Source organism: Amycolatopsis sp. NPDC039088 (assembly GCF_055598845.1).
Map to the genome: position 1 here is coordinate 429155 of NZ_JBVKAE010000002.1, position 56046 is coordinate 485200.

Annotated in this window: 53 protein-coding genes and 1 pseudogene (1 of these 54 running past the window's edge); 27 read left to right on the top strand and 27 right to left on the bottom strand. The window is 68.0% G+C overall.

Annotated elements, in window-relative coordinates:
- Positions 1–345 precede the first annotated feature (345 nt).
- Positions 346–1587 (bottom strand): primosomal protein, encoded by a 1242-nt coding sequence (locus ACZ7KI_RS04420; RefSeq protein WP_470271772.1) that lies wholly within the window; start codon positions 1585–1587, stop codon positions 346–348.
- Positions 1588–1741: 154 nt separating this feature from the next.
- Here ACZ7KI_RS04420 and ACZ7KI_RS04425 point away from each other — a divergent pair, with 154 nt between their 5' ends.
- Complete coding sequence (locus ACZ7KI_RS04425; protein WP_470271773.1) at positions 1742–4246, top strand: DEAD/DEAH box helicase; 2505 nt, start codon at positions 1742–1744, stop codon at positions 4244–4246.
- A 42-nt stretch (positions 4247–4288) separates the two neighbouring features.
- Here the strand turns inward: ACZ7KI_RS04425 and ACZ7KI_RS04430 are convergent, their stop codons facing one another.
- Entirely contained in the window at positions 4289–4951 is a 663-nt protein-coding gene (locus tag ACZ7KI_RS04430; RefSeq protein WP_470271774.1) for a hypothetical protein, read from the bottom strand.
- Positions 4952–5005: 54 nt separating this feature from the next.
- Complete coding sequence (locus ACZ7KI_RS04435; protein ID WP_470271775.1) at positions 5006–5596, bottom strand: NADPH-dependent F420 reductase; 591 nt, start codon at positions 5594–5596, stop codon at positions 5006–5008.
- A 74-nt stretch (positions 5597–5670) separates the two neighbouring features.
- Here ACZ7KI_RS04435 and ACZ7KI_RS04440 point away from each other — a divergent pair, with 74 nt between their 5' ends.
- Complete coding sequence (locus ACZ7KI_RS04440; protein WP_470271776.1) at positions 5671–6033, top strand: winged helix-turn-helix transcriptional regulator; 363 nt, start codon at positions 5671–5673, stop codon at positions 6031–6033.
- 63 nt (positions 6034–6096) lie between these two features.
- Here the strand turns inward: ACZ7KI_RS04440 and ACZ7KI_RS04445 are convergent, their stop codons facing one another.
- The gene (locus tag ACZ7KI_RS04445; protein WP_470271777.1) at positions 6097–7077 is read right to left on the bottom strand and encodes a sugar-binding transcriptional regulator; all 981 of its coding nucleotides are present in this window, start codon (positions 7075–7077) and stop codon (positions 6097–6099) included.
- Between the two features lie 129 nt (positions 7078–7206).
- On the opposite strand from ACZ7KI_RS04445, the gene ACZ7KI_RS04450 reads away from it, so the two are divergent.
- Genes ACZ7KI_RS04450 through ACZ7KI_RS04465 form a run of 4 tightly spaced genes read left to right on the top strand, consistent with a single transcriptional unit; the run spans position 7207 to position 11291 of the window.
- Positions 7207–8211, top strand: coding sequence for a zinc-dependent alcohol dehydrogenase family protein (locus tag ACZ7KI_RS04450; RefSeq protein ID WP_470271778.1), 1005 nt, complete (start codon positions 7207–7209; stop codon positions 8209–8211).
- Entirely contained in the window at positions 8204–9544 is a 1341-nt protein-coding gene (locus tag ACZ7KI_RS04455; RefSeq protein WP_470271779.1) for an ABC transporter substrate-binding protein, read from the top strand. Before ACZ7KI_RS04450 ends, ACZ7KI_RS04455 begins: the two co-directional genes overlap by 8 nt.
- Positions 9544–10479 (top strand): carbohydrate ABC transporter permease, encoded by a 936-nt coding sequence (locus tag ACZ7KI_RS04460; protein WP_470271780.1) that lies wholly within the window; start codon positions 9544–9546, stop codon positions 10477–10479. The genes ACZ7KI_RS04455 and ACZ7KI_RS04460 overlap by 1 nt, the downstream gene beginning before the upstream one ends.
- Positions 10476–11291: a carbohydrate ABC transporter permease gene (locus ACZ7KI_RS04465; RefSeq protein ID WP_470271781.1), complete on the top strand. Its 816-nt coding sequence runs from the start codon at positions 10476–10478 to the stop codon at positions 11289–11291. Before ACZ7KI_RS04460 ends, ACZ7KI_RS04465 begins: the two co-directional genes overlap by 4 nt.
- Positions 11292–11619: 328 nt before the next feature.
- On the opposite strand, the gene ACZ7KI_RS04470 is transcribed toward ACZ7KI_RS04465, so the two are convergent.
- Together ACZ7KI_RS04470 and ACZ7KI_RS04475 are read right to left on the bottom strand one after the other, a co-directional pair.
- A complete protein-coding gene (locus ACZ7KI_RS04470) occupies positions 11620–11814 on the bottom strand; it encodes a ferredoxin (protein ID WP_470271782.1) in 195 nt (64 codons plus the stop codon).
- 8 nt (positions 11815–11822) lie between these two features.
- Positions 11823–13040, bottom strand: a complete 1218-nt coding sequence (locus ACZ7KI_RS04475; RefSeq protein ID WP_470271783.1) for a cytochrome P450 — start codon at positions 13038–13040, stop codon at positions 11823–11825.
- A 215-nt stretch (positions 13041–13255) separates the two neighbouring features.
- Between ACZ7KI_RS04475 and ACZ7KI_RS04480 the strand changes: the two genes are divergently transcribed.
- Positions 13256–13900 carry a TetR/AcrR family transcriptional regulator gene (locus ACZ7KI_RS04480; protein ID WP_470271784.1) on the top strand — a complete coding sequence of 215 codons (645 nt, stop codon included), beginning with the start codon at positions 13256–13258 and terminating at the stop codon, positions 13898–13900.
- A 91-nt stretch (positions 13901–13991) separates the two neighbouring features.
- Here ACZ7KI_RS04480 and ACZ7KI_RS04485 read toward each other — a convergent pair whose 3' ends face one another.
- The 5 genes from ACZ7KI_RS04485 to ACZ7KI_RS04505 are packed head-to-tail and all read right to left on the bottom strand — an operon-like array spanning position 13992 to position 19077.
- Entirely contained in the window at positions 13992–14858 is an 867-nt protein-coding gene (locus tag ACZ7KI_RS04485; protein ID WP_470271785.1) for an aldehyde dehydrogenase family protein, read from the bottom strand.
- Positions 14851–16284, bottom strand: coding sequence for an aldehyde dehydrogenase family protein (locus ACZ7KI_RS04490; protein WP_470271786.1), 1434 nt, complete (start codon positions 16282–16284; stop codon positions 14851–14853). The genes ACZ7KI_RS04485 and ACZ7KI_RS04490 overlap by 8 nt, the downstream gene beginning before the upstream one ends.
- A 2-nt stretch (positions 16285–16286) precedes the next feature.
- A complete protein-coding gene (gene deoC, locus ACZ7KI_RS04495; protein WP_470271787.1) occupies positions 16287–17261 on the bottom strand; it encodes a deoxyribose-phosphate aldolase in 975 nt (324 codons plus the stop codon).
- Positions 17262–17280: 19 nt separating this feature from the next.
- Complete coding sequence (locus ACZ7KI_RS04500) at positions 17281–18441, bottom strand: serine hydrolase domain-containing protein (RefSeq protein WP_470271788.1); 1161 nt, start codon at positions 18439–18441, stop codon at positions 17281–17283.
- A 24-nt stretch (positions 18442–18465) separates the two neighbouring features.
- Complete coding sequence (locus ACZ7KI_RS04505; RefSeq protein WP_470271851.1) at positions 18466–19077, bottom strand: DUF1707 SHOCT-like domain-containing protein; 612 nt, start codon at positions 19075–19077, stop codon at positions 18466–18468.
- Between the two features lie 105 nt (positions 19078–19182).
- On the opposite strand from ACZ7KI_RS04505, the gene ACZ7KI_RS04510 reads away from it, so the two are divergent.
- Entirely contained in the window at positions 19183–19626 is a 444-nt protein-coding gene (locus ACZ7KI_RS04510; RefSeq protein ID WP_470271789.1) for a protein-tyrosine phosphatase family protein, read from the top strand.
- A gap of 18 nt (positions 19627–19644) precedes the next feature.
- Positions 19645–20268, top strand: a complete 624-nt coding sequence (upp, locus tag ACZ7KI_RS04515; protein ID WP_400562334.1) for a uracil phosphoribosyltransferase — start codon at positions 19645–19647, stop codon at positions 20266–20268.
- Positions 20269–20865: 597 nt separating this feature from the next.
- Here upp and ACZ7KI_RS04520 read toward each other — a convergent pair.
- Positions 20866–21459, bottom strand: coding sequence for a TetR/AcrR family transcriptional regulator (locus ACZ7KI_RS04520; RefSeq protein WP_470271790.1), 594 nt, complete (start codon positions 21457–21459; stop codon positions 20866–20868).
- An 85-nt stretch (positions 21460–21544) separates the two neighbouring features.
- Here ACZ7KI_RS04520 and ACZ7KI_RS04525 point away from each other — a divergent pair, with 85 nt between their 5' ends.
- From ACZ7KI_RS04525 to ACZ7KI_RS04535, 3 genes are read left to right on the top strand one after another with little or no spacing between them, the layout of a single operon-like run.
- Positions 21545–21946, top strand: coding sequence for a MerR family transcriptional regulator (locus tag ACZ7KI_RS04525; RefSeq protein WP_465507101.1), 402 nt, complete (start codon positions 21545–21547; stop codon positions 21944–21946).
- A complete protein-coding gene (locus tag ACZ7KI_RS04530; protein WP_470271791.1) occupies positions 21943–22926 on the top strand; it encodes an aldo/keto reductase in 984 nt (327 codons plus the stop codon). The genes ACZ7KI_RS04525 and ACZ7KI_RS04530 overlap by 4 nt, the downstream gene beginning before the upstream one ends.
- A 25-nt stretch (positions 22927–22951) precedes the next feature.
- On the top strand, positions 22952–23953 hold the full coding sequence (locus ACZ7KI_RS04535; protein WP_470271792.1) for an aldo/keto reductase: 1002 nt from the start codon (positions 22952–22954) through the stop codon (positions 23951–23953).
- Positions 23954–24004: 51 nt separating this feature from the next.
- On the opposite strand, the gene hisS is transcribed toward ACZ7KI_RS04535, so the two are convergent.
- From hisS to ACZ7KI_RS04575, 8 genes are all read right to left on the bottom strand, one after another.
- Entirely contained in the window at positions 24005–25291 is a 1287-nt protein-coding gene (gene hisS / locus ACZ7KI_RS04540) for a histidine--tRNA ligase (protein ID WP_470271793.1), read from the bottom strand.
- Positions 25292–25327: 36 nt separating this feature from the next.
- Positions 25328–25717 carry a hypothetical protein gene (locus ACZ7KI_RS04545; protein ID WP_470271794.1) on the bottom strand — a complete coding sequence of 130 codons (390 nt, stop codon included), beginning with the start codon at positions 25715–25717 and terminating at the stop codon, positions 25328–25330.
- 88 nt (positions 25718–25805) lie between these two features.
- Positions 25806–26990: an amidohydrolase family protein gene (locus tag ACZ7KI_RS04550; protein ID WP_470271795.1), complete on the bottom strand. Its 1185-nt coding sequence runs from the start codon at positions 26988–26990 to the stop codon at positions 25806–25808.
- Positions 26987–28120 (bottom strand): MAB_1171c family putative transporter, encoded by a 1134-nt coding sequence (locus ACZ7KI_RS04555; RefSeq protein WP_470271796.1) that lies wholly within the window; start codon positions 28118–28120, stop codon positions 26987–26989. Before ACZ7KI_RS04555 ends, ACZ7KI_RS04550 begins: the two co-directional genes overlap by 4 nt.
- Positions 28117–28638 carry a hypothetical protein gene (locus ACZ7KI_RS04560; protein ID WP_470271797.1) on the bottom strand — a complete coding sequence of 174 codons (522 nt, stop codon included), beginning with the start codon at positions 28636–28638 and terminating at the stop codon, positions 28117–28119. The genes ACZ7KI_RS04555 and ACZ7KI_RS04560 overlap by 4 nt, the downstream gene beginning before the upstream one ends.
- Positions 28635–29030, bottom strand: coding sequence for a helix-turn-helix domain-containing protein (locus ACZ7KI_RS04565; RefSeq protein ID WP_470271798.1), 396 nt, complete (start codon positions 29028–29030; stop codon positions 28635–28637). Before ACZ7KI_RS04565 ends, ACZ7KI_RS04560 begins: the two co-directional genes overlap by 4 nt.
- Positions 29031–29435: 405 nt before the next feature.
- Complete coding sequence (locus tag ACZ7KI_RS04570) at positions 29436–29888, bottom strand: flavodoxin family protein (protein ID WP_470271799.1); 453 nt, start codon at positions 29886–29888, stop codon at positions 29436–29438.
- Between the two features lie 10 nt (positions 29889–29898).
- Positions 29899–31536: a phospho-sugar mutase gene (locus ACZ7KI_RS04575; RefSeq protein ID WP_470271800.1), complete on the bottom strand. Its 1638-nt coding sequence runs from the start codon at positions 31534–31536 to the stop codon at positions 29899–29901.
- 29 nt (positions 31537–31565) lie between these two features.
- Between ACZ7KI_RS04575 and ACZ7KI_RS04580 the strand changes: the two genes are divergently transcribed.
- Positions 31566–32720 (top strand): glycosyltransferase, encoded by a 1155-nt coding sequence (locus ACZ7KI_RS04580; RefSeq protein ID WP_470271801.1) that lies wholly within the window; start codon positions 31566–31568, stop codon positions 32718–32720.
- Between the two features lie 94 nt (positions 32721–32814).
- On the opposite strand, the gene ACZ7KI_RS04585 is transcribed toward ACZ7KI_RS04580, so the two are convergent.
- Genes ACZ7KI_RS04585 through ACZ7KI_RS04595 form a run of 3 tightly spaced genes read right to left on the bottom strand, consistent with a single transcriptional unit; the run spans position 32815 to position 34996 of the window.
- Positions 32815–33600: a purine-nucleoside phosphorylase gene (locus tag ACZ7KI_RS04585; protein ID WP_470271802.1), complete on the bottom strand. Its 786-nt coding sequence runs from the start codon at positions 33598–33600 to the stop codon at positions 32815–32817.
- Positions 33597–34025, bottom strand: a complete 429-nt coding sequence (locus ACZ7KI_RS04590; RefSeq protein WP_470271803.1) for an ABA4-like family protein — start codon at positions 34023–34025, stop codon at positions 33597–33599. Before ACZ7KI_RS04590 ends, ACZ7KI_RS04585 begins: the two co-directional genes overlap by 4 nt.
- On the bottom strand, positions 34022–34996 hold the full coding sequence (locus ACZ7KI_RS04595) for a hypothetical protein (RefSeq protein ID WP_470271804.1): 975 nt from the start codon (positions 34994–34996) through the stop codon (positions 34022–34024). The genes ACZ7KI_RS04590 and ACZ7KI_RS04595 overlap by 4 nt, the downstream gene beginning before the upstream one ends.
- A 120-nt stretch (positions 34997–35116) precedes the next feature.
- Here ACZ7KI_RS04595 and ACZ7KI_RS04600 point away from each other — a divergent pair, with 120 nt between their 5' ends.
- Positions 35117–35764, top strand: coding sequence for a MerR family transcriptional regulator (locus ACZ7KI_RS04600; protein WP_470271852.1), 648 nt, complete (start codon positions 35117–35119; stop codon positions 35762–35764).
- A gap of 508 nt (positions 35765–36272) precedes the next feature.
- Here ACZ7KI_RS04600 and ACZ7KI_RS04605 read toward each other — a convergent pair.
- Positions 36273–38063: a serine/threonine-protein kinase gene (locus ACZ7KI_RS04605; RefSeq protein WP_470271805.1), complete on the bottom strand. Its 1791-nt coding sequence runs from the start codon at positions 38061–38063 to the stop codon at positions 36273–36275.
- Positions 38064–38195: 132 nt separating this feature from the next.
- Here ACZ7KI_RS04605 and ACZ7KI_RS04610 point away from each other — a divergent pair, with 132 nt between their 5' ends.
- From ACZ7KI_RS04610 to ACZ7KI_RS04635, 6 genes and pseudogenes are all read left to right on the top strand, one after another.
- Positions 38196–40067 carry a methylmalonyl-CoA mutase family protein gene (locus ACZ7KI_RS04610; RefSeq protein ID WP_470271806.1) on the top strand — a complete coding sequence of 624 codons (1872 nt, stop codon included), beginning with the start codon at positions 38196–38198 and terminating at the stop codon, positions 40065–40067.
- Positions 40067–42235 carry a methylmalonyl-CoA mutase gene (gene scpA / locus ACZ7KI_RS04615; RefSeq protein WP_470271807.1) on the top strand — a complete coding sequence of 723 codons (2169 nt, stop codon included), beginning with the start codon at positions 40067–40069 and terminating at the stop codon, positions 42233–42235. Before ACZ7KI_RS04610 ends, scpA begins: the two co-directional genes overlap by 1 nt.
- 3 nt (positions 42236–42238) lie before the next feature.
- Complete coding sequence (meaB, locus tag ACZ7KI_RS04620) at positions 42239–43237, top strand: methylmalonyl Co-A mutase-associated GTPase MeaB (protein ID WP_470271808.1); 999 nt, start codon at positions 42239–42241, stop codon at positions 43235–43237.
- Between the two features lie 57 nt (positions 43238–43294).
- Positions 43295–43603 carry a hypothetical protein gene (locus tag ACZ7KI_RS04625; RefSeq protein WP_470271809.1) on the top strand — a complete coding sequence of 103 codons (309 nt, stop codon included), beginning with the start codon at positions 43295–43297 and terminating at the stop codon, positions 43601–43603.
- Positions 43604–43842: 239 nt separating this feature from the next.
- On the top strand, positions 43843–45153 hold the full coding sequence (locus tag ACZ7KI_RS04630) for an amidohydrolase (RefSeq protein ID WP_470271810.1): 1311 nt from the start codon (positions 43843–43845) through the stop codon (positions 45151–45153).
- A gap of 178 nt (positions 45154–45331) precedes the next feature.
- Positions 45332–46224: pseudogene (locus tag ACZ7KI_RS04635) on the top strand (endonuclease domain-containing protein).
- Positions 46225–46286: 62 nt separating this feature from the next.
- Here ACZ7KI_RS04635 and ACZ7KI_RS04640 read toward each other — a convergent pair.
- Positions 46287–46739, bottom strand: coding sequence for a gamma-glutamylcyclotransferase (locus ACZ7KI_RS04640; protein ID WP_208616241.1), 453 nt, complete (start codon positions 46737–46739; stop codon positions 46287–46289).
- A gap of 127 nt (positions 46740–46866) precedes the next feature.
- Here ACZ7KI_RS04640 and ACZ7KI_RS04645 point away from each other — a divergent pair, with 127 nt between their 5' ends.
- The 5 genes from ACZ7KI_RS04645 to ACZ7KI_RS04665 all read left to right on the top strand — a co-directional run bounded on the left by ACZ7KI_RS04645 (position 46867) and on the right by ACZ7KI_RS04665 (position 51035).
- Positions 46867–48270 carry an NAD(P)H-quinone dehydrogenase gene (locus ACZ7KI_RS04645; protein WP_465507078.1) on the top strand — a complete coding sequence of 468 codons (1404 nt, stop codon included), beginning with the start codon at positions 46867–46869 and terminating at the stop codon, positions 48268–48270.
- A gap of 103 nt (positions 48271–48373) precedes the next feature.
- A complete protein-coding gene (locus tag ACZ7KI_RS04650; protein ID WP_470271853.1) occupies positions 48374–48823 on the top strand; it encodes a hypothetical protein in 450 nt (149 codons plus the stop codon).
- Between the two features lie 131 nt (positions 48824–48954).
- Positions 48955–49629 carry a class F sortase gene (locus tag ACZ7KI_RS04655; RefSeq protein ID WP_470271811.1) on the top strand — a complete coding sequence of 225 codons (675 nt, stop codon included), beginning with the start codon at positions 48955–48957 and terminating at the stop codon, positions 49627–49629.
- Positions 49630–49634: 5 nt separating this feature from the next.
- Entirely contained in the window at positions 49635–50192 is a 558-nt protein-coding gene (locus ACZ7KI_RS04660) for a hypothetical protein (RefSeq protein ID WP_470271812.1), read from the top strand.
- 219 nt (positions 50193–50411) lie between these two features.
- Positions 50412–51035: a hypothetical protein gene (locus ACZ7KI_RS04665; protein WP_470271813.1), complete on the top strand. Its 624-nt coding sequence runs from the start codon at positions 50412–50414 to the stop codon at positions 51033–51035.
- 62 nt (positions 51036–51097) lie between these two features.
- Here the strand turns inward: ACZ7KI_RS04665 and glpK are convergent, their stop codons facing one another.
- Positions 51098–52612 carry a glycerol kinase GlpK gene (gene glpK, locus ACZ7KI_RS04670; RefSeq protein ID WP_465466619.1) on the bottom strand — a complete coding sequence of 505 codons (1515 nt, stop codon included), beginning with the start codon at positions 52610–52612 and terminating at the stop codon, positions 51098–51100.
- A 187-nt stretch (positions 52613–52799) separates the two neighbouring features.
- Positions 52800–53555, bottom strand: a complete 756-nt coding sequence (locus tag ACZ7KI_RS04675; protein ID WP_470271814.1) for an MIP/aquaporin family protein — start codon at positions 53553–53555, stop codon at positions 52800–52802.
- Between the two features lie 234 nt (positions 53556–53789).
- On the opposite strand from ACZ7KI_RS04675, the gene ACZ7KI_RS04680 reads away from it, so the two are divergent.
- Together ACZ7KI_RS04680 and ACZ7KI_RS04685 are read left to right on the top strand one after the other, a co-directional pair.
- Positions 53790–55529: a glycerol-3-phosphate dehydrogenase/oxidase gene (locus ACZ7KI_RS04680; protein ID WP_470271815.1), complete on the top strand. Its 1740-nt coding sequence runs from the start codon at positions 53790–53792 to the stop codon at positions 55527–55529.
- A gap of 99 nt (positions 55530–55628) precedes the next feature.
- Positions 55629–56046: the 5' portion of a benzaldehyde dehydrogenase gene (locus ACZ7KI_RS04685; protein ID WP_470271816.1), read on the top strand. The gene runs 1046 nt beyond the window's last position; the window shows 418 of its 1464 coding nt (coding positions 1–418); it begins with the start codon at positions 55629–55631; the stop codon falls past the right edge of the window.

Sequence of the window (56046 nt, forward strand, 5' to 3'; positions counted from 1 at the left end):
GCGGGGGGGGGGGGGGGGCTTTTTTTTTTGGTGTGTTGTCGTTTGGGGAGGCGGGAAACAAAAACGCGGGGGGGGGGGGGGGGTGGGGGGGGGGGGGGGGTGTTTTTTTTTTTCTCCCCCCCCCCCCCCCCCCCCCACGACCAGGAGGATTCGGGTCCGGTGGCGTGGGGCGATGGCTCTGACCGGGAGCGTGTGTCACGGGTCCTGAGTGACCTGACCTGGCAAGTAGTCGACTGCTTGCGAGGTGTCTGCACCGCGAACCAAGAGGACAAAGGCTGCAATGAAAGGTCCTTTCCTTGCAAAATTTGCAAGGAAAGGACCTTTCATAGCGTCCCGTAGGAGGGGTCAGGCGACCGTCAGGCGGTTCTCGAAGGTCTCCACGAGCTTGCGCCACTCGGACTGCTCCGCGTCGAACGGGGCACTCGGCTCGAGGCGCGTGGGGTCCGGCCGCAGCACGAACGACACCAGCCAGCCGAGGCTTTCGTTGGCGGCCAGCGCGGTTTCGACGCTGTCGTCCTCGGCCCATTCGGCGGCGTCGGTGATCAGCTCGACGGCCAGCTCCAGCTGGGTCGGGTCGATCGACTCCGGGCCCTCGGCGATGTCGTCGGCGATACCGGTCAGCACGTAGGTGTTCTCGGTGTCGACATCGATCTCGAGCTCGCCCGCGGTGGCCTTCGTGGCCACCTCGTCCCAAGTGGACACTTGGGCGAGGTCGTTGCTCGCCAGGTCCTTGCCGTCCGCGATCGCGCGGATGAGCGCCTTCTCGGAGGTGAAGACGTCGATCTCGCCTTCGCTGCCGAAGAAGATCGGCTTGTCGTCGAGGTAGCAGCGCAGCGTGTAGTACTCGGCGCCGGAGGTGATGATCTTGATCGGGTCGATGCCGACCTCGCCCCAGAAGCCGACGGGCTCGTCGTCTTCCTCGTCCTCGTCGACGTCTTCGAGATCCTCGTCGTCATCGGCGGCGGCTTCGGCTTCGGCGGACTCCGCGAGGAAGGTCGCGAGCTCCTCCGCCGTCTGCTCCAGCACCTTCTCGTCGACGTCGGGAGCGGTCACCAGACCGTCGATCGCGTCGAGCACGGTGTCCCACTTCTCGGAGACCGCCTCCGACAGGTCCGCCCACAGCCGCTCGCCGTCGCGGCCGGTGAAGGGCAGCGTGCCCTGGTCCAGCAGCGAGAAGCTCTCGTGCGCGTCGAGAACCTCGTGGACGTCCTCGAGTTCGCACACGTCCGCGAGCGAACGCACGATGCCGATGATCTCGGCCAGCTCGCCGATCGTCCACTGGTCCGGCTTCTCGGCCACCAGCTCCGGGACGCCGACCAAGTCGAAGGTGTGGTCGTCGTCCGGGATCAGCTCGGGCACGTTCAGCGCCGGCACGACCTCCCACGCGGGGTGGTCGAGCAGATCGTGCTGCTCCGACGTCCGCACGAACGCGGCGAGATGCGCGGCGTCGGGGAAGGCGTACAGGTCTTCCTCGTCGCCGAGGAAGGCTTCCCACTCCTCGCCGTCTTCCCGCCAGCGCGGCGCCCAGAGAGTGACGACGTCACCCTGAGGCAGGCCGAGTTCGATCGGGATGATGTCCTGTGCCATTCCTAAGCCCTCTCGGATTACCGCCTGTGTGCGCGCGACCGGGTGATGCTTGCCCGATTGGATGCGCGGTACCGCGAAGCCTACGGGTTTCCGGCGGAGGGCGCGATCACCCCTGGGCAAGAAGCGACCAACGGATGGCACGATAGGTCCTCTGATGACACTTACAGACCTCCTGCCCGCGGATCCCGACCCCGACTCGCTGTTCGAAGCCTTCTCCACCTGGACGGCCGAGCGCGGGCTCGAGCTGTACCCGGCGCAGGAGGAGGCCATCATCGAAGTGGTCTCCGGCGCGAACCTGATCCTGTCGACACCGACGGGCTCGGGAAAGAGCCTGGTCGCCGTCGGAGCCCACTTCACCGCGCTCGCGCACGGCCGCCGCAGCTACTACACGGCACCGATCAAGGCGCTGGTCTCGGAGAAGTTCTTCCAGCTCATCGAGATCTTCGGCGCGGAGAACGTCGGCATGATGACCGGCGATTCGAGCGTCAACGCCGAAGCGCCGATCATCTGCTGCACGGCGGAAATCCTGGCGAACATGGCGTTGCGGTTCGGTGCCGACGCGCCGGTCGGCCAGGTTGTCGCCGACGAGTTCCACTTCTACTCGGAGCCGGATCGCGGCTGGGCCTGGCAGGTGCCGCTGCTGGAACTGCCGAACGCTCAGTTCGTGCTGATGTCGGCGACGCTCGGCGACGTCTCGTTCTTCGAAAAAGATCTCACCCGCCGGACCGGCCGTCCGACCGCGGTGGTCACCTCGGCGCAGCGGCCGGTGCCGCTCACCTTCCGCTACGCGCTGACGCCGTTGCACGAGACGATGTCCGAGCTGCTCCACGGTGGCCAGTCGCCGGTCTACGTCGTGCACTTCTCGCAGGCCGCGGCGATCGAGCGCGCGCAGACGCTGATGAGCATCAACGTCACCTCCAAGGCGGAGAAGGAGGCCATCGCCGAGATGCTCGGCGACTTCCGCTTCGCCGCCGGGTTCGGGAAGACCCTCTCGCGGCTGGTCCGCCACGGCATCGGCGTGCACCACGCCGGCATGCTGCCGAAGTACCGGCGCCTGGTCGAACAGCTCGCGCAAGCCGGGCTGCTGAAGGTGATCTGCGGGACCGACACCCTGGGCGTCGGGATCAACGTACCGATCCGCACGGTGGTCTTCTCCGCGCTGACGAAGTACGACGGTGTGCGGCAACGGCATCTCAAGGCGCGCGAGTTCCACCAGATCGCCGGTCGCGCGGGCCGCGCGGGCTACGACACCGACGGCTACGTCGTCGTGCAGGCGCCGGACCACGTCGTCGAAAACGCCAAGGCGCTGGAGAAGGCGGGCGACGATCCCAAGAAGAAAAAGAAGATCGTCCGCAAGAAGGCGCCGGAGGGCTTCGTCAACTGGACGGAGAGCACCTTCGACCGGCTGATCGCGGCCGACCCCGAACCGCTCACATCGAGTTTCCAGGTCAGCCACTCGATGCTGCTGAACGTCGTTTCCCGGCCGGGCAACGCGTTCGACTCGATGCGGCATCTGCTGGAGGACAACCATTCCGACCGCGCGACCCAGCGGAAGCTCATCCTGCGCGCGATCGCGATCTACCGCGCGCTGCTCGCGGCGGGTGTCGTGGAGCGGCTCGACGAACCCGACGAGCAGGGCCGGATCGTGCGGCTCACCGTCGACCTGCAGTTCGATTTCGCGCTGAACCAGCCGCTTTCGCCGTTCGCGCTGGCCGCGATCGAGCTGCTCGACGTCGACTCGCCATCCTATCCGCTCGACGTCGTATCCATTGTGGAATCCACAGTGGACAACCCGAGGCCGGTCCTTTCGCAGCAGCAGTTCAAGGCGCGCGGCGAGGCCGTGCAGGCGATGAAGGCCGAGGGCATCGAATACGACGAGCGGATGGAACTGCTCGAAAACGTCACCTATCCGAAGCCGCTGGAGGAACTGCTCGAGGCGGCGTATTCCCGCTATCGGCAAGGGCATCCGTGGGTCGACGACTACGAGCTCAAGCCGAAGTCCGTCGTGCGCGACATGTACGAGCGCGCGATGAACTTCGTGGAGTACATCGGTTTCTATCAGCTCGCCCGCTCGGAAGGGTTGGTGCTGCGGTATCTCACCGACACCTACGACTCGCTCCGGCACACGGTCCCCGACGAGGCCAAGACCGAGGGGTTGCAGGACCTCATTGAATGGCTGGGAGAACTGGTCCGCCAGGTCGACTCCAGCCTCCTCGACGAATGGGAAGCCTTGCGGCATCCCGAGGAGGGCGGCCCGGTCTCGACCCGGCCGCCGTCGGAGCCGCCCGCGGTCACGCGGAACGAGCGCGCCTTCCGGGTACTCGTGCGGAACGAGTTGTTCCGCCGGGTCGAGCTCGCTTCGCGGCGTTCCTATCACACGCTCGGCGAGCTCGACGCCGCGTCGGGCTGGGACGCGGACGCGTGGGAAGACGCCATCGAGGACTACTTCGACGAGCACGAAACCCTCGGCATCGGCCCGGACGCACGTGGGCCTCAGTTGCTGATCATCGAGAAGGAGGCGGAGAGCTGGCGGGTGCGGCAGATCTTCGACGATCCTGCGGGTGACCACGACTGGGGTATCAGCGCCGAGGTCGACCTGGCGGCGTCGGACGAGGCGGGGTTCGCGGTCATCCGGATCACCGCTGTCGACCGGCTCTGACGGCGGTCGCGTCCGCTCGCTCAAGCGCCACGAAAGAGCCTTTCATGGCGTCGGTGCCGGGACCTCGGCCGCGACCGGGCGAAGCTGACGCCGTCGCCGGACCAGCTGAACGATCAACACGATCAGCGAGAGTGCCGGCAACGGGAAGCCGAGGATCAGGCCGATCGTGATGTCCGCGAGCGGCGCCGCGACGGCGGCGACGAACACCCACGTCGGCGCCGTCGGCAGCTTCGCGCCGGACCGGACCTTGCCCCACGGCTTCGCGATCGAGAGCCACGCCTGGAACGCGATCGCGCTCGCCATCAACGCGGTGCCGACGACCTGTGCCAGTGGCACCGGTTCGGGGTCCCCGGCCCGCGCCGCCGCCACGGAGTCCTGCAAAGCGCCGGAAAGCAGGAAGATCCCGGCGTAGAGCTGGACGAGCGTGATCACGAACTTCGCCAGCACCCACCAATGCCGCGTGAAACCCCAGGCCGTCGCCGCGGCGAGCATGAAGCCGGTGAAGGCCGACGCGTTGGCGAGCGGGGCCAGCAGGAGGGTGTCGATCTCGTGCGCCATCGACGTCGCGGCGACGCGGATCTCGCCGTCTTCGGTCGCCCGGCTGATCGCCAACAGGGTGAACAGCGCCAAGGCCTGTCCCATCCAGCCCACCGACGTGATGACGTGCAGCCACACGGTCATTTGCCGCCATCGTTGCTTTTTCACGCCGCACAGGCTCGCCTGCGCACCCCGCCCGGCACATCGGGGACGACCCTGAAATCACACCGGAAGGGGCGGGAAACAGGCCTGGGCGTCGTGGCCGTCGAACCACAGCCCGACCATGAACGCCATCGTCGCCTCCATGAGCTTCGCCCGGTCGAGTCCACCGGCGTTCAGTGGCGTGCACCCGATGTCGCGAACCAGCTCGCTCACCTCGTCGACCTTGTCGCCGCAGAGCGGCACCGCCAGCGGACGGCCGTCGAACACCGGCGGAGTCATCCGCCAGACGTCCACATGGCACAGGTTGAACGCCTTGACGACATGCGCTCCCGGCGCAGCGGCGGCGATCCGCGCGGCCTGGTCGGGGATCGTGAGCGTGGCGCCGGGGCCGACCGCGTTGGTGCAGTCGATCAGCACCTTCCCGGTGAGCTCCGCCGCGGCGGCGAGGACTTCCGTCACCGACGCGGCGGGGACGGCGAGCAGGATCACGTCACTGGCGCGGGCGGTCTCCGCCCAGGTCCCCACCCGCGGGGAGATCTCGGCGGCCTTGGCCCGGTCGCGGGCGGCGACCATCACCTCGTGCCCGGCCCTGTCCCACTGGCCACCGAGCGCCTCCGCCATCCCGCCCGCGCCGAAGATACCGATACGCATGCTGCTCCTTAAGATCGAGTGGACAGCACGACGGTAGAAAGCCGCGCGGGTACCGAATGGTTACCGGAGGTCCGATGAACGACGTCTTCCTCGCCGATTGCCGTGCCCGGCTGGCGTTCGACCTGATGGCGAACACGTGGAACCCGGTCGTGCTCTGGGCCTTGCGCGACGGCGCGCTGCGGCCTGCCGAGTTGCGCCGACGGCTGGGCGGGATCAGCACGAAGGTGCTCACGGAGACGGTCCGGCGGCTGGAGTTCAACGGTCTGGTCAGCAGGCGCGACTGTGGCCGGACGGCGAAGGTCGAGTACTCGCTGACGGATCTCGGGACCAGCCTCCTGGGGCCGATCGAGGCCTTCGGGGAGTGGGCGTTCCGGCATGGCGAAGACGTGATGGCGGCGCAAGACAAAGCAACCGGTTTCGCGATCTCGCGTGACTGAACGGCGATCTCGCGTGATCAGAAGCGGATCTCGCGTGATTGGGCGGCGATCACGTGAATGCGGCTAGGCGAGCGGGCGGGCTGCGGCGAGTTCAAGGAGCGGAAGCGCCGCGGCGGCATCGGTGATGAGCGTCGAGACCATGCCGGAGCGGAGCACGGCGTCTATCGCTTCGGCCTTCGGTTCCGTGTAGCCCAGCGCGATCACCTCGGGAACGGCCAGCAGCTCTTCGGCGCTGATGGCCAGGACGTGGTGGGCCAGTCCGGTGGACATCGGCGTGCCGTCGGCGTCGAACAGCCGCGCGGACACTTCGGCTTTCGCGCCGCGTTTCGCGATGGCGACGCGTTCGGCTTCGTCGAGCGCGTCGTAAACCGTCGACTCCTCGGGTTTCCACGCGCCGATGCTGACGACCGCCTTGGTCAGGTTCTTGAACTGCCCGAAGGTCTCCGCGATCCCTGGCTGCCTTCGCAACGTCTCGGTGGTGCGGCGATCGGGGAGGACGAGCGGGCCGAAGATCGGGTACGCCTGCCCGCCGGAGACGGAGGCGACCCGGCTGACCGTCTCCACCGACCGGTCCCGCATGTCCATCCCCGCCTGCACTCCGCACAGTTGCACGACCGGACAGCGCGGCAGCGACTGGATGGCGTCGGTCATCGCGTTCACGGAACGTGCCCAGGACAGGCCGAGGACGTCGCCGGGAGTGATGATTTCGGTCAGGAGCCGGGCCGCCAGCGTGCCGATCTTCCGCCGGGCGACTTCGCGGGATTCCGGTTCCGGCGCTCGTTCGAGCACGAGCACCCGGTCCAGCCGGTACGCGATGCGGATCTCCTCGGACAACCCGAGATCCACCGGCGCGGGCAGGTGGAATTCGACCCTGACGATGCCGCTTTCCCTGGCTGTGTCGAGCATCCGCGCGACCTTGAACCGGCTGATGCCGAACTCGTCGGCGATCTCGAGCTTCGACGCGCCCTGTTCGTAGAACCGCCGGGCCACCGCGGCCAGGCGCAAGGACTCCGCCAGGCCGAGAGTCTGCTTGTGAGCGCTCATCTGAGCACTATAACGCGAAATCCAGGCGAAAGGTTGACGTAACACCAGGGAAAAGTTCACCATGCCTGGACATGCAGTCCGAAGCATAAGCCTGCCCCGCTCGTTTGAGCGGAGAGAAGAGGAGCTGGCATGCGTGCCGCGATCGTGGACAAGCCCGGGGAGATCAGGGTCGGCGAGGTGCCCGATCCGAAACCGGGGGATCGCCAGGTCGTCGTCAAAGTGGGTGCGTGCGGGATCTGCGGCACCGACCTCCACATCGCCGACGGGCACTTCCCGCCGACGCCGTATCCGATCGTCCCCGGCCACGAGTTCGCCGGCGAGATCGTCGAACTCGGCGCCGACGTTCCGGGTGGCTGGCAGGTCGGTGATCGCGTCGCCGTCGATCCGTCGCTGTTCTGCGGCTACTGCAAGCCTTGCCGGTCCGGCCGCGGCAACCTCTGCGAGAACTGGAACGCGACCGGAGACACCGTGAACGGCGCTTTCGCCGAGTACGTCGCCGTTCCCTCCGCCAACTGCTACCGCATGCCGGACACGATGACCTGGGAACAGGGCGCGCTGGTCGAACCGGTTTCCTGCGCCGTCCACGGGGTGCGCCGGATCGGTGTCGAGGCGGGGGAGCGGTTCCTCGTCGTCGGCGCGGGCACGATGGGGCTGATCATGCAGCAGCTGCTGCAGCGGGCAGGCGCCCACGTCACGGTGGTCGACCGCAACACCTCACGGCTCGGCCGCGCCATGGACCTCGGTGCGGCCGCGGTCGCGGGTGACGTGAAGGATCTCGACGACGAGAAGTTCGACGCCGCGGCGGACTGCACCGGCGCCGCGCCTGCCATCGAGGCCGCTTTCGACTCGCTTCAGCGCGGAGGTCGTCTGCTGGTCTTCGGGGTCGCGCCCGCCGAAGCACGCGTCGCGCTTTCTCCGTTCAGGATCTACAACGACGAGATCACCGTCGTCGGCTCGATGGCCGTCATGAACAGCTACGGCGCCGCGCTCGACCTCGTCGCCGACGGCGCCATCGACACCGGCGCGCTCCTCACCGACACCCTGCCGCTGGAGCGGTATCCCGACGCGCTCGCCCTCATGCGCAGCGGTGCCGGGCTGAAGGTCCAGGTGCTACCGGGAGGCGAAAGTGCGTAAAACAGCCGCTCTGCTCGCGGTTCTCCTGCTGACCCTCACCGGTTGCGCCGGTGCGGGCGCGCTCGGGAACGGCGACCGGACGCTCGTCGTCGCGATCGTCGCGAATCCGCAGATGAAGGACGCCATCGAACTCTCCGGCGAGTTCGAGAAGGCGAATCCCGGCGTCACCCTCAAATTCGTGTCGCTGCCGGAAAACCAGGCCCGCGCGAAGATCACCGCGTCGACGGCCACCGAAGGCGGCGAGTTCGACGTCGTCATGATCAGCAACTACGAGGCGCCGCAGTGGGCGGCGAACGGCTGGCTCGAAGACCTCGGACCGCATATCGCGGCGAATCCCTCGTACGATTCGGCCGACTTCATCCCGAGCATCAAGGAATCCTTGTCGCACAACGGTTCCCTCTACGCGGTGCCGTTCTACGGCGAATCGTCGTTCCTGGCCTACCGGAAGGATCTGTTCGAGCGGGCCGGGCTCACGATGCCCGCCAAACCGACGTGGTCGCAGATCGCGGAGTTCGCGGCGAAACTCGACGACAAGGCCAAGGGGATCGCGGGAATCTGCCTGCGCGGCAAGCCGGGCTGGGGCGAGAGCCTCGCGCCGTTCACTACGGTCGCCAACACCTTCGGCGCGCAATGGTTCGACAAGGACTGGAACGCGAAGCTGGACAGTCCCGAGTTCAAGGCCGCCGCGGAGTTCTACGTGAACCTGGTGCGGCAGCACGGTGAGGTCGGCGCGTCCAGCGCGGGCTTCTCCGAATGCGGCACGCGGTACACCCAGGGCCAGGCCGCGATGTGGTACGACGCCACGGTCATGGCCGGGACCAACGAGGACCCGTCGGCCAGCAAGATCGTCGGGAAGTCCGGATACGCCCCGGCGCCGGTGGAGAAGACGCAGGCGAGCGGCTGGCTCTACACCTGGGCGCTGGCGATCCCGAAGGTCGCCAAGGACAAGGACGCCGCCTGGAAGTTCATGTCCTGGATGACCGACAAGGCCTACGTGCAGCGCGTCGCCAAGGAGTACGGCGACTGGAACCGGGTGCCGCCGGGCGTGCGGAAGTCGACCTACGACATCCCCGAGTACCGCGAGGCCGCCAAGGCCTACGCGCAGCCGACGCTGGACGGGATCGCGGACGCCGACCAGCGCAAGGCGATGGTGCATCCGGTGCCCTACCCCGGAATCCAGTTCGTCGGCATCCCCGAGTTCCAAGATCTCGGCACGCGCGTGAGCCAGCAGCTTTCGGCAGCGATCGCGGGCCAGATCACCGTGGACGAAGCCTTGAAGCAATCACAGGAGTACGCGCAGACCGTCGGTAAGTCGTATCAGGAGGTGCAGTGATGGCCACGCTCTCCGCTCCTGCCCGCACCGAGCCCGCCCACGCCAAGGCGGCGGCTGGAAAGCGCGGCACCGACACCCCGTTCAAACGACGGCTGCCACTGCTGCCCGCGTTGCTGTTCGTCGTCGCCGTGACACAGCTTCCGTTCCTGCTGACGGTGTTCTACTCGTTCCAGTCATGGAACCTGGTGCGGCCCGGCTCGCGGCATTTCGTCGGACTGCGGAACTACATCGACGTCTTCGCCGACTCGACGTTCCTGGCGGCGTTGCTGAACACCGTCGTGCTCACGGTCGTCTGCGTCTTCGTCTCGCTGCTGCTCGGCCTGGGGCTGGCGATCCTGCTGGACCGCAAGTTCCTCGGCCGCGGGGTGGTCCGGACGCTGCTGATCACGCCGTTCCTCATCCTGCCCGCGGCGGGCGCGCTGCTGTGGAAGACGACGATGTTCGACCCGACCTACGGGCTGCTGCATTTCGTGTTCGGCACGGACGTCGACTGGCTTTCGGAGTTCCCGCTCGCGGCGGTGATGGCACAGGTGGTCTGGCAGTGGACGCCGTTCATGATGCTGCTGATCCTGGCCGGGCTGCAGAGCCAGCCCAAGGACGTGCTGGAGGCCGCGGCCGTCGACGGGGCGGGCCGCTGGCGGACGTTCACCTCGATCACGTTGCCGCATCTGAGCCGGTTCCTCCAGCTGGCGACACTGCTGGGGGCGATCTACATCGTGAACAGCTTCGACGCGATCTTCCTGATGACACAGGGTGGTCCGGGTACGGCGAGCACGAACCTGCCCTTCTACATCTATCAGCGCGCGTTCCAAGGTTTCGACATCGGGCAGTCGTCCGCGATGGGCGTCATCGTCGTGATCCTGACGATGATCGTCGCGACCTTCGCGCTGCGGCTGATGTTCCGCACGTTCTCGGTCCAGGGAGGCGCGAAATGAAGAGCCGCTTCGGCCCGGGCGCGCTGACGGTCGCGACCTGGGTGATCGCGATCCTGTTCGTGTTCCCACTGCTGTGGATGATCCTCACGGCCTTCAAACAGGAGGCCGACGCCTACACCGATCCGCCGCGCCTGTTCTTCACCCCGACGCTCGACCAGTTCGCCGGCGTGCTCGAACGCGGCTTCCTGCCGTACCTCTCGAACTCCGCGTTCGTCACCATCGTGTCGACGGTGTTCGTGCTGCTGCTGGGCATCCCGGCGGCGTACGCGCTGTCGCTGGCGCCGGTGAAGGGGACGAGCAACGCGCTCGGCTTCTTCCTGTCGACGAAGATGCTGCCGATCGTGGCGGCGATCATCCCGCTGTACGTGATCTCGCAGAACACTCGGCTGCTCGACAACGTCTGGGCGCTGATCATCCTGTACACCTCGATGAACCTGCCGCTGGCCATCTGGATGATGCGGTCGTTCTTCCTCGAAGTGCCGCACGAGATGATCGAAGCCGCCCGGATCGACGGCGCGACCCTGCCGGTGCTGCTGCGGAAGATCATCATGCCGGTCGTCGCGCCGGGAGTGGCCGCGACCGCGCTGATCTGCGTGATCTTCTCGTGGACCGAGTTCTTCTATTCGGTCAACCTCACCGCCGCGAGGGCGGGGACCGTGCCGGTGTTCCTGGTCGGGTTCATCACCAGCGAAGGGCTGTACTGGGCGCAGCTGTCCGCCGCGGCCCTGCTCGCGTCGCTGCCGGTGATGATCGTCGGCTGGATCGCGCAGAACCACCTGGTGCGGGGCCTGTCCATGGGTGCGGTCAAGTAAGGGCTCGTGAGTGATTTGGGTCGTTATTGAGGGGTAAGGCAAAGGTGGCGTGGTGGGTGGTAAGTCCGTGAAGGCCTCCTTGAGGGACTCTGGGTCCCTCAAGGAGGCCTTCACGGACTTCAAGACGGGACGTTGATGTCACAGCCGTCCCACTGTCACCAGGGATCACGCCTGACGGTAGTGAAGGGCTCCTTCACTACCGTCAGCGTAGGCAAGGAAGCCTTCACCACCAGGGAAACGCGTAGGCAGCAGCGACCACAGCCCGCGACACGACACGTTTGACTTACCCCTCAATAGAACGACCCAAATCACTCACGAGACCGATCGGTTACGCGAGCGAGATCGCCTGGCTCGGGCAGATGTGCTCGGCGGTGCGCGCGTTCTTCTCCGCGTCGCTCCCTTGGGGCTCCGGGACCAGCACGATGACGGTCCCGTCGTCCTCGCTCTGATCGAACAGATCGGGATCGGTGAGCACGCATTGGCCCGCGCCCACACACCTACCGGCGTCCGCGATGATCTTCATGGCTCCTCCTACCAGGTGACCGGAAGCGCGTGGAGGCCGTAGATCGACGAATCGTGCTTGAACGGCAGTTCGTCGATCGGAACGGCGACCCGGATGTCCGGGATACGCCGGAACAACGTATCGAACACGATCTGAAGTTCCATCCGCGCCAGATTCTGGCCGAGACACTGGTGCGCCCCGAAACCGAACGCCACGTGGTGCCGCGCGCCGCGTTCGATGTCGAAGTCGTCGGGGTTCTCGAAGCCGTCCGGGTCGTGGTTGCCGGCGTTGCTCAGGCCGACCACGCCCTCACCGGCGCGGATGAGCGTGCCGCCGATCTCGACGTCGGCCGTGGCGAAGCGCGAGGTGGCTACCTCCGCGATGGTGTGGACCCGCAGGAGTTCTTCGATGGCGGGAAGGGTCTTGTCCGGGTCGGCCTTGATCTTCGCCAGCTGATCGGGGTTCTCCAGCAGGGTCACCGTGCCGAGCGAGATCATGTTCGCCGTCGTCTCGTGCCCGGCGACGAGCAGCAGGAACGCCAAGCCGACGAGTTCCCCATGGTCGGCGTTGCCGGACTCCCGCTGCTTCAGGATCTGGCGGCCGAGGAGGTCCTCCTCGGTGGGATTCGCCTCCTTCTTGGTGACGAGTTCGTCGAGATAGCCTTCGAGCTGCTCGAACCCCGACTGCCGTTCTTCGGCACTGACCTCCCGGCTGAGCATCTTGGAACTGCAGGACTGGAAGAAGTCATGGTCGGCGTAGGGGACGCCGAGCAGTTCGCAGATCACCAGCGACGGAACCGGCAGCGAAAGGGCTTTGACGAGGTCGGCGGGCTTAGGACCGGCGAGCAGGGCGTCGATGTGCTCGTCGACGATCTGCTGGATCCGCGGCTCCAGCGCCTTCATGCGCTTGACCGTGAATTCGCCGACGACCTCACGCCTGGCCCTGCCGTGCTCCGGCGGGTCCATCGCGATGAGGGACGGCCGGAACTCGTTGTCGTCCCGGCGGATCGGCCGCGGCGCCATCAGCGGGAACGACGGATTCCGCCGGTCGGAACTGAAATGCGGGCTGCTCAGCATTTCGCGGATGTCTTCGAGCCTGGTCAGTGCCCATGCCGTCTGTCCGGAAGGGAGATTGACCCGCGAAATCGGACTTTCCTCGCGCAGCTTCTGGTATTCGGGAGGTGGCGAAAACGGGCACTTTCGCGCCAGAGGCAGGGTGGTGGCGGTGGTTTCCTCGACGTCGGTCATCGGGTCGTCCTTCCCCGGGTGTCGGGTGAGTACGGGTGAAATCGGACAGGGGCCCCATAAAACGTATGCGGATGGTTTTATTCCGCTTATGCCACCAAGGTACTCAAGTGGAGGCTGGTCGTCCACTCGCGAAGGGGTGGTTCCGCGTGAAGCGTGAAGCGCCCGTTCGTCCGTGCGAGAATCACGGCGCCGAACCATCCGTGAGAGGCGAGGACATGACAGCCGACCCCGAGACCCGCTTGCGTGCCGACGCGCGCCGGAACCGGGATCAGATCCTGGCCGCCGCGAGGGTGATCTTCGCAGCCCAGGGCGCCGAGGTCCCGATGGAAGAGATCGCGCGGGCGGCGGGCGTCGGCGTCGGCACGCTCTACCGTCGTTTCCCGGATCGGGACGCGCTGATCCGGGCTGTCGCCGTCGACAACTTCGACAGGGTCCTCAAGGACGCGAAGGCGGCGAAGGACCAGGAGTCCTCTGATTGGGAGGCGCTGATCCGGCTGCTGCACCAATCGATGGAACTTCAGTTGAGCATTCAACTCGCGATGGTGTCACCGCGGGCGCACGCGATCCTGAGGAGCGATCCCGCGGTCAAGGCCTTGCGGGACGACCTGCTGGTGGTGCTGGGCGGCTTCGTCCAGGGCGCGCAGGCGGAGGGCAAGCTGCGGACGGACGTCGCCACCGGCGATGTCGCGATGCTGTTCGCGACGTTGCTGCGGCAGATGCCGGGTAAGGGCAAAGAGGTCGCGCGGATGGCGACCCGGCGCTGCATCGGGATCATGATCGACGGCTTGCGGGCCGCCGGGCCGAACGAGCCGCTGCCGGGCCGGGCGCTGACCAGCGCCGACCTGGACCCGAGTCACTGAAAGCCCGTGAAGGCCTCCTTCCCTACCCTCAAAGTAGGGAAGGAGGCCTTCACGGCAAGCTCGCATTTAGAGGACTAAATGCGGGAAGTGGCTAGACGCCCAGCGGGTGCCAGACGGTCTTCGCCTCCAGATACCGGCGTAGCCGCGCGATGTCGGCGTCGGCCGTCCAGTCCGGTTCGGCGTCCGGCACGGTCAGGACACGCTTCACGGTGCCCGCGGCGTCGCGCGCCAGGTCCGCGCGGGCGGACGGCTCCGCGCCTGTCGGGTCGAGGGCGTTGACGTCCCCGTGCGAGGCCAGCCACGAGCCCAGCTCCGAAGCCCGGCCCGTCAGGATGTTCGCCACGCCACCCGGCAGATCGGACGTCGCCAGTACCTCCGACAGGGTGATCGCGGGCAGCGGCCGCTCCGCGCTGGAGACGACCACGGCGGTCGAGCCCGTCGCCAGCACCGGGGCGAGCACGCTCACCAGACCCAGCAACGACGACTGCTGCGGCGCCAGCACGCCGACGACACCGGTCGGCTCGGGCACGGTGAAGGAGAAGTACGGGCCCGCGACGGGGTTGGCCCCGCCGAGCACGGTCGCGATCTTGTCCGTCCAGCCCGCGTACCAGACCCAGCGGTCGATCGAAGCGTCCACAAGGGACTGTGCCTTCTTCGCCGCGATGCCTTCGGAAGCGGCTACCTCCGCGACGAACTGCTCGCGGCGGCCTTCCAGCATCTCCGCGACCCGGTAGAGCACCTGGCCGCGGTTGTAGGCGGTCGCCGACGACCAGCCGCCGAAAGCCTTGCGGGCGGCGGAAACCGCGTCACGGACGTCCTTGCGGGACGCGTGCGAGGCGTTGGCGAGGAAGTTGCCCTTGGCGTCGGTGACCGGGTACACGCGCCCCGACTCCGACCGGGGGAACTTGCCGCCGATGTAGAGCTTGTAGGTCTTCGCCACCGAAATACGGTCAGACATCGAGGTAGGCCTCCAGTCCGGTGCGTCCGCCTTCGCGGCCGAAACCCGACTCCTGGTAGCCGCCGAACGGCGCGGCGGGATCGAAGCGGTTGAACGTGTTGGCCCAGACGACGCCGGCGCGGAGCTGGTTCGCCATCCACAGGATGCGCGAACCCTTCTCGGTCCAGATACCGGCGGAGAGCCCGTACGGCGTGTTGTTCGCCTTGGTGACGGCTTCCTCCGGGGTGCGGAAGGTCAGCACCGACAGCACCGGCCCGAAGATCTCCTCGCGGGCGATGCGCATCGACTGCTGGACGTCCGAGAACACCGTGGGAGCGAAGAAGAATCCACGTTCGGGCACCGGGCACGGGCTGGTCCAGCGCTCCGCGCCTTCGGCGTCGCCGGATTCCACGAGGCCCTTGATCTTCGCGAGCTGCTCGGCGGAGTTGATCGCGCCGATGTCGGTGTTCTTGTCCAGCGGGTCGCCCAGCCGCAGGGTCGAAACGCGGTAGCGGAGCTTTTCGAGCACCTCCTCGGCGATGGACTCCTGCACCAGCAGCCGCGAGCCCGCGCAGCAGACGTGGCCCTGGTTGAAGAAGATCCCGTTGACGATCCCCTCGACGGCCTGGTCCAGCGGGGCGTCATCGAAGACGACGTTCGCCGCCTTGCCGCCCAGTTCCAGCGTCAGCTTCTTCGCGCTACCCGCGATCTGGCGCTGGATGGCCTTGCCGACGTCGGTCGATCCGGTGAACGCGACCTTGTTGACGTCGCCGTGGCCCACCAGGGCTGCGCCGATGTCCCCGGCGCCGGGCAGGATGTTGACCACGCCGGGCGGGAGTTCGGCCTGCTGGCAGATCTCCGCGAACACCAGCGCGGTCAGCGGCGTGGTCTCCGCGGGTTTGAGCACCACCGTGTTGCCGGTGGCCAGTGCGGGCGCGATCTTCCACGCGAGCATGAGCAGCGGGAAATTCCACGGGATGACCTGACCGGCGACCCCGAGCGGCCGCGGGTTCGGGCCGTAGCCGGCGTAGTCGAGCTTGTCGGCCCAGCCCGCGTGGTAGAAGAAGTGTGCGGCCGCCGTCGGCACGTCGGAATCCCGCGATTCCTTGATCGGCTTGCCGTTGTCGAGACTTTCCAGCACGGCCAGCTCGCGCGACCGTTCCTGGATCAGCCGGGCGATGCGGAAGAGGTACTTGGCGCGTTCGGAGCCCGGCATCTTGGACCAGACGCCGTTGTAGGCCTTGCGCGCGGCCTTCACCGCGGTGTCCACATCGGACACCGACGCGGTGCCGACCTCGGCGAGCACCTCTTCGGTGGCCGGGTTGATCGTCTTGAGCGGCTCGCCGGAGCCGTCGACGAACTCACCGTTGACGAACGGCCGGTAATGCGGTTTGAGATTCGCGAGGTCGCGCGATTCGGGCGCGGGCGCGTACTCGAAGATGCCCATGGTCAGTCCACCGTCACGTAGTCGGGACCGCTGTAGTGGCCGTCGGCCTGGGTGCGGCGCTGCAGCAGGAGGTCGTTGAGCAGGCTGGACGCGCCGAACCGGAACAGGTCCGGGGTCAGCCACTGCTCGCCGGCGACCTCGTGCACCGCGACCAGGTACTTGATCGCGTCCTTGGTCGTCCGGATGCCGCCGGCGGGTTTGACGCCGCGCAGCTCACCGGTCTGGACGAACCAGTCGCGGACGGCCTGCAGCATCACATGCGTGACCGGCAGCGTCGCGGCGGGGGAGACCTTGCCGGTGGAGGTCTTGATGAAGTCGCCACCGGCCAGCAGCGCGAGCCAGGAGGCGCGGCGGACGTTGTCGTAGGTGGCCAGCTCGCCGGTTTCGAGGATGACCTTCAGATGCGCGTCGCCACAGGCGGCCTTGATGGCCTGGATCTCCTCGAAGACCGCCATGAAGCGGCCCTCCAGGAACGCGCCCCGATCGATCACCATGTCGATCTCGGCGGCACCGGCGTCGACGGCGATCTTGGTGTCGGCCAGCTTGATCTCACGGCTCGTGCGGCCCGCCGGGAAGCCGGTGGCGACACTCGCGACGTGGATGCCGGTGCCGCGCAGCGCCTCGACAGCCGTCTCGACCATGTCCGGGTACACGCAGACGGCCGCGACCTTCGGCGTGTCCGGCCGGTCCGGGTCCGGCCGCGTGGCCTTCGCGGCGAGCGCGCGGACCTTGCCGCGGGTGTCGGCGCCTTCGAGGGTCGTCAAGTCGACCATCGAGATGGCGGTGTCGATCGCCCAGAGCTTGGCGGCCTTCTTGATGCTGCGCGTGCCGAGGCCCGCCGCTCGCTGCTCGACGCCGACCTGGTCGACACCAGGCAGCCCGTGCAGGAACCGGCGCAGGCTCGCCTCGTCGCGAGTCGCGTCCGCCAGCGGCGACGGGGTGGCCGTCGCCGCTGACGAGCTGGTCGTAGCTGTCATACGGGTGAGTGTAGGCGGCCTACAGGCTGGGCACCGGGGCCTGGGCGGTGGCCCTGGCCGGGATCACCGGCGCGCAGAACTCGCTGATCATCGGCAGCTGGCGCTTGAGCGCGGCGTCCGGCGACGCGGTGAGGTCCACCGTGGCCAGCGTGGAGATGTTCTTGCCGGACTCGTCGTGGAAGCTTTGGGTGTTGAAGCCCGGCAGATCGCCCCCATGGCCCCAGATGGTGATGTCCTCGGCGCAGACGCCCGCGGTCTTGAGGTTCAGCTTCATCAAGCCGAGGCCGTACTCCATGACGCCGCCGGCCGGGACGGTCTTCTTCATCTGCGTCATCAGGTCCGCGGGAAGCAGGCGGCCGCCGAACAGCGCCTCGAAGAAGCGGTTGAGGTCCTTGCCCGAGGACACGATGCCGCCCGCGCCGAAGTAGCGCGAGTAGTTGTAGGTGGTGACGTCGGTGAGGCCACGCGGCGCGTCGTACAGCTGCTCGTAGCCGTGGGCTGCCGGGCGGAGCAGGACCGGGAAGTCGCGGGGGAGCGAGGTGTCGCGCAGATGCAGCGGCCCGGTGACGCGCTCGGTCAGCACCCGTTCCAGCGGCTTCCGGGTGGTCTTCTCGACGAGCAGGCCGAGGACGTTGTAGCCGGTGTTGGAGTACCCCCAGCCCGTTCCTGGCTTGAACTGCAGCGGCTGCTTCGACGTGCTCAGCCGGATCTGGCCTTCACTGCCGAAGTGCTCGAAGCGCTCGGTGTCGATCTCCGGTCCCGTCGCCCAGGAATCCCCGGGAAGCAGGTCACGCGGGAGACCGCTGGTGTGCTGCAGCAGCTGGCGGACGGTGAGCGGCTCCGGGTACGGCAAGAGTCCCGGCAGGTAGCGCTGGACGGGTTCGTCCAGACCCACGCGGTTCTCCGCCACGAGCTGAAGGACCAGCGTCGCGACGAACACCTTGGACACACTCGCGACCCGCCAGCGTCCCGAAGCGTCGGGCTTGCCCGGGCGGTCGACGTTCGCGACGCCGCTGACGCCGCGGAAGTCGTCGGCGACGGCGACCATGCCGGGGATGCCCGCGGCGACGGCCGCGTCCATCGCGCTCTGGCGCGGGTCGGTCTTCCCGGCGGCCGCCGCCGGGAAGGCGGTGACGGAAAGCAGTGCGGCACAAGCGATCGCGACGAAACTTCGGCGCATGCGGTGAACTCCCAGGTGTTCAGGTCAGGCTTCCAGTTCGGATACGTCCTTCTTACGCGGTTTCCGCTTCACGACGACGCCACCCCAGAACGCCAGCCCGGTGATCTTCACCGTCGGCGCTGTCGGCGAGGCCGGGGGCGTCCCGGCGCGGTCCTCCAGTTCGAAGGCACCCATGAAGCCGATTCCGGTGACGTCCACGTTGATGTCGTCGGGCACGATGATGTCGATCCCGCCCATGATCGCGACCGCGGTGATCGTCGAATGCTTCTCGGCGAACCGCGCGTGCCGCAGGTCGAGTTCGGCGCCGCCCCAGAACGCGAAGCTGTTGTGCTGCGGCGGGACGACCCAGCTGCCCTTGCGTGACGCGCCGGACAGCACGGCGATCGACGCGCCGGAGCCGGGATGGCCGCCGATGCGGTCGTCGGGCAGGCCGAGCACGCGCGAGGCCGACGGTTCGATCGCGGACCGGGCTTGTTGAGGCAGATCCGCGGTGACCGGCTTGAGGTCGCCGACGGTTTTGGCCGCGTAGACGGTGGTGAGCCGTTCTTCCAGCTCGTTGATGGTGATGCGCCCCTCGGACATCGCCGTGTGCAGCACCTGCGCGACCTGCTCGCGGTCGGCGTCGGAAATGCGCATCTGTTCGGGGCCCGGCAGGGCCGGCTCTTCGCTCACGCGCAGGAGCCTAGCGCCGGGAGGAGGGCCCGGCGTCCATCTTTTGGCCGACAGTGGGATTCTCCCGTGATGGGGAACTCACTACCTGGTGCGATCGAACTGCCCGATGGGGTCAAGGTGCGCGGACGGGGCCTCGGCAGGCCCTGGCCGGAGGGGCCGGCGCCGGATTTCGGGCTTTACTTGGGCGGCGCGAAGCTGCGCCGGAAACACGACCACAAGCTTGACTGGGACCACGAGTGGATCCGCTGGCCCGATTTCCTGGTGCCGATGGACCGGGCGGAGGCGCGGCGGCAGATCGTGGCCCTGCACGGCCGGGCCGCGGCGGGCGAGAACGTCGAGGTCGCCTGTTACGGCGGGGTGGGGCGGACCGGCACGGTGCTCTCCTGCTTGGCCACGCTTTCCGGGCTGTCCGCCGACGAGGCCGTCGCGTGGGCGCGGGCGAACCACCACGAACGTTCGGTGGAGATGCCGTGGCAGCGCCGCTGGGTCGGCTGGTTCGCGCGGCAGGCCTGACGGGCTAAATTGACCGGCATGGATGTGCACGTCGTTGATCACCCGCTGGCCAAGGCCAGGCTCTCCACCATGCGCGACGCGCGCACCGACAGCGCCGCTTTCCGCGCGGCGCTGCACGAGCTGACCGTGATGCTGGTCTACGAAGCCACGCGTGACATGCCCGTACGGATCGAGCGGATCCACACGCCGGTGGCACGCACCGACGGCTACGCGCTGGCGAGTCCGCCACTGCTGGTGCCGGTGCTGCGGGCGGGGCTGGGGATGGCGGATCAGGCGCACAAGCTGATCCCCGACGCCCAGATGGGTTTCGTCGGCCTCGCCCGCGACGAAGAGACGCTGAAGCCGACGCCGTACCTCGAGTCGCTGCCCGAATCACTCGCCGACCGGCCGGTGCTGGTGCTCGACCCGATGCTGGCGACCGGCGGCTCGATGGAGTACACGATCCGGCTGCTCACCGACCGGGGCGCCACCGACGTCACCGCGATCTGCGCGCTCGCCGCGCCCGAGGGCATCGAGCACCTGGAGAAGACCGGGCTGCCGCTGCGGGTGGTGACCGCGAGCATCGACGAGCGGCTGAACGACTCCGGCTTCATCGTGCCGGGCCTCGGCGACGCGGGGGACCGGCAGTACGGCGCCGTCTGACGCCCCGGCCGGATCGCCTTTAGCGGGCTAAACGCGATCCCGTGCCGCTGCCGGAAGTCCGTGAAGGGGGCCTTCACGGAGCTGGGCGCAAGGATGGGGGCGTCAGGTACTTGAGCAGGCGGGCGTGGCCCTCGGATCGCGTTTAGCCCGCTAAAGGCGAGTGCGTGCCCTGGCCCGGATCGCGTTTCGTCGATATCGAGGGCAAGGCGAAGGTGGCAGGGTTGGTCTTGGCGGCGGGGGCGGCTCGCCAGGCAGACCTTGAACCCTCTCGACTGTCCATAAGGGACGCTTGTCTGCGACAACAGTGCCCGGTTTGAGTAACTTGCGTGGTTTCGCAAGGGGTCGTGAGTGGTAAAGAGCGTTCTAACCCACTCACGACCATTGCCGAAAACCGTGCATACGCACCTCAAGTGGACATTTCGCCGCGCGGGACCATCCCTTGTGGACAGTGGTAGGAGTATGTCTGACGTAGGCCAGTCCAAATCTGGCCGTGAAGGACTCCTTGAGGGACTCTGGGTCCCTCAAGGAGTCCTTCACGGACGTGAGAACGCTTCATTGCCCCGCCCGGATCGCGTTTGGCCCGCTGAACGCGAGTCGTCAGCGGCGCAGCCAGCCGGAGGCGTTCGCCCGCAGCGCGGTCTCGTAGGCCTCGCTCACGGTGAACTCCTCCGGCAGGTTCCCGGTCAGCTCCAGCGACACCAGGCCGTGCACGAGTCCCCAGCAGCTCACGATGACGACCTCGGGCGGGACGTCGGCGAAGACGCCGTCGGCGACGGCCTTGCGGATCGTCTCCTCCAGGGGCGCCAGCGTGGCGCGCGCCTGCTCGGACATCTCCTCCGCGGGCTCGAAACCCGGGACCGACTTCGTGAACATGATCGCGTAGAGATGCGGGTCGGCCAGGGCGCTTTCGCGATAGGCGACGCCGAGCCGCACGAGGTCCTCGACCGGGTCGCCGGTGCGCGGAACACCGGACATCCGGAGGCCAAAGCGGCGAAAGCCCTCGGAGAAGAGGGCGCTGACCAGATCCGTCTTCCCGCCGAAGAGTGAATAGACCGCGGTGGTGGACGTGCCGACGTCGGCGGCGAGCTTGCGGAGGCTCAGCGCCTTCGGGCCGTCGGCCGAGATGAGCTCACCTGCGCGGTCCAGTAGTTTCAGCCGGAGGTTCTCGTCGTGCGTCCTGGGGCGGGGCATGATCCCGATCGTATCGCAACGCTGTTATGAATCGCTCGGATTCGGAGTTGACCTGGAGCGCACTCCAGGTCGTACTGTCGTTGGCATGAGCTACTCGATAGCGGAAGCCGCGCGACGTAGCGGGTTGTCCATCGACACCCTCAGGTACTACGAGCGCATCAAACTCGTCGAGCCCCCGGCACGGGACGCCGCGGGGCGCCGCGCCTACACCGATGAGGATCTCGGGTGGCTGGGGTTTCTGACCAAGCTGCGGTTGACCGGCATGCCCATCAAGCGCATGCGCGAGTACGCGTCGCTGCGCCACCACGGGGCGGCGAGCGCGGGACGGCGTAAGGCGATCCTCGTCGACCAGCGCAAATCGGTCGCCGACCGGATCGCCGAGCTGCAGACCTGCCTCGACATCCTCGACTACAAGATCGACCACTACGACCAGGTGGAGCGCAAGGTGCTCGGCACCGGAGCCACCATGGAGGGAATTTCAGCGTGATCAGCACCAGGAAGCTCGGCGGTCTGGAAGTCGGGGCGCAAGGACTCGGCTGCATGGGGATGAGCCAGGCCTACGGCGTCCGGGACGACGACACCGAGTCGATCGCCACCGTCCACCGCGCCCTCGAACTGGGCGTGACCATGCTCGACACCGCCAATGTCTACGGGGCAGGCGCGAACGAGGAGCTGGTCGGCCGGGCGATCGCGGGCAAGCGGGACCAGGTGGTGCTGGCGACCAAGTTCGGCATCGTCTGGGACAAGGACGGCGGGATGTCCGCCCGCGGAGATGCCGCTTACGTCAAGAAGAGCTGTGAAGAGTCCCTTCGCAGGCTGAACGTCGACCACATCGACCTCTACTACCAGCACCGGGTCGACCCGAACACGCCGGTCGAGGAGACCTGGGGCGCGCTGGCGGAGCTGGTGGACGAGGGAAAGATCCGGTTCGCCGGTATCTCCGAGGCGAGTGCCGCGACGATCCGTCGCGCGCACGCCGTCCACCCGGTCACGGCACTGCAGAGCGAATGGTCCCTGTGGACTCGCGGCATCGAAGGCGAGATCCTTTCGACCGCTCGCGAGCTGGGGGTCGGCATCGTGCCGTTCTCGCCGCTCGGCCGCGGGTTCCTCACCGGAAGTGTGACGTCGGTGAAGGAGCTGCCGGAAGACGACATGCGCCGCAATCTGCCGCGGTTCGCCGAAGGCAACTTCGAGCGGAACATGGCGATCGTCGAGGCGCTGCGGGCGCTGGCGGCGGAGAAGGACGTGACAGCGGGTCAGCTGGCGCTCGCGTGGGTGCAGGCACAGGGCGACGACGTCGTGCCGATTCCGGGCACCAAGCGGCGCAAGTACCTCGAAGAGAACGCGGCCGCCGCCGAACTGGAATTGTCCGAAGTGGACATCGAGGCCATCGAAAAGGCCGCGCCTGCCGAGGCGATCGCCGGCGAGCGTTACCCGGAGCGGCTCGCCCGCGCCGCCGGCAAGTAACTTCCCGAGAATTGCGAGAGAAATCATGACCGGTTCGACGCTGCCCATTCGCAGGCTCGGCACACTGGAAGTCGGTGCGCAGGGGCTCGGTTGCATGGGCATGAGCGAGTTCTACGGCCAAGGTGACGAAGCCGAATCGATCGCGACGATCCATCGCGCGATCGAATTGGGCGTGACCCTGATCGACACGGCGGACATGTACGGCTTCGGCCGCAACGAGGAGCTCGTCGGCCGCGCGCTGGCGGGTAAGCGGGACAAGGTGGTGCTCGCCACCAAGTTCGGCATCGTGCGCGACGAGGCCGACCCCGCCAAGCGCGGGATCCGGGGCGACGAATTCTATGTGCGGCAACAGGTCGAAGCCTCGCTGCGCAGGCTGAACGTCGACCACATCGATCTGTACTACCAGCACCGGGTCGACCCGAATGTGCCGATCGAGGAGACCGCGGGCGCGCTGTCCTCGCTGGTCGAGCAGGGTAAGGTCCGGCACATCGGCCTGTCCGAAGCCGGTCCGGACACGATCCGGCGGGCGCACGCCGTGCATCCGGTGACGGCGGTGCAGACGGAATGGTCGCTGTGGTCACGCGACATCGAGGACGAGGTCGCCGGAGTCTGCCGTGAGCTGGGCATCGGCCTGGTGCCGTACTCGCCGCTCGGCCGCGGCTTCCTCACCGGCCGCTTCAAGTCCAAAGAGGACTTCGCCGAGGGTGACTTCCGGCAGACGGCGCAACCGCGCTTCGCCGACGGGAATCTCGAGCGGAACCTGGCGATCGTCGAGGCGCTGCGTGCACTCGCCGAACGAAAGGGTGTCACCGCGGGCCAGCTGGCGCTGGCGTGGGTGCAGGCACAGGGCGAGGACGTCGTGCCGATTCCGGGCACCAAGCGGCGCAAGTACCTCGAAGAGAACGTCGCGGCGGTCGGTTTGAAGCTGACGGCCGAGGACGTCGCCGAGATCGAAGCGGCGGTACCGGCCGACGCGGTGGCCGGGCAGCGTTATCCCGACGAGGGAATGCGCCTGGTTTCGCGCTGAGCACGAACGAAGAAACCGGCGCCGGGGGAACCGGCGCCGGTTTCTTCGTTGTCAGAGCAGGGAAGTGACCGTCGAGACCGCTTCGTCGACGGTCACGGTCCGCTGCTCGCGCGTGGCGAGACTGCGGACCGTCACGTTCCTGGCGTCCCAGTCCTCCTGGCCGACGATGACCACGGCCCGCGCCCCGGCCTTGTCGGCCCGGGTGAGCTCCTTGCCCAGCTTGCGGAGTTCGATGGGCGTGGACGTCCGCAGACCGGCCTTGCGCAATCGCCCGGCGACGTCGCGCGCGGCGTCGGTGAGCTCTTCGACCACCGGGATCACCACGACATCGGTCTCGCTGCGCGGTTGCGGCGTCAGCTCGTGGGTATCGAGGAAGTCGATCAGCGTGACGTCGCCCATGCCGAAACCGATCCCGGGGATCTGCTGTGACGTGAACATCGACGCCAGGTCGCTGTACCGGCCGCCGCCGAAGAGGGCCCGGCGGTTCTCCGGCGAGGTGTCGAAGACCTCGAACACGGTCGACGTGTAGTACGCGAGCCCGCGCACGATCATGGGATCGAATTTGATCAGCTCCGCGGCGCCACTGTTCAGCACCTTGACCAGGTTCGAGTTCTCCTTGACCTGCTCCGGAAGCTCGTCGAGGAGCGCGGTGCCGGACGAGAGGATCTCGGTCAGCTTCTCGAACTGCTTGTCGGTCAGGCCCGCCTCGGCCGCGGTGTCGCTCAGCTTCGTGCGGTCCGACTTCTCCCAGCGGTCCACCAGGGTGAACACCTGCGGCAGCTGCTCGGGTGTCACGCCGACGATGTCGGTGAGCGCCGAAGAGAGCAGGTTCCGGTCGTTGGCCCGCACCTGGAACATTTCCGGGGTCGCCCCGAGCGCGCCCATCATGTCGTGGACGAGCTCGAAGATCTCGATCTCGGCGTTCGCGCTGTCCGAACCGAAGATGTCCGCGTTGATCTGCCAGTGCTCGCGGACCCGGCCACGCTGCGGCCGCTCGTAGCGGTGGCAGTTCGGGTGGCTGTACCAGCGCACCGGGAACTGCAGCGACTTCGCGTTGCCCGCGATCATCCTGGCGACCGACGGCGTCATCTCCGGGCGCAGCGCCAGCCGCTCGCCGCCCTTGGTGGTCAGCGTGTAGAGCTGCTGGTCCGCGATCTCCTGCCCGGACTTCCGCTCGTAGATCTCGGCGGGTTCGAGGATCGGCCCGTCGTAGCGGAGGAAGCCGCGGAGTTCGAGCACGTCGTAGAGATGGCCGAACACCTGCGTCCGGACGGACATCTCAGCGGGCAGGAAGTCGCGGGTCCCCTTGACGGGGGCTGTCGGCAGGTATTCAGGCACGTCAGCAAGCTTAACGAGCGGCCTCCAGTGGTTTCGTCAGGGGAAGGCCACGCCGTACGCGGTGGTCAGTATCGCCGCTCCGAGCAGGACGGCTCCGGCGCTGGTGACCCGGCCGCCGAGTTTGCCCTTGCCCGGCGCCAGGTGCAGGAAGAAGCCGCCGGACTGGGCGAGGACGCCGAACAGCAGCAGGAAGCACACGATCCACCGCGCGGTGACCGAGAGCCCGGTCTGCCCGAGGATCTGCAGCGCGACCAGCGCCAGTACCAGCAGGACACCGGCGTGGGCGTGGCCGGCGCGGAACATCCCGCGCTGGTGTTCGGTCAGTTTTCGGTCGCGCATGACGCCCATCAGCGCGTAGCCGCCGTACATCACCGTCGGCAAGGAAACGAGCGCGATGGCCGTGAACAGCCTGATCGGGCCTTCCATGGTTCTTCCCTTCGTGGAGTGGGAGCGAAGGCAACGATAACACTGTTTTAAAACGCTGTCACCAAAGTCGGCGTCCCGCTTGCGGGAATCAGGGGCGGGAGCCGCGAGCGAGGACCAGGCGGACGTTCCGCAGTGCGGACAGATCGGCGAGCGGATCGCCGTCGACGACCAGGACGTCGGCGCTCAGGCCGGGAGCGAGCCGTCCGGTGACGTCGCCGAGGCCGAGCCCGGCGGCGCTGTCCTCGGTCGCGATCTCCAGGATCCGGCGACGGCCGAAGCCCAGCCATTCATAGAGTTCGAGTGCGCCGACGGGGTCGTCGAAGACCGAGCCGGGCAGTCCGGCGTCCGTCCCCGACAGCAGCGGGACACCCAGTTCCTCCAGCCAGGACAGCCGTCCGTAGACCTTCTTCGCGAGGTCCTCGCCCATGCGCTCGGCCAGCATCCGCCAGTTGCGGCTGCTGGTCGAACACGCCGCGATACCTTCGGCCGCCATCCGCTTCGCGACGTTTTCGCGCCTGTCCTGCCGCTGAGGCCCGGTCATCCAGGTGCAGTGCTCGATCGTGCGGACCCCGGCTTCGACCGACGCCTCGATCGCGTCGGCGCCATGGGCGTGCGCGGCGACCGGAAGCCCGTGGCGCGCCGCGTGGCCGACGACCAGACGGAGTGCGGGGGAGTCGAACTGGGACTCCCACATGTCCGCGCCGCCTTCGGTGATCTGGCCACCGCTCGCCATCACCTTGACGACGTCGGCGCCCGCGGCCGCGTTGGCGTCGATCAGGGCACGGATGGCGTCGTCGTCGCCGACCTCGCCGCCGAAGAAATGGCAGTGTCCATTAGGGACGGTCAGCGGTGAGCCCGCGGTCAGCAGCCGCGGGGCCGGCACGCCTTCGGTTTCGAGCTCCGCCCGGACCCGCGCGCCGAGCGCGGCACGATCGCCGAGGTCCCGCACCGTCGTGACCCCGCTGCGCAGCAGCTGATCCAGGCGTTCCCGCGCGCCCGCGCGTAAGGCAGTGTCGTCGCTCGCCAGGAAGTTCGGGAGCATCTCGCGGGTGGCGTCGAACGCCAGGTGCACGTGGGCGTTGAACAGGCCGGGCATCAGTGTCGCGCCGGGGAAGTCGAGTTTCTCGGCGTCCGGTGACGCCTGTGCGGCGACTTCGGCGCGCGGGCCGGCCGCGAGGATCCGGTCGCCGTCGACGAGCACGGCGCCGTCTTCGACCGGGGTGCTCGGACGCGGCAGGATCCGGCTCGCGGTCAGCAAAAGCTGCAAGGTCATGCCCCGTTCCGGGATACCGCGGCCGAAAGCGCGAGCAACGGCCGCACGTCGGATTCGATGTCCGCGCCACCGCCGGGGAGCACGAGTTTCGCCCGCCCGTCGGTCTCTTCACCCGCGGCTTGCCTGGCGATCGCCGTCTTCAGCGCTTCCGCCGCCGCCAGCGGGTCGTCGACGGCGAGCGCGGTGAGGTCGGTTTCCAGGTACGGGCTCAGCTGCACGAGCCCGTCACGGATCTCGATCACACGGCGGTAGTAGTGGCGGTGGACCGTGCGCGGGCGCCAGCGCTCCCACCGCCCCCGCGGCGTGCTCCGGAGCACGATGTTCGGATAGACCTCGGCCAGCGCGGTCCACAAGGGAGTGAGCCGTTCGTGGTGGAGCCGATGCTGGCGACGGCGGCGCAGCGCGGCGAACCGGGCGCGGACGCCGGGATAGGTGATCCCCGCGAGGAAGAGCACGATCCCGAGGATCACCAGCGGGACGGCGACGACGAGCAGAATCGGGATCGACGGCCCGAACGCCCAGGCGATCACGATGTAGAGCGCGCGGAAGACGCTGCCCGCCGACAGGCAGATCAGCCCGGCGGCGCTGAGTTTCAACCCGGTCCGCAGATGCCGGTCCGCGGTGCGGATGTACCGGAAGATCCACCAGGCACAGGCGGCGAGGCCGTAGATCAGGTACAGCCCGGCCCCGAGGTAGAACAGCGCGACGCCGGGCACGTGCACGAGCTTCGGGCTCAGCGCGAGCCCGCGTGCCTCCGGCGGGGTGATGGCCATGGCGACCAGCATCAGCGCGATCGCGCCGGACAGCGGGACCAGCTCGAAGAGGACCCGTCGTGGCCTGCGCGGACCCAGCGCGGAGCCGAGGAAGACGAGCAACAGCGCGCACACCCCGAAGGCGAGCAGGACGTTGTTGACCAGGCGTCCGGTGCCCTTGCCCGCCAGCCCGTCGAGCCAGCCGGAGATGACCTTCTGCTGGGCGAGGAAGGACCCGGCGACACAGACGATCGTGACGGTGATCGCCCAGTTCGGGAGCACCCGCGGCGCCCGGTACGTCTGGTAGATCCGCCAGGCGAGCGCGGTCGCGAACAGCGCCATCGCCACGATGTTGACGGGAGAGAACAGCGCGTTCACAGCCACCCTTGATGGTCGCCCAGCGCGCCTTGGACGCGGCGGACGTCATCGTCGTCGGCGCGACGGGGGATCGTGTAGTTCAAGACCGACGCCCATTCGAGGATGATGGTCGCCACGGTCTCGGCTTCCCATTCGTGCGCCTCATCGTAGGAGGTGCGGCGTAACGCGCGATGGACGGCGTCGCCGTCGAGGCCCGGTGCCGGGCCGCGCAGGAAGTCGGCGGGTTCGGCGTCGCCGCCGGGGTGGTGATCGGCGAGCATATGCCCGAGTTCGTGCAGGATGATGTGATCCTGATGGGACTTCGTGGTCTCCTGCTGGAAGAAGATGTAGTCCGCCGTCGAGGTGGCGATCCAGCAGCCGAACGGGCCGGGCACCTCCAGCGGATACGGCATCAGCCGGATCGGCCTGCCCCGCTGATCGCCGAGCCGCTCGCAGAGCACGCCGACGTCGAGCGGCGGTTCGATGTCGAGCTTGTTCAGCATCTTCCGGCAGCGTTTGCGGAGCTCGCGTTCCTTCATCGGTTTTCGCCAGGATGCTCGCGTTCGGCGGCGCGTTCGTAGCGTTCGACGAGTTCCAGCAGGTCCATGACCTGACGACGGCCCTGCGGCGAAAGCTCCTGCGCGCGCATGGCCATGAGCTTCGCTTCTCCGACGGGTTGCGGTTCCTGGTCGTCGAAGAAGTAGGTGACCGGGACGCCGAAGAGTCTCGCGAGAGCCTCGACGTAGTGGATCTTCGGATTGATCCGCTTGCCGGTGGCGAGCTGCTGGAGATACGCGGGCGACATCGCGGGGCCGCCCGCGCGGTCGATCGCCGCGGACAGCTCGCGATAACTGTGCGGGGCGCCCTCGTCGGCGCGCACCGAATCGATCAGCGCGCTGAGTTTCTCGGCGAAGGTCTGGTGCGGCGACATGACCCCCCGTTCATTTCATCGTCCCGTTCCGTAGTGGGAGTGTAACGCGATCCGGCCTGTCCGCAGCTGTTGACAGCGCCTGTATGCAGTGGTTTACAGTTGTCAAGCGGTTTCGGACCGTGTCAGGGCCTCTCTCTCCGGAATCCGTGCTCTGGGGGTGCACGGAGTACGGAGCGAGAGGCGTTTTCCCCGGTGGGTGCACAAGATCGTGCTGGGTGTAGTACGCTTCGGTAGTCAAGGTCGATCGCCATCACGGCGAACCCTTGACCTAGGCCTGTTGCCGGAGGTCGACCCCCAGGGCTTCCGGTGACAGGCCCCTTACTTTTCCGGGGCGAGTTTCTCCGTGTGTCTCGCCGGGCGAGACAGTACTGACTTATTTAGAGCGCATTTAGAGGACTGAATGCGTCAGGTCATCAAGGTGGCCGCGAGAGTTCCACCCAGTTCGAAACAGGCTTCCAGGTCCTCTTTGCCTGGTTCGCCGGTTATGAGGACCGGGGAAGCGGCACGTTCCCAGCCGAGGCCGGTGGTGATGCTCTCGATTCCGCGCACGGTTCCCGCGGTGTCGTTGTTGCCGTGCACGAAGAAACCGAACGGTCGTCCCCGCGTGGAATCCAGGCACGGGTAATAGACGGTGTCGAAGAAGTGCTTCAGCGCCCCCGACATGTAACCGAGGTTCGCCGGGGTGCCGAGCAGGTAGCCGTCGGCTTCGAGGACGTCGGGCACGGTCGCGGCCAGCGCCGGACGGCGCACCACGTCGACGCCCTCGATGTCCGGATGTTTCGCGCCGGAGAGCACGGCTTCGAACATCGCCTGCGTCGAGGGCGACGGCGTGTGGTGCACGATCAGCAGCTTCGCCATGCACCGATCCTCAGGCGAGCCGGGACTCGATGTCGGCGCGGAGCGCGGCCAGCCGGGCTTCCGCGGTGGCGCGTGCTTCGGCGAGGTCGCCGGAAACCGGCTGCTTCACCTGGAGATACGCCTTCAGCTTCGGCTCGGTTCCGGACGGCCTGATCACGACGCGCAGGCCTTCACCGGTCAGGCGGAGGACGTCGGCGCCGGGCAGGAGATCCTCCATCGTGACGTCGGTGCCCGCCACCGACGCCGGGGGAGTGGCGCGCAGGCCGGCCATCAGCTTCTCCCGCACCGACAGGTCGGTGACCCGCAGCGAGACCTGATCCGTCACGTGCACCCCGTGCCGCACGGCCAGTTCGTCGAGGACGTCCAGCGGGCCTCGGCCCGCCGCGCGCAGGGAGGCGGCCAGCCCGGCGGCGAACACGGCGGCGGCGATGCCGTCCTTGTCCCGCACGAACCGGGGGTTCACGCAGAGACCGAGAGCCTCTTCGTAGGCGAACACGAGCCTCTCACCCGCGCGGACCAGCCACTTGAACCCGGTCAAGGTCTCCGCGTAGCGCGCTCCGAATTCCTTCGCGACCTCGCCGAGCATCGACGACGACACGATCGTCGTGGCCACCAACGGATCTTCAGTGTCCACAGTGGACAGAATATGCCAGCCGAGCAGGACGCCGGTTTCGTCACCCCGCAGCATCCGCCACGAACCGTCCCGCTCGCGCACGCCCAGCGCGCATCGGTCGGCGTCGGGGTCGAGCGCGATCGCCAGCTCCGCGTCCACTTCGGACGCCAGCGCCAGCAAAAGGTCCGTCGCGCCCGGTTCCTCCGGATTCGGGAAGGACACCGTCGGGAAGTCGGGGTCCGGGGTGGCCTGGTCGGTCACCTGATGCAGATCGGTGAACCCGGCACGGTCGAACGCCGCGCGCAGGGTCTCCGCGCCGACACCGTGCAGCGCCGTCGCGGCGACCTTGATCTCCCGTTCCGCGCCGCGGGGAAGGAGCGCGACCTTGGCGAGGTAGGCGTCCAGGAGTTCGTCGCCCAGTACCTCGGCGCCGGGCGCGCGCGGTACGCCGATCGCGGGGGGAGCGGCTTCGATGGCCTGCTCGATCCGGCCGTCCGACGGGGGGACGATCTGGCCGCCTGTCGCGTCGTAAAGCTTGTAACCGTTGTCGGCGGGCGGATTGTGCGACGCGGTGATCTGGATGCCGGCGACCGCGCCGAGTTCCAGCACGGCGAACGCGAGTACCGGGGTGGGCAGCGGCCGTGGAAGCACCTTCACCGCGAATCCGGCGGCCGTCAGTACTTCGGCGGCGGCCGCGGCGAAGGCCTCCGAACCGTGCCGCGCGTCGCGGCCGACCACCACGACACCACCCGAATGTCCTTGCGCGCTCAGCCAGGCCGCGACCCCGGCCGTCGTGCGCGTCACGACCGCGACGTTCATCCCGTTGGGGCCCGCACGCACCGGACCGCGCAGCCCGGCGGTGCCGAACTCGAGGGGCCCCGCCATCCGGTCCGCGAGTTCTTCCGCCGCCCCGGCTTCGCCGCCCATCGCGCGGGCGAGGATGTTCTGCAGTTCGACGCGGGAGCCGTCGTCCGGATCATCGGCGATCCAGCGGAAAGCCTGATCCCTCAGCGCCGGGGTCAAGGAAGTCGTCACCGAGCCAGCCTACGGGTACCTTGGAAAAGGTGCGATTGATCTTCACTTCTCTGGTGAGTCATGGTCATCTCTATCCCCTACTACCGCTCGCCGTCGCCGCGCGCGACGCCGGGCACGAAGTACTCTTCGCCACCGGCGAAGACATGCGGCCGGTCGTCGAAAAGGCGGGTCTGGTCACGGAAAGCGCCGGATTCGGGATACGCGAAGCGTTCGCGTCGCTCCTCGGTCCCGACGTCGACCCCCGTGACCCCGCCGCCCCGCCGGAGTCGTTTTATCCCCTTATCGGGCAAGTCTTCGGAAATGTACTGCCGCGGCGGTTCGTCGCCGACCTGACGCCGCTCTTGGAGCAGTACCGGCCGGATCTGGTCGTCTACGAAAGCGGCAACCCGGGTGGCGCCATCGCCGCCCGGCTCGCCGGGATTCCCGCGATCGGGCACGGTTTCGGCCGGGTTTCGCCGAGCGAGCTCCTCGACCGCATCAACGACAACGTCGAGGAGTACGCGAAAGAGGTCGGCGTCGAAGCCGCCAAGCTGCCTTCATTCGGCGACCCGGTCGTCGACATCTGCCCGGAATCGGTGCAGTCGCCCGATTTCCTGGCCCAGGCGAAAAGGGTTCCGCTGCGTCCGGTCGGCTGGGCCGAGCCGGGTGACCTCCCGGCGGGCGTGGTGGGGCGCGACAAGAGCCGTCCGCTGATCTACCTGACGCTCGGCACCGCTTTCGGTGACGAGGGTGTGCTGAAGCGGGCCATCGCCGGTCTGGCGCGGCTGAAGGCGGACGTCGTGGTCGCCGCGGGTCCCACGGTGGAGCCGGCGCAACTGGGCGAAGTCCCGGAAAACGTGCGTGTCGAGGCGTGGGTACCGCAGACCGAACTCCTGCCGCACGTCGACCTCGTGGTTCACCACGGTGGAAGCGGGACGACGCTGGGTGCTTTCGGCGCGGCTCTGCCCCAGTTGGTGCTTCCGCAGGGCGCGGACCAGTTCACGAACGCCGAAGCCGTTGTCGCGGCAGGGGTCGGTGGTCAGCTGATCGGCGAGGAAAGCACCGAGGACGCCATTTTCGAGCAGTCGCGCAAGCTGCTCGCCGACGACGGCGTCCGTGCGGCCGCGCGGAAACTGGCCGACGAGGTCGCCGCGATGCCGTCGCCGGCGGAGGTCGCCGCGCGGCTGCCCGAGTTCGCGGGCTGAACCCGTGAACCTGTGAAGCGCGTGAAGGCCCCCTTCCCTCGGCCTGGTTTTGAGTGACCCAGCCGAGGGAAGGGGGCCTTCACGCGCGAAAAGGTCAGGCGCGGGCGACGAGTTCCTTGAGGAGGGTGCCCATGCGGGTGGCCGACTGGCGGCCCGCTTCGAGGACCTCTTCGTGGTTCAGGGGTTCACCGGTCATCCCGGCGGCCAGGTTGGTCACCAGCGAGAGCCCGAAGACCTCGACCCCGGCGGCGCGGGCGGCGATGGCCTCCAGCACCGTGGACATGCCGACGAGGTCGGCGCCGAGCGTCCGCAGCATCCGGATCTCAGCCGGAGTCTCGAAATGCGGCCCGGTCAGTCCCGCGTAGACGCCCTCTTCCAGCGACGGGTCGATGGTCCGGGCGATGTCGCGCAGCCGCTTCGAGTACAGGTCCGTCAGGTCGACGAAGTTCGCGCCGACGATCGGCGAGCGCGCGGTCAGGTTCAGGTGGTCGGAGATCAGCACCGGCTGCCCGACGTGGAAGCCCTCACGCAGACCGCCCGCGGCGTTGGTCAGCAGCACCGTCCGCGCGCCCGCCGCCGCGGCGGTGCGCACGTTGTGCACGACCGGGTCGATGCCCTTGCCCTCGTAGAAATGCGTACGGCCCAGCATGATCAGCGCGCGCTTTTCGCCGACCCGGACCGACCGGACGGTTCCCCCGTGTCCCACCGCGCCCGGGGCGACGAATCCGGGCAGTTCGCCCAGCGGGATCTCCGCCTCGGGCTCCCCGATGACGTCCGCCGCCGGGCGCCAGCCCGAACCGAGCACGACGGCGATGTCGTGCTTCTCGACGCCGGTGCGTTCGGCGATGGCGGCGGCCGCCGCGACCTCGTTCTCACTCATGCCGACGAGCGTATCCGGACAGTTCGCACGAGCAGGAACGCCACCAGCCCGAACGGGGACAGGAAGATCGTGAGGGCCAGGATCGGGCCGGTCACCAGCGGATGGATGCGGTGCTCGCGGGACTCGAAGTACATCCATCGCGCGATGAACAGGTCGAAGGCGATCAGGTGGGCCCAGATCGCGGCCGCCCCGTACGGCGATCCGGTGAACGCGCTGAGCACGTCCAGATCCGGCCTGCTCACCGCCGTCCACAGTTCGCCGAAGTGCGGGATGGCGAGGGCGAAGTACGGCACGAGCGGCAGCAGCGGCACCCACGGCGAGGACAGGATCCGGCGGGTCCACGACCAACCCGGCAGGAAGATCATCAGCAGCCAGAAGGGCGTGGCGATGGGGAAGGTCCAGGTGAACAGGGTCTCGACACTCATCGCAGCGAAGCCTCCAGCTCCCGGTCCTTCGACGGCCGCCCGATCGCGATTAGCCCGCTAAAGGCGACGCCGGCGATGAGCAGGGCGAAGGCCGTCAGCGTCTGACCGTCGGGAGCGACGATCGACTGGCCGCGCAGGGCCTGCCAGGTGAGCAGCGCGAGCAGGCCCGCGTAGCCGGCACCGGCGATCAGTACCAGGCGTGTCCGGAGGACGCCGTCGCGAAGGCGCGGGTAGCGCGCGGCCAGGACGCCGAGGGCGAGGGCGAGCAGCGGAAGTGCCTGAAGGGCGTGCAGACCGATGAAGTGCGGGATCCGCAGGTCGCCGCCGACCGTGCTCCAGCCGAGGATCGGCAGGCCGGGGCCACCGTCCGGGAGTCCGACGGTATGCGCCCCGATCATCGCCGAGGTCCCGGTCGCTTCGATCGCGGCCACCTGGTCGGGGGTGGGGCCGGTCATCAGCGTCGCCAGCGAGATCCCGGCCATGCCGAGGAGCGCGCCGATCCGGGCTGCCCACATCGTCGCGCGGTCCGGGATCCTGATGAACAGGACCGCGATCGTCAGCACGAGATTGACCAGCCACAGCGTCGCGATCATTCCGCCCATGACCTGGAAGATCGCGTTGTCCAGCGGGGTCTCGTTGTTGAAGTGGCTCGCCCGGACGCGAACGGCTTGGAACACCAGCAGCGCGTACTCGGCGGTGAAAATCACGACGAGGGTGTTCGTCAGCCAGCTCGCTGTCCGCCGGAACTTGGGCAGAAGGGAGACGAGCCAGCTCCAGGTGAAGAAGTACAGCGCGCCGGAGACGGCGAATTTGAACGGTTTCGCCCAGAGCGGCGCGCCGTGCAGTGTCCTCTGGTCGACGATCAGGGCGAGGACGCACAGTGCGGTGATCACGGCGAAGGCCTGGGCCGCGCGATACGAACCCCGGTGCCAGGTGCGGGTTCTCTCGGTGAGATCGGTCAAGATGGTCATAGGTTACTCCCAAAATGGATAGTCAGGCTCTCCGTTATGGGAAGTTAAACTATCCATGCTGAGAAGTCTTCAGGGATGACCCTGACACCGTCCCCGAGATCGGAGTGTCCACGCGTGCGGATGGCGGAGCTGAGCGAAAAAGCCGGGGTTCCGGTCGCCACGATCAAGTACTACCTGCGGGAAGGGCTGGTCCCGCCGGGGGAACGAACGAGCCCCAATCAGGCCAAGTACGACGACGGGCACGTTCAGCGGATCAAGCTGATCAGGGCGTTGATGGACGTCGGCGGCCTGTCACTCGCGACGGTCGGCGAGGTGCTCTCCGCGGTCGACGCCGGAAAGGAAAGCCCCCACCGCATCCTCGGCCTCGCGCAGGAAGGCCTCACGAGCGCCCGCCAGGTCGTCGACGACGAAAGCCGGGAATGGGCGCTCGCCACCGTCCGGGACCTCGCCGAGCGCCGCGGCTGGCCCTGCAAGGACGCCGACGATCTGATCATCCAGGCCCTGGTGGGTGTCCTGTGCGCGATCCGCGACGTGGGGCACGGCTGGTACCTCGACAAACTCGACGACTACGCCGAGGTCGCCGACCGGACGGCCGACCTCGACCTCCAGGGCATCGCCGGGGTCGAGTCGCTGGATCGGATCATCGAGATCGCCGTCGTGGAGACCGTGCTCGGTGACAGGCTGCTTTCGGCGCTGCGGAGGCTGGCGCAGCAGCGTGCCTCGAAGGAGCACTTCGCCCGGCTAGCCGTCGACGGTGAGTTGGGTTGATGGTCCGTGAAGGCCTCTTTGGAGGACTTGTCTTTGTTTACTCACTGGTGTGGAGCTTGTGCGGGTGGCCGGTGTGGTCGGGTGGGGAAGATTCCGGCCGTTGGACGGCCGGAATCTTCCCCGCTCGGTCGCCGGTCCGCAGATCGTGAGGGACGCGAGCTTGATCAACGGAAGATCGGGGACGTTGAGTGTCCCGGATCTTCCGTTGATCAAGGTGTGAGACCGGGGCGACGACCACCACCCTCGTGCAGGTCAGAAGTAAGTCCGTGAAGGCCTCCTTGAGGGACTCAGAGTCCCTCAAGGAGGCCTTCACGGCCTTGATAACACGGACAAATGATGTTCAATCGGACGAATCGATCCTCGGCGGGTCCTTATGGACAGTCGAAGAGTCTCAGGAACCGCCGCTCAAGTTCCTGGCATCGCGGCTCAGCCGAGGGAAGGGGGCTTCACGCGCCAAATCAGTGATCGCCGAATGGGGCCTTCACGCGCCGTCGCTTCGCGGAAGCACCTAGCCGTCGACGGTGAGTGACTGCGCGACCGGCTCGAAGATCGCCGTCTTCGCCGACGACTCCTGCTCGATCGGCGCGGTCACCGACACGATCCACAGGTCCGTGCCCGCGCCGAACAGATCCATGAACGTCGTGCGCCTGATGGTGTCGTTCGTGGCGTCCCTGGTCGCGCCGGCGGAGCGTTCGATCGTCCGGTAGACGTACCGCATGCTCTCCGTCCCCCGGCCGGGCACGGTGCCGGGTTCGCCGACGAGCGAGAGTTCCGGATGCTGCGACTTCAGCCAGCTGAAGTAGGCGGTCGGCGGGTTCTCGGTCAGGAAACCGCCGAGCCGCTCGACCCGGATGACCTGACGGCCGTCGGGTGAGACGTACTGGACCACCGTGCTCGCCAAACCCCTGGTGACGTGCGGTGCGGCGAACTTCTTCCAGCCCTCCGGCACGCCGATGGTGAACCGGCCCCCCTTGAGGCCGTTCACGATGCTGGCGTCACCCTGCTGCGTGATCAGCTTCGGTGGCGGCTGGGGAACGATCGTGTCGCCCTGTTCCAGCGCGGCAGGCGGCCGCAGATCCTCTCCGCCGACGGCCCTGGCCAGGACGAACCCACCGGCCGCCGCCAGGAGGAACACGATGATCGACGCGAGCGCCAGCACCACCGTGACCGCCGTCGACCGGCCGGGCGGACGTGGCGCCGCCGGCGTGACCGTCGGCATCGGCGCCAGTTCGGCAGGTGGTTCCGAAAAGCGGGGTTCCGCGGCGGCCTCGGACGGGCGCAGGAACGGCAGCGGCCCGGGGTCGGCGGCGAGTTCGGAACTCGTGCCCTCCGACGGCTTCTCGGGCGTGACCGTCTTGATCACCTGGGTGTCGGTCGCGTCCAGATGCGCGGTGGTCTTCTTGCCGTCGGGCGTGTGGAACAGTTCGGACGGGAAGAGGTCGATCAGCGTCTTGGCCTGCAACGGGTACAGGCGGCGCCGCACCTCGCGCAGCGTGATCCGCTTCGACGGCTCCTTCTTCATGAGCGCGCCGATGACGTCGGACAGCGGACCGGGGCCGGGCTTCGGTACCTTCCCGTTGACGACCTTCCCGACGGTTTCGAGCGGGTCGCCGTCGGCGTCGTAAGGCGGCGAGCCCTCGACGGCGGCGAACAGCGTCGCGCCGAGGCCCCACAGATCGGCGGCGGGGACGACCGCGCCGCCGGAGGCGACTTCGGGCGCGATGTAGGCGGGGGAGCCCAGCATCATGCCGGTGCGGGTCATGGTGGCTTCGGAGACGTTGCGGGCGATCCCGAAGTCGGTGAGCTTGATGCGGCCGTCGCCGGCGACCAGGACGTTCCCCGGTTTGACGTCACGGTGGGTGATCCCGGCGGCGTGCGCGGCTTCGAGCGCGGAAGCCACCGCGATGCCGACCGCCGCCGCCTGCTCGACCGTCAGCGGTCCGTGGTCGCGCAGGATGTGCGCGAGGCTGCGCGACGGCAGCAGCTCCATGACCACGAACGGTTCGTCATTCTCGCGCGCGACGTCGTGCAGGATGATCACGTTGGGGTGACTCAGGACGGCGATCGCGCGGGCCTCGCGCAGGGTCCGCTCACGCAGTTCGTCGGCCTGCGAGGTCGGGACGCCGGGCGGGAGCCGCACTTCCTTGACCGCGACCGGGCGGTGCAGGAACTCGTCGTAGGCCGACCAGACGGTGCCCATCGACCCCGATCCGATGACCGAGCGCAACCGATATCGCCCGGCGACGACACGCTTCTCTTCGCCGGGGCTCTCGCTGGACTCGGTGGGGTCGGACGGCACGGCCCCAATTGTGTCGTATGCCCCCATGGCGGGCTTATGCGCCGTGCCCTGTCGGAGTGAACGGTCGGGCCACCCCTTAGCGCGACTAGCGTCACAGGTAGGGGTAGTTAAGGGCCGTTAGCATCGTTGGTTATGACGGAAGTGGCCGAGACGGAGTCAGTGCGGACCCCTGACGAGCCCGACGCGCCCGAGGTGCTGAAGCTCGCGGCAGAGTTCCCGGAAGCGAGCCGGGAGCAGTGGCGAGAGCTCGTCGCCGGGGTGCTGCGCAAGAGCGGCGCGATCGACGAGACGTTCGACGGGCCGCCCGAAAGCAAGCTCGTCACCCGGACGTATGACGGCCTGGAGATCCAGCCGCTTTACACCGCCGAGGACACGGTCGAGGGGACCGGTTTCCCCGGTCTTCCGCCGTTCGTGAGAAGCGCCCGTCCCGAAGGTTCGGTGACGACGGGGTGGGACGTCCGCGCCCGCTACGCGCGCCGGGACGCCAAGGTCACGAACACCGCCATTCTCGCCGACCTCGAAGGCGGCGTCAGCTCGATCTGGCTGCGTGCGGGCGCGGGCGGGGTGCCCGTGGCCGAGCTGGCCGACGCGCTGAACGAGGTCTACGTCGACCTCGCGCCTGTCACTCTCGACGCCGGCGAAGAGTACGAAGCCGCGGCCACCGCGTTGTTCGAAATCTTCGCTGAACGCGAGATCCCGGCGAGCGCGGTCACCGCGACCCTCGGCGCCGACCCGATCGGCCTGACCGCGCGCACCGGCACGGCGCATCCGCTCGCTCCCGCCGCCGCGCTCGCGGCGCGCGTCGCCGCCAGTCACCCGAAGGTGCGGACGATCGTCGCCGACGGCCTGCCGTTCCACGAGGCGGGCGGCTCGGACGCGCAGGAACTCGGCGCGGCCATCGCGGCGGGCGTCGCGTACCTGCGCGCGCTCACCGAAGCGGGCCTGGACGTCGACACCGCGGCCGGACAGCTCGAATTCTGCCTCGCCGCCACCGCCGACCAGTTCCTCACGATCGCCAAATTCCGCGCCGCGCGGCGCCTGTGGGCCCGGGTCACGGAGGTCTCGGGCGGCAAGGCTTCCGGTATGCGGCAGCACGCGGTCACCTCGCCCGCGATGCTGACCCAGCGCGATCCGTGGGTGAACATGCTGCGCACGACGGTCGCCTGTTTCGGCGCCGGGGTCGGTGGCGCGGACGCGATCACCGTGCTCCCGTTCGACGCCGCGATCGGTCAGCCGGACGCGTTCTCCGCGCGGATCGCGCGCAACACGCACGCTGTGCTGCTGGAGGAGTCCAAACTGGCCGGTGTCATCGATCCGGCGGGCGGCTCCTGGTACGTCGAGAACCTCACCGACGAACTGGCCAAGGCCGCCTGGCGTGAGTTCACCGCCATCGAAGCGGCGGGTGGGATCGAGGCGGAGCTGGCTTCGGGCGCGCTCGCCGGACGGCTCGCGGAAACCTGGGAAAAGCGGTCGAAGCGGATCGGGACCCGCCGTGATCCGATCACCGGCGTCAGCGAATTCCCCAATCTGACGGAGAAAGCGGTCGTCCGCGACCCGCTCGACGACGTGCCGGGAGGCGGTCTGCCCCGGCATCGATACGCCGAGGCGTTCGAGGCCCTGCGAGACCGAGCGGACGCGCACCCGAGCCGTCCCCGCGTCTTCCTCGCCACGCTCGGCCCGGTCGCGGCGCACACCGCGCGGGCGAGTTTCGCGGCGAATCTCTTCCAGGCGGGCGGGATCGAAGCCGTCAACCCCGGCGCGCCCGAGGACGTCATCGCGGAATTCCGGGCCAGTGGCACGAAAGTCGCCTGTATCTGCGGGAGTAACACCTCCTACGCGGAAGAAGCCGCCAGCGTCGCGAAGGCGTTGAAGGAAGCAGGCGCCACATCGGTGCTTCTCGCCGGAAAACCCGGCGACCACCCGGACATCACGGACTATCTCTTCACGGGCTGTGACGCCCTCGAAGTCCTGACCGGCACGTTGAACGAGCTCGGAGTGCAGTGATGACCATCCCGAACTTCGCCGGTGTCGACCTGGGCACCCCCGACCCCGCCGACCGTCCTCAGTGGACCGAAGCCCTGCATGCCGCCACCGGTAAGGGACCCGACGCGCTCACCTGGGAGACGCCGGAGGGCATCGGCGTCAAACCGGTCTACACCGCCGACGATCTGTCCGGAGTGGACTTCCTCGGCACGTATCCCGGCATCGCGCCGTATCTGCGCGGACCGTATCCGACGATGTACGTCAACCAGCCGTGGACCATCCGCCAGTACGCCGGTTTCTCCACCGCCGAGGAATCGAACGCCTTCTACCGCCGCAACCTCGCCGCCGGGCAGAAGGGCCTTTCGGTCGCCTTCGACCTCGCGACGCACCGCGGCTACGACTCGGATCACCCGCGCGTCGCCGGTGACGTCGGCATGGCAGGCGTCGCGATCGACTCCATCTACGACATGCGCCAGCTCTTCGACGGCATCCCGCTCGACAAGATGAGCGTCTCGATGACCATGAACGGCGCCGTCCTGCCGGTGCTCGCGCTCTACGTCGTCGCGGCCGAGGAACAGGGTGTCACGCCGGACAAACTGGCCGGGACGATCCAGAACGACATCCTCAAAGAGTTCATGGTCCGCAACACCTACATCTACCCGCCGCAGCCGTCGATGCGGATCATTTCGGACATCTTCTCGTTCACCTCGCGGAACATGCCGAAGTACAACTCGATCTCCATCTCCGGCTACCACATGCAGGAAGCCGGGGCGACCGCCGACCTGGAGCTGGCGTACACGCTCGCGGACGGCGTCGAATACATCCGCGCCGGGGTCGATGCCGGACTGGACGTCGACAAATTCGCGCCACGCCTGTCCTTCTTCTGGGCGATCGGCATGAACTTCTTCATGGAGGTCGCGAAACTCCGTGCCGCGCGGCTCCTGTGGGCGAAGCTCGTGAAGGGCTTCGAGCCCAAGAGTTCCAAGTCGTTGAGCCTGCGGACCCACTCGCAGACCTCGGGCTGGTCGCTGACCGCGCAGGACGTCTACAACAACGTCGTCCGCACCTGCGTCGAGGCGATGGCGGCGACCCAGGGGCACACGCAGTCGCTGCACACCAACGCCCTCGACGAGGCCCTCGCGCTGCCGACGGACTTCTCCGCCCGCATCGCGCGGAACACCCAGCTGCTGCTGCAGCAGGAATCCGGTACCACCCGCGTCATCGACCCGTGGGGTGGCAGCGCGTTCGTCGAAAAGCTGACCTACGACCTCGCCCGCAAGGCTTGGGGCCACATCACCGAGGTCGAGCAGGCGGGCGGGATGGCCAAGGCGATCGACGCCGGCATCCCGAAGCTGCGCATCGAGGAGGCCGCCGCGCGGACACAGGCGCGGATCGACTCCGGCCGCCAGCCGGTGATCGGCGTCAACAAGTACCAGGTGACCGACGACGAGCAGATCGACGTGCTCAAGGTCGACAACGCCGGCGTGCGCGCGCAGCAGCTGGAGAAACTGCGGCGACTGCGTGAGGAGCGGGACGAGGACACCACCCAGGACGCGCTGCGGCGGCTCACCGCCGGTGCCCAGGCCGACGGGAACCTGCTCGCGCTGGCCATCGACGCCGCCAGGGCCAAGGCCACGGTCGGGGAGATCTCCGACGCGCTGGAGAAGATCTGGGGGCGCCACTCCGGTCAGATTCGTACCATCTCCGGTGTGTACCGCGAGGAGGTCGGCAAGACCGAGAACGTCGAAAGGGCCCGTGAACTGGTCGAGAGTTTCGCCCAGGAGGAGGGGCGACGGCCCCGGATCCTGGTCGCGAAGATGGGCCAGGACGGCCATGACCGCGGCCAGAAGGTGATCGCGACCGGCTTCGCCGACATCGGCTTCGACGTCGACGTCGGCCCGCTGTTCTCCACCCCCGGCGAGGTCGCGCGGCAGGCGATCGAGGCCGACGTGCACGTCATCGGCGTTTCGTCGCTGGCGGCCGGGCACCTTTCGCTGGTCCCCGCGCTGCGCGCCGAACTCGCCGAACAGGGCCGCGAGGACATCATCGTCGTGGTCGGCGGCGTCATCCCGCCGCAGGACTACGAGGAACTGCGCGCGGCGGGCGCGGCGGCGATCTTCGGCCCCGGCACGGTCATCGCCGAAGCCGCGATCGACCTCATCGGGCAGCTGACCACGCAGGAGTCCTGAGTCTTGCCGCGCAAGATCGACGTCGAGGCGCTGGCCAAGGGTGTCCTCGCGGGTGACCGCGGCCTGCTGTCGCGGGCGATCACGCTGGTCGAGTCGAATCGCGAGGACCACCGGGCGCAGGCGCAGGAGCTGCTGGTCGAGCTGCTCCCGCACGCGGGCGGCGCGCGACGCGTCGGCATCACGGGCGTGCCCGGTGTCGGCAAGTCAACCTTCATCGACCAGCTCGGCACGGATCTGACCGAGGCCGGGCACCAGGTGGCCGTCCTGGCCGTCGACCCGTCGTCGACACGGACCGGCGGGTCGATCCTCGGCGACAAGACCCGGATGGCGCGGCTCGCGGTGGACCCGAAGGCGTTCATCCGTCCTTCGCCGACTTCGGGGACCCTCGGCGGTGTCGCACGGGCGACCCGCGAAACGATCGTGCTGATGGAAGCGGCCGGCTACGACATCGTGCTGGTCGAGACCGTCGGCGTCGGGCAGTCCGAGGTGACCGTGGCGAACATGGTCGACTGCTTCCTGTTCCTGACGCTGGCCAGGACCGGCGACCAGCTGCAGGGCATCAAGAAGGGCGTCCTCGAACTCGCCGACGTCATCGCGGTCAACAAGGCCGACGGCGACCACGAACGAGAAGCGAAGCGCGCTGCCCGCGAACTCTCCGGGGCCCTGCGGATGATCTACGGGCGCGACGCCGACTGGACCCCGCCGGTGCTGACGTGCAGCGCGCTCACCGACGTCGGGCTGGACGAGGTGTGGGCCGAGATCGGCCGTCACCGTGACGTTCTGCTCGCGTCCGGCGAACTGGACGAACGGCGACGGCGGCAACAGGTGGAGTGGACCTGGTCCATGGTCCGGGAACAGCTGCTCGGAAACCTCGCCGCGCATCCGGACGTGCGAGCGGTCGTTCCGGACGTCGAACGGGCGGTCCGGGACGGTGAACTGACCCCGACGCTGGCCGCCCAGCGGATCTTGGCGGCGTTTTTCGGTCCTCCGCGTGGCGGCTGACGCGGGAACGCGGCAGAGTGCAGAATCGGATTCGCACTCTGCCGACGAAAGGGAGTCATGCCGAAAAGGTCTCGCCTCGGACAGCTGGCCGGGCTGATCGCCGCCGGGCTGATCGTCTGCGCTCCGGTCGCCCAGGCCGCGCCGTTTTCGGAGATCCCGGCCTCGTCGGCGGTGATCACCCAGGCGGCCGCGGTGCACGTGGTGCCGTCGCAGGCGCAGCCGGGACCGGTGCTCGATCCCGCCGAGACGGACAAGGCCAACAGCCAGGAGACCAAGAACAAGGTCATCGCGGGCATCGCCGCGGCGGTGCTGCTCGGGCTCGTGATCCTCGGTCGCCGCACCCGTTCCAAGAAGAAGAAGTCCTGAACCGCTACCGGTAAGTAGTAGAGCTCTCCGCTTAGTCCGGGCTGAACTCCCCGTAGCCGTTCAACGCAGATCCACTACCGGCCGTCTAGGGCTCGATCACTCGACGAGCGGCTTGTCATCTGCATGGTGCACGATCTAGCGCAAATGCGAATCACAGATCGATCGGCACCCAGCGTGTCTTCAGTGACCACTCGTACGGTGGTAGACGAAGGCAACTGTGTTGCGGGAGGAGGTGCGGCGTGACGGTGCTCGATTCACGTCCGGACATTCCAGGCGACCCCGAGGGTCGCGTCGTTGCCCCTATAGAGGCGCCCACCGCGCTCATCTCCGAAACCGGCGTCAGCATGGCACCTGTGCATGATCTGGGTGCCGGCCGTGGCCCCTTCTGGCTCGACGATTGGCTCCGCGCGAACGCCACCGACGTCCTCGCGTGGCGTCGGCACATCCACGCGCACCCGGAGCTCTCCCGGCACGAGTTCGCCACGACCGAAATGGTCATGTCCCTGCTCCGCTCGGTCGGGCTCAAGCCCTGGGTGCTCCCCGGCGGCACGGGTGTCGTCTGTGACATCGGGAGCGAAGACGCCGGTGGTGGCCGTTGTGTCGCGCTGCGCGCCGACATGGACGCCCTGCCGCTGACCGAGGCCACCGGGCTCCCGTACGCCTCCAAGACCGACGGCGCCGCGCATATGTGCGGGCACGACGCCCACACCGCGATCCTGCTGGGCGCGGCGCGGGCGCTGGCCGGCGCGCCGGAGCTGCCCGGCCGGATCCGGCTGATCTTCCAGCCCGCCGAGGAGGTCATGCCCGGCGGTGCGCTGGACATGATCGCCGCGGGCGCGCTGGAAGGCGTCGAGCGGATCTACGGGCTGCACGTCGACCCGCGGCTCGAGGTCGGCAAGGTCGGTATGCGCGAGGGCGCGCTGACGTCGGCCGCGGACATCATCGAACTGCGGCTCACCTCGCCGGGCGGCCACACCTCGCGGCCGCATCTGACCGCCGACCTGGTGCACGCGCTCGGCACGGTGATCACGTCGCTGCCCGCGGTGCTGTCGCGGCGCGTCGACCCGCGTTCCGGGACCGTGCTGGTCTGGGGCGCGGTGCACGCCGGACAGGCCGCGAACGCCGTCCCGCAGGACGGGGTGCTCCGCGGCACACTCCGGACGGCGGACCACGAGGTCTGGACGATGCTGGAGCCGCTCGTCGCGGCTTCGGTGGAGTCGCTGCTCGCGCCGACCGGGGTCGGCTTCTCGCTCGACTACCGCCGCGGCGTCCCGCCGGTCGTCTCCGACGCGGAATCGACCGCGTTGATGCGCGCCGGTGTCGAAGCCGCGCTGGGTGAGAGCGCCGTGGCCGAGACGCAGCAGTCTTCCGGCGGCGAGGACTTCGGGTGGTACCTGGAGCACGTCCAGGGCGCCTTCGCGCGGCTCGGCGTGTGGCCCGGTGAAGGCCCGATGGCCGACATCCACCGCCCGACCTTCACCCTCGACGAGCGTGCCCTCTTGTGCGGTGTCCGCACGCTGGTCCACACCGCGCTGGCCACCCTGGCCTGACCTCCACCCCATCACGCGTGTTCTCCGTCTGATCACGCGTGATCTCCGCCTGCTCACAGGTGTTCGCCACTTCCGGTGTCGAACACCTGTCCACAGGGTTTTCCACAACCCATGGAGTTATCCACAGGTTGTGGAAAGGGGCTTTCCAGGGGCGCCGGAACCGGCGACTCTCGAGGTCATGATCGACTGGGGAGGACGACATGGGGCGGTCTCGCGTAGTGAGGCCGACAGGGTGCTGGGACGCCGCATGGTCCTCGAAGGACTGGCCACGGGTGTCCTCGCACAGCCGTGGCGGGGAGTCGTCATCCATGCCGCCGATTCGCTCGAATTGACCACGCGGGCGCAGGCCGCTCTGCTCGTGGTTGAGCAACCTGCTGCTTTGTCAGGAGCTACATCCCTTGCGCTACATGGGATATCGGCTGTGGACGACACGAGCATCCACGTGACGGTGCCCTCCTCGCGACGGAACAAGCCGAAGCCAGGTTTGGTCATCCACCACGCCGATTTCCAGCCTTCGGACGTCGTCGAACTCGACGGGCTCGCGACGTTCTCCTTGGATCTGGCGCTGGCCGATTTTCTCTGCGACGGTGACAAGCGAACCGCGTTCGCCGCGCTGGACGAGGCGATGCACGGGCTTGCGCAGACCATGTCCGGGCCCTGCGTGAGAACGTCCGGGACCGAATCATGGACCGCCGTGACCGGCGAGGTATCCACAGGGCTCTCCTGCTGCTCGACCTGGCTACCGGCAAGGCGGAATCCCCGCCGGAAAGCATCCTTCGGCTGATCGTCGTCGAGGCAGGATTCCCAATACCGGAAGTGCAGTACGAGATCACCACGATCGAGGGTCGCAAGCTGTACGTACTCGACATGGCGTGGCCGTCGCGGCGGATCGCGCTGGAGTACGACGGCTTCGCATCTCACGAGGGGCGCCACGACTATGACTCCGAGCGAGACGCGCGGATGGCTGGACGGGGGTGGATCACGATCCGGGCGTCGGCGGCGGACCTGCGTGATCCCCAACGTGTCTTGGCCGAGCTGGCCAGGGCGTTCGAAAGGCGCGCAGTCGCGTGATCGGGCGGACGTCACGCGTGATTGAGCGGAGAACTCGCGTGATCAGGCGGAGAACTCGCCGGTCAGCCGGTGATGCCTCGGCAAGGGCGGGTCCGGAGCGCTTCGACGTAGTCCGCCGGGGCGCCCGCGGCTTCGGCGGCGTCGGCGAGAACGCCGAGGTAGCGGGCCGAGGGCAGGCCGCCTTCGTAGGCGTCGAGGACGTACAGCCACGGCAGGACGGACCCGTCCATGGTCTGCACGCGCAGCCGGATCTTGGTGTGGACGCCGAGCTCGCCGCCTTCCCAGCGGTCGAGGCCGTCCTCGTCCAGCGGGGTGACGTCGTACAGCACCACGAAGACCCGGGAACCGGGGTCTTCGACGATGGTCGCCAGCGCGCCTTCCCAGCCGATGTCCTCGCCGCCGAAGGTCAGTCTCCAGCCCTCCAGCCAGCCGGTGCCGGCCATGGGCGAGTGAGGAGCGCGCTCCAACATCTGGGCGGGCTCCATATTGGATCCATACGCGGCATACAACGGCACGGCCACAGCCTAGCGACCCGGCGGTCACCCGGCTGGACGCACATGCCGTGTCCGGCCACTCAATCCGCCCAGCGGTCGCCCGCGTACGGTAAACGCAGTCACAGACACCGCTAAGAGGAGGAGACCAGTGACCAAGATCGTGATCATGGGCGGAGGCCCCGCCGGTTACGAAGCGGCACTGGTCGCGGCCCAGCACGGAGCCGACGTCACGATCGTCGAACGCGACGGTCTCGGCGGCGCGTGCGTGCTCTACGACTGTGTCCCGTCGAAGACTTTCATCGCCTCCTCCGGCGCTCTCGCGAACATGCACGACCTTCGCGAACTCGGTATCAACACCGACATGGCCGACACGAGTGTCGACCTGCCGACCGTCCACGGCCGGGTCAAGGGACTCGCGCTCGCGCAGTCCGCCGACATCCGCGCCCGGGTGCAGCGTGAGGGTGTCCGCGTCGTCATCGGCCAGGGCCGCTTCGACGACGAAGAGACCGGCCTCGCCACCCACAAGGTCGCCGTCACCGCCCCCGACGGCTCCGTCGAGGTGCTCGACGCCGACGTCGTCCTCATCTCGACCGGCGCCACCCCGCGTGTGCTGCCCGGCGCGGTGCCGGACGGCGAGCGCATCCTCGACTGGCGTCAGCTCTATGACCTGCGCGAACTGCCCGAGCACCTGGCCGTCATCGGCTCGGGTGTCACCGGTGCCGAGTTCGCCTCGGCCTACACCGAGATGGGCGTCAAGGTCACCGTCGTGTCCAGCCGCGACCGCGTGCTCCCGCACGAGGACGCCGACGCGGCCGCCGTGCTCGAAGAGGTCTTCTCGCAGCGCGGCACCACGGTCGTCAAGCACGCGCGCGCCGACAAGGTCGAGCGCACCGAAAAGGGCGTCGAGATCCACCTCGCCGACGGCCGCGTGATCGAAGCCAGCCACGCGCTGATGACCGTCGGTTCCGTGCCCAACACCGCCGACATCGGCCTGGAGAAGGTCGGCATCGAGCCGGGCCCCGGCGGGTTCATCGGGGTCGACCGCGTTTCCCGCACCAGCGCGCCCGGCATCTACGCCGCCGGCGACTGCACCGGTGTGCTGATGCTCGCCTCGGTGGCCAGCATGCAGGGCCGCATCGCGATGTGGCACGCGCTCGGCGAAGGTGTCGCGCCGATCAAGCTCAAGACCGTCGCCGCCAACGTGTTCACCCACCCCGAGATCGCGACCGTCGGCATCAGCCAGCAGGCGATCGACTCGGGTGAGGTGCCCGCCCGCACCATCATGCTCCCGCTCGCGACGAACGCCCGCGCGAAGATGGAAGGCCTGCGACGCGGTTTCGTGAAGCTGTTCTGCCGCCCCGCCACCGGCGTGGTCGTCGGTGGGGTGGTCGTGGCGCCGACGGCGAGCGAACTCATCCTTCCCATCGCGCTCGCCGTCCAGAACCAGCTCACAGTGGAACACCTGGCACTGACATTTTCGGTGTACCCGTCGCTCTCGGGGTCGATCACCGAGGCAGGCCGCCAGCTCATGCGCCACGACGACCTGGATTGATCTTCGCCGCGGAAGCAACCCCGGCCGGGGTGCCCGCGTCTAGCGCGTGTCAGGGTTTCGTTGACAGCTAGGGGTTTTCGTGGTTCGCAGGGTTCTTTTCGGAGTGGTGGCGATCGGCGCGGCGGTGCTGGCGGGTCCGGCGACCGGCCTCGCGCAGCAGCCTCAGTCCGACCCCCAGCCCGGTTCCGGTGTCACGGTGCAGCTCAACGACGACACGGCCTACGAACTCGGACTCGTCAACAAATACGTCCATGGTGATTCCAACGTCGCGCTGGCGCAGTGCCCCGGCGATGGCCTGAAGGCGCCGAAGTCGACGACGTTCTCTTCGCCTGTCCTCACCGTCGGGAAGTACGACTACGGCCCGCTCATCGGCGTCCCGGCGAACGTCAGCGCCGAGGTCGAACTCAAGGCGGGCACGGCGCCCGGCAGCTACCCGCTGACCGTCAACTGCAATGGAAAGTCCTATACGGCAACGTTTTCCGTTCCTCCCCGGCAGGTGAACGCGGTGCCTTCCGGTGGTGCTCGCGCGGGTGACGGCAGTATGGCCTCCTGAGCCCCGTTTTCGAAACCGCCCTCGGACCCGTCCGGGGGCGGTTTTTCTTGCCCGGACATCCGCGACCTTTTCGTGATGAAAGCGGGCAACCGTCCGGGCGCGTACGGCGTCTGGCAGGAGTGGGGATGAACATGAAGTCGACTTGGTTGCGGGGATGGCGGGCGCCGCTGGCGCTCGCCGTCGTCCTGCTGGCGGTTTTGGCGACGCTGGCCTTCGTCCTGTCCGGTCCGGGGGAGACCGGGCAGGCCGCCGCGCCGCAGGTCACGGGGGTGACGTCGGCGGCGCAGCCGAGTGCCGAACCCGGCGCGCCCGGCACGGAGGCCGAGGGAGGGGCCGCCGTCGCGGGGATGCCGAAGGCCGATCCGGTCTCGATCGACGTACCGAAGATCGAGGCGAAGTCCAGTCTGATCCCGCTCGGGCTCAACGCGGACAACACCGTCGAGGTGCCGCCGGTGACCCAGCCGATGCAGGCGGGCTGGTATCAGAACGGGCCGACCCCGGGGGAGGTCGGGCCTTCGGTGATCCTCGGGCACGTCGACGGGAACAAGCAGAAGGGCATCTTCTTCCGGCTGAAGGAGCTCGCGCCCGGCGACAAGGTCTCGATCGCGCGCAAGGACGGCACGACGGCCGAGTTCGCGGTCACGAAGGTCGAGCGGGTGGCGAAGGACAAGTTCCCCACCGACGCGGTCTACGGCGACACCACCGCGCCGGAACTGCGGCTGATCACCTGTGGCGGGGTCTTCGACAAGGCTTCGCACAACTATCTCGACAACATCATCGTTTTCGCTCGGCTGATCGCGAGGTGAGTTCCATGATCAGGTACCGGTCCGCCCTGGTGGTGGCGTGCGGAGTGGCACTGGCCGTCCCGGCCGTCGCGTACGCGCAGGACGAGGTCCAGACGAGCCCTTCGCCCACCACGACCGCGAGTCCGAAGGCGGATCCGTACCCGTTCCTCGGCCTCTCCCCGCGGCAGGCGATGGCGGGGGAGGACATCCTGGTCTCGGTCGGCTGCCCGGTCGGCGAACTGGGCGAGGTGAAATCGATGGTGCTGGACCACATCGGGAAATTCGAGGTCGCGAACCCGGATCCGGTCATCCATGGCGCCGTCGCGCATATCAGCGACAAAGCGAGGCCGGGCTTCTACGCGATCACAGCGGTCTGCAAAACGACCACGATGACGGCGAATCTCCAAATCGTGGCCAAGCCGACTTCGTCGAATAAGCCGCCGAAACCGACTCCGACTTCGGTTCCGGGGCCGGGTCCGGCTCCGGGGAAATCGGGTCTTGCGGTGAAACCGGCTTCGGGGCGGCAGGTTTCGAAGATTCCGGTGGGGGCTCCGCAAACCGGTGGCGGGGGCACGACCCACTGACTCGTGAGTGGGGCCAGCGGCTCAGGTCAGGAAGTCCGTGAAGGCCTCCTTCCCTACTCTCAAGGTAGGGAAGGAGGCCTTCACGGACATGCCGCTTCGGGGGTTACCTCTTAATGGTGTCGTCATTGCCGTTTGCGACTCTTTTTTCTGTCGAGGCAACCGATTCCCGTTCCCGATGGTGTTCCTGATGCGAGGGCACGCACTGAGGGAGAAAAGATCATGGGAATGAAGACGATCGTCGCGGGCGCGGGTCTGCTCGCGATGACGGCGGGGGTGCTCATCGCGCCGCAGGCGGCCGCGACCGCGCCACCGCCGAAACTCTGGGTCAGCTCGGCGAAGGTCGCGCCGGGGCAGGCACTCGACTTCACGGCGAGCTGCTACGGCACCCGTACCGCGGTGACGTCGCCGGGGCTGGCGGGTCCGGTCACGCTCGAGGTCCAGCCGGGCTCGGGCGATCAGGCGCCGTACATCGGGCACGGCAAGGCCGGCGCGAACGTCGGCAAGTTCAAGGCGAGCTTCCACTGCGACGGCGGGCCGAACCTCCCGGCGGCCAGCGGGACGGCGACCGTCGAGTTCGAGGTGGTCTGCCTGCCGACGACGACGTCGCCCACGGCGCCCCCGTCGAGCAGCAAACCCCCTTCGACCAGCAAACCTCCGTCGAGTTCGAGCGAGCCACCCAGCAGTGAGCCGCCCACCAGTGCGCCTTCCTCCAGCGCACGCGCCGTCGTCCCGGCGGCGTTGACGAAGTCGTGCGGGACGCCGCCGTCCTCGCCGGGCAAGCAGCCGCAGGTGAAGGTCACGCCGAAGGGCGCTCCGCAGACCGGTGGCGGCGCGCTCGCCTGAAGTACATGAAGGCCCCCTTGCTTGCGTCCAGCGCAAGCAAGGGGGCCTTCATGTACTCGGGATCAGTCCTCGCCCTCGACCCAGTCGAAGGTCTTGGTGACGGCCTTCTTCCAGTTGCGGTACTCGGATTCACGGCGGGCCTCGTCCATCGACGGGTCCCACTGCTTGTCCTGCGCCCAGTTGTTGCGGATGTCGTCTTCGCTCTTCCAGAAGCCGACCGCGAGACCGGCCGCGTAGGCCGCGCCGAGCGCGGTGGTCTCGTTGACCACCGGGCGGATCACGGGCACGCCGAGGATGTCGGCCTGGAACTGCATGAGCAGTTCGTTGACGACCATGCCGCCGTCGACCTTCAGCGACTTCAGCGGGACACCGGAGTCGGCGTTCATCGCGTCGATGACCTCGCGCGACTGGAACGCCGTCGCCTCCAGGACCGCCCGCGAGATGTGGCCCTTGTTGACGTACCGGGTCAGGCCGACGATCGCGCCGCGGGCGTCGGAGCGCCAGTACGGCGCGAAGAGGCCCGAGAACGCCGGGACGAAGTACGCGCCACCGTTGTCCTCGACGGTGCGGGCGTGTTCCTCGACCTCGGCCGCGGAGCCGATCAGGCCGAGGTTGTCCCGCAGCCACTGCACGAGGGAACCGGTGACCGCGATCGACCCTTCGAGCGCGTACACCGTGTCGTTCGAGCCGATCTTGTAACAGACCGTGGTGAGCAGCCCGTTGTTCGACATGACCTTCTCGGTACCGGTGTTGAGCAGCATGAAGTTGCCGGTGCCGTAGGTGTTCTTCGCTTCACCCGGCGAAAGGCACGCCTGCCCGAACGTCGCGGCCTGCTGGTCGCCAAGGATGCCCGCGATCGGGACACCGGCCAGCGCGCCCTTCTCGCGGACCTTGCCGTAGGTCTCCGAGGACGACCGGATCTCCGGGAGCATCGACAGCGGGATCGTCATCTCCTCGGCGATCCCGGCGTCCCAGGTCAGGGTGTCGAGGTCCATCAGCATGGTCCGCGAGGCGTTCGTCGGGTCGGTGACGTGCACGCCGCCGTCGACCCCGCCGGTCATGTTCCACAGCACCCAGGTGTCCATGTTGCCGAAGACCAGGTCACCCGCTTCGGCCTTCTCGCGGGCACCGTCAACGTTGTCGAGGATCCACTTGATCTTCGGTCCGGAGAAGTAGGTCGCCAGCGGCAGGCCCACCTTCTCGCGGTAGCGCTCCTGCCCGCCACCGAGCGCGCCCAGGTCGTTGACGATCTTGTCGGTGCGGGTGTCCTGCCACACGATCGCGTTGTACACCGGCTTGCCGGTGGTGCGGTCCCAGACCAGCGTGGTCTCGCGCTGGTTGGTGATGCCGACCGCGACGATGTCGCCGGCGACCAGGTCCCCCTTGGCGAGCGCGCCCGCCGCGACCGCGCGGGTGTTCTCCCAGATCTCTTCGGCGTTGTGCTCGACCCAGCCGGCCTTCGGGAAGATCTGCTCGTGCTCCCGCTGGTCGACGGCCACGACCCGGCCCGAGTGGTCGAAGATCATGCAGCGGGTCGACGTGGTGCCCTGGTCGATCGCGGCTACGTAAGAAGTCATCGAAGCTCCAGTCTGTGTCTGTTGGTGAACCCGCGTCCGCGATCGACGTCGACAGGGCGCCGCTTCGTCCTCCGCCTCACTATGGCGGACAGGGCGCCCTGCCCCCGCGATAGCGGGGCCTTCGGCCGGGGCGGGTTCACTCGTTTGGTCCGGTACGCGGTATTTCTTCGGCTCCGCCAACAAGCTCTCAGGTCAGGTTGTGGACGGCGAGGAACAGCAGGGCGGCCAGGGCGCCGCCGACCAGCGGGCCGACGACCGGGATCCAGGAGTAACCCCAGTTCGGGTTGGCCTTGTTCTTGATGGGCAGCAGGAAGGCGTACGCGATGCGAGGGCCGAGGTCTCGGGCCGGGTTGATGGCGTAACCGGTCGGGCCACCGAGGGACTGGCCGATGACCAGCACGACGAACGCTACACCCGCGTAGCCGAGCGCGGAGTTGCCGAAACTCGGCGTTCCGTTCTCGCCCGTGGCGTTGGCGTAGACCGGGCTGAGCAGGATCCACGCCACCAGCACGAAGGTGCCGATGATCTCGGTGACGAGGTTCCAGGCCCTGTTCGGGATCTGCGGCGCGGTCGAGAAGATCCCGAGGGTCTCGTCGCGTTGCGGGTGGTCGTCGAACTGCAGTTTGTAGGTTGCCCAGCAGAGCACGGCGCCGAGGATCGCGCCGACCATCTGGCCGGCGAAGTAGATCGGGACGTCCGCCCATTTCGTCTTGTCCGCGATGGCGAGCCCCAGTGTCACCGCGGGGTTGAGGTGCGCGCCGCTCGGCGCGGCGATGCTGGCACCGGTGAAGACCGCGAACGCCCACCCGAGGGTGATCATCACGACGCCACCGTTGTGGCCGTTGTTCTTCCGCAACACGTGGTTGGCGACCACGCCGTTACCCAACAGGATCAGAACCGCCGTTCCCAGCAGCTCCCAGACGAATATGGCTCCTGCACTCACCGCTTGACCTCCACTTTGGACATTCCGCGCAGGGTCGAACACGGTGTGCTACGGCGCCCTTGCCGACCCACGTCCGTGGCACGTTACCGTCGCGTATTTGTTCATTCCAGGCATCGCGCGGACCAATCCTTCCAAGATCGACGAGGGTTACGCCACACGTGTCACCCGCATAACGGACCGGTCGCGGCCGATCGTGCGATGCTGGAGTCACAGCGGCACAAGGAGGAATGTCACGTGGCAAGCTCTCAGCGCGAAGCCGAAAACAGCCCCGCCCGGCTGGGACCGATCAAGCGGGAAGAGTCTTGGCAGCGACTGGGTGAGGACAAGTTCGACCTCGTCGTCATCGGCGGCGGAGTGGTCGGGGCGGGTACGGCGCTCGATGCCGCCACTCGCGGCCTGCGGGTCGCCCTCGTCGAAGCGCGCGATCTCGCGTCGGGGACGTCGAGCCGGTCCAGCAAGCTCTTCCACGGCGGGCTCCGGTACCTCGAACAGCTGGAATTCGGCTTGGTCCGCGAAGCTCTTCGTGAACGCGAGCTGATGTTGACGACCATCGCGCCGCATCTGGTGAAGCCGGTGAGCTTCCTGTACCCGTTGACCCATCGGATCTGGGAGCGTCCGTACACCGCGGCCGGTCTGCTGATGTACGACACGATGGGCGGCGCGCGGTCGGTCCCCGGCCAGAAACACCTGAGCCGTGCCGGTGCCCTGCGGATGGTTCCGGCGCTGAAGCGGTCCGCGTTGATCGGCGGGATCCGTTACTACGACGCGCAATCCGACGACGCTCGGCACACGATGACCGTCGCCCGCACCGCCGCGCACTACGGCGCCGTGGTGCGCACCTCCACCCAGGTGGTCGGTTTCCTCCGCGAGGCCGACCGCATTTCCGGTGTCCGCGTCCGCGACGTCGAGGACGGCCGCGAGACCGAGATCCACGCCTCCGCCGTGGTCAACTGCACCGGCGTCTGGACCGACGAACTGCAGCGGCTTTCCGGCGGCCGCGGCCGGTTCCGCGTTCGCGCGAGCAAGGGTGTGCACATCGTCGTCCCGCGCGACCGGATCGTCTCGGAATCGGGCATGATCCTGCGCACCGAGAAGTCCGTCCTGTTCGTCATCCCGTGGCGCAATCACTGGATCGTCGGCACCACCGACACGGACTGGAACCTCGATCTCGCGCATCCGGCCGCGACGAAGCACGACATCGATTACCTCCTCGAACACGTCAACACCGTGCTCGCGACCCCGCTGACGCACGACGACATCGAAGGTGTCTACGCGGGACTCCGGCCGTTGCTGGCCGGGGAAAGCGAAGAGACGTCGAAGCTTTCGCGTGAGCACGCGGTCGCCCGGGTCGCACCGGGACTGGTGGCGATCGCCGGCGGGAAGTACACGACCTACCGGGTGATGGCGGCCGACGCCGTCGACGCCGCGGCCGTCGACCTCCCCGGCAGGCCCCAACCGTCCATCACGGACAAGGTGCCGCTGCTGGGCGCCGACGGCTACCACGCGCTGGTGAACCAGGCCGACCATCTGGCGAGCGAACATGGGCTGCACCCGTACCGCGTCCGTCACCTGCTGGACCGGTACGGCTCGATGGTGCACGAAGTCCTCGCGCTCGGCGAAGGACGGCCGGAACTGCTGAAGCCACTGGAGCACGCGCCGGACTACCTCGGTGTCGAGGTCGTCTACGCGGCCAGCCACGAGGGCGCGCTTCACCTGGAAGACGTCCTGGCGCGCCGGACGCGGATCTCGATCGAGTACGCGCACCGCGGCGTCGACTGCGCCGCGCAGGTCGCCACGCTGGTCGGCGAGGTGCTCGGCTGGTCGAAGGACCAGGAGAAGCGTGAGGTCGAGGTCTACAAGGCACGGGTCGACGCGGAACGGGAGTCCCAGTCGCAGCCGAGCGACGAGGCCGCAGACGCGTTGCGCTCGGCCGCACCGGAAGCGCGCTCGGGAATCATCGAGCCGGTGAGTTGATCTTCCCTGCCGAGTGGTGTGCCGAGCGCGCAAGGATCATTGCCTGATCCGGTGAATCTGCAATAGCGTCGGCCGTCCCCGATACGGAAGGCGGCCCTTGTGGTGTTTCTCGACTCGTCGACGTGGACGGACCGGATCTTCGCCGGAGGTTCCTGGGTGCCCGGGACCGGCGGCACTCGTGACGTCACGGAGCCCGCGACCGGGGCCGTGCTGGGAAGCGTGGGGATCGCCTCGGCCGAGGACGCCGCGAAAGCGGCGGAGACCGCGGCCGAGGCGCAGCGGGCCTGGGCGGCGACGCCGCACGTCCAGCGTGCCGCCGTCCTGCGGAAAGCCGCTCGGCTGTGGTCCGAGTACGCCGACGAGATCCGCTGGTGGAACGTCCGCGAAGTCGGCGCCGTGCCGGGAGTAGCGGGCTTTTCACTGCACGTCGCGGAGCAGGAGTGCTACGAAGCGGCGGCGCTGCCCGGCCGTCCGTACGGCGAACTCCTGCCGAGTGAAGAACCGCGGCTTTCGATGG

Coding starts and splice junctions, on each gene's coding strand:
- ACZ7KI_RS04420 (WP_470271772.1), bottom strand. CDS start 1,587: ATGGCACAGGACATCATCCCGATCGAACTCGGCCTGCCTCAGGGTGAC.
- ACZ7KI_RS04425 (WP_470271773.1), top strand. CDS start 1,742: ATGACACTTACAGACCTCCTGCCCGCGGATCCCGACCCCGACTCGCTG.
- ACZ7KI_RS04435 (WP_470271775.1), bottom strand. CDS start 5,596: ATGCGTATCGGTATCTTCGGCGCGGGCGGGATGGCGGAGGCGCTCGGT.
- ACZ7KI_RS04440 (WP_470271776.1), top strand. CDS start 5,671: ATGAACGACGTCTTCCTCGCCGATTGCCGTGCCCGGCTGGCGTTCGAC.
- ACZ7KI_RS04445 (WP_470271777.1), bottom strand. CDS start 7,077: ATGAGCGCTCACAAGCAGACTCTCGGCCTGGCGGAGTCCTTGCGCCTG.
- ACZ7KI_RS04450 (WP_470271778.1), top strand. CDS start 7,207: ATGCGTGCCGCGATCGTGGACAAGCCCGGGGAGATCAGGGTCGGCGAG.
- ACZ7KI_RS04460 (WP_470271780.1), top strand. CDS start 9,544: ATGGCCACGCTCTCCGCTCCTGCCCGCACCGAGCCCGCCCACGCCAAG.
- ACZ7KI_RS04465 (WP_470271781.1), top strand. CDS start 10,476: ATGAAGAGCCGCTTCGGCCCGGGCGCGCTGACGGTCGCGACCTGGGTG.
- ACZ7KI_RS04470 (WP_470271782.1), bottom strand. CDS start 11,814: ATGAAGATCATCGCGGACGCCGGTAGGTGTGTGGGCGCGGGCCAATGC.
- ACZ7KI_RS04475 (WP_470271783.1), bottom strand. CDS start 13,040: ATGACCGACGTCGAGGAAACCACCGCCACCACCCTGCCTCTGGCGCGA.
- ACZ7KI_RS04480 (WP_470271784.1), top strand. CDS start 13,256: ATGACAGCCGACCCCGAGACCCGCTTGCGTGCCGACGCGCGCCGGAAC.
- ACZ7KI_RS04485 (WP_470271785.1), bottom strand. CDS start 14,858: ATGTCTGACCGTATTTCGGTGGCGAAGACCTACAAGCTCTACATCGGC.
- ACZ7KI_RS04490 (WP_470271786.1), bottom strand. CDS start 16,284: ATGGGCATCTTCGAGTACGCGCCCGCGCCCGAATCGCGCGACCTCGCG.
- deoC (WP_470271787.1), bottom strand. CDS start 17,261: ATGACAGCTACGACCAGCTCGTCAGCGGCGACGGCCACCCCGTCGCCG.
- ACZ7KI_RS04500 (WP_470271788.1), bottom strand. CDS start 18,441: ATGCGCCGAAGTTTCGTCGCGATCGCTTGTGCCGCACTGCTTTCCGTC.
- ACZ7KI_RS04505 (WP_470271851.1), bottom strand. CDS start 19,077: ATGCGCATTTCCGACGCCGACCGCGAGCAGGTCGCGCAGGTGCTGCAC.
- ACZ7KI_RS04510 (WP_470271789.1), top strand. CDS start 19,183: ATGGGGAACTCACTACCTGGTGCGATCGAACTGCCCGATGGGGTCAAG.
- upp (WP_400562334.1), top strand. CDS start 19,645: ATGGATGTGCACGTCGTTGATCACCCGCTGGCCAAGGCCAGGCTCTCC.
- ACZ7KI_RS04520 (WP_470271790.1), bottom strand. CDS start 21,459: ATGCCCCGCCCCAGGACGCACGACGAGAACCTCCGGCTGAAACTACTG.
- ACZ7KI_RS04525 (WP_465507101.1), top strand. CDS start 21,545: ATGAGCTACTCGATAGCGGAAGCCGCGCGACGTAGCGGGTTGTCCATC.
- ACZ7KI_RS04535 (WP_470271792.1), top strand. CDS start 22,952: ATGACCGGTTCGACGCTGCCCATTCGCAGGCTCGGCACACTGGAAGTC.
- ACZ7KI_RS04545 (WP_470271794.1), bottom strand. CDS start 25,717: ATGGAAGGCCCGATCAGGCTGTTCACGGCCATCGCGCTCGTTTCCTTG.
- ACZ7KI_RS04550 (WP_470271795.1), bottom strand. CDS start 26,990: ATGACCTTGCAGCTTTTGCTGACCGCGAGCCGGATCCTGCCGCGTCCG.
- ACZ7KI_RS04560 (WP_470271797.1), bottom strand. CDS start 28,638: ATGAAGGAACGCGAGCTCCGCAAACGCTGCCGGAAGATGCTGAACAAG.
- ACZ7KI_RS04565 (WP_470271798.1), bottom strand. CDS start 29,030: ATGTCGCCGCACCAGACCTTCGCCGAGAAACTCAGCGCGCTGATCGAT.
- ACZ7KI_RS04570 (WP_470271799.1), bottom strand. CDS start 29,888: ATGGCGAAGCTGCTGATCGTGCACCACACGCCGTCGCCCTCGACGCAG.
- ACZ7KI_RS04585 (WP_470271802.1), bottom strand. CDS start 33,600: ATGAGTGAGAACGAGGTCGCGGCGGCCGCCGCCATCGCCGAACGCACC.
- ACZ7KI_RS04590 (WP_470271803.1), bottom strand. CDS start 34,025: ATGAGTGTCGAGACCCTGTTCACCTGGACCTTCCCCATCGCCACGCCC.
- ACZ7KI_RS04595 (WP_470271804.1), bottom strand. CDS start 34,996: ATGACCATCTTGACCGATCTCACCGAGAGAACCCGCACCTGGCACCGG.
- ACZ7KI_RS04600 (WP_470271852.1), top strand. CDS start 35,117: ATGGCGGAGCTGAGCGAAAAAGCCGGGGTTCCGGTCGCCACGATCAAG.
- ACZ7KI_RS04610 (WP_470271806.1), top strand. CDS start 38,196: ATGACGGAAGTGGCCGAGACGGAGTCAGTGCGGACCCCTGACGAGCCC.
- scpA (WP_470271807.1), top strand. CDS start 40,067: ATGACCATCCCGAACTTCGCCGGTGTCGACCTGGGCACCCCCGACCCC.
- ACZ7KI_RS04625 (WP_470271809.1), top strand. CDS start 43,295: ATGCCGAAAAGGTCTCGCCTCGGACAGCTGGCCGGGCTGATCGCCGCC.
- ACZ7KI_RS04655 (WP_470271811.1), top strand. CDS start 48,955: ATGAAGTCGACTTGGTTGCGGGGATGGCGGGCGCCGCTGGCGCTCGCC.
- ACZ7KI_RS04660 (WP_470271812.1), top strand. CDS start 49,635: ATGATCAGGTACCGGTCCGCCCTGGTGGTGGCGTGCGGAGTGGCACTG.
- ACZ7KI_RS04665 (WP_470271813.1), top strand. CDS start 50,412: ATGGGAATGAAGACGATCGTCGCGGGCGCGGGTCTGCTCGCGATGACG.
- glpK (WP_465466619.1), bottom strand. CDS start 52,612: ATGACTTCTTACGTAGCCGCGATCGACCAGGGCACCACGTCGACCCGC.